Raw genomic sequence first — 56,633 nt, forward strand, 5'->3', positions numbered from 1 at the left:
TAAAAGTTGTAGCTAGTTTATACCTTCTAGAGTGGAAGCTTCAAAACAAACTACTTCATAACAATAAAAGATTTACAAAATGAAAAAAGGAATTCACCCAGAAAATTACAGATTAGTTGCTTTTAAAGACATGTCAAATGAAGATGTTTTTATCACTAAATCAACAGTAGAAACAAAAGAAACTATCACGCACGAAGGTGTTGAGTATCCAGTATTCAAAATGGAGATTTCTAGAACTTCTCACCCTTTTTACACAGGTAAATCTAAACTTATTGATACTGCAGGACGTATTGATAAATTTAAAACTAAATACGCTAAACACGGTAAATAATAGTTACAGTGTTCAAATTTTAGGAGAACCATTCACGAAAGTGAGTGGTTTTTTTATTGATTTAATCTAAAATAAACTTTGTAACTTTGAACGCATATCTTTTAAAAAGCTACCAAAATGAACTACATATTGTTTGACGGAACAGTTCGTAATGCCTTATTGCCTTTTACTTTCACAAGACCTGTGGCAGATATCAGAGTTGGAATATTAACTATTCGTGAAAAATGGGAAAAATATTTAGGTTATACTACAACTACATTAACCGAAGAATACCTTTCTGAAAAATTCCCAATGGTAGAAATGGAAGATAATGTTATGATCAATGCCTCTTTTTTACCCAATGATATTTTAGTTGGAATGGTTAAAAGTTTAGAAAAAAACCAAGCTATTTTTCAAGGAGAAGAAGTGATTGCTTTTTATACTAATGATACACAAGACGAAGTTGATTTTGATAGCTATGAAATTTTGGATTTCAGCGAAGCATGTATAAAAATTCAGCATACTTGGGATATTTTTGCTAAAAATGATATAGCACTCAGAGAAGATTTTGAGTTGATTACTGAAGATAGAAAATCACAACCAATACCTAAAAGTGTTAATGTAATTGCTCCTGAAAATATTTTTATTGAAGAAGGAGCAAAACTAGAATTTGTGACTTTAAATGCCTCAACGGGACCAATCTACATTGGAAAAAATGCTGAAATTATGGAAGGTTCTGTTATTCGGGGACCATTTGCTTTGTGTGAATTTGGTAGAGTAAAACTCGCTTCAAAAGTTTATGGCGCAACGACAGTTGGGCCACATTCTGTTATTGGTGGTGAAGTTAGTAATTCAGTTCTTTTTGGCTATTCTAATAAAGGTCACGATGGGTTTTTGGGAAATGCAGTTTTGGGTGAATGGTGTAATATTGGCGCAGATAGTAATAATTCTAATTTAAAGAACAACTACGAAGAAGTGCGATTGTGGAGTTATGAAACGGAAGGATTTGCAAGAACTGGTTTGCAATTCTGCGGACTGATGATGGGTGATCATAGTAAATGTGGTATCAATACGATGTTCAACACAGGAACAGTAGTTGGTGTAAGTGCAAACATTTTTGGAGCAGGATTTCCTCGCAATTTTGTGCCAAGTTTTTCTTGGGGTGGCGCTTCGGGATTTACTACTTATTTAACAAGCAAAGCTTTCCAAACTGCCAAATTAGTTATGGCTCGCAGACAAGTGAAATTTACTGAGGAAGACGCTAAGATTTTGGAACATGTTTTTGAAGCAACTAAGAAATATAGAAAAGAGTAAATTAATTGGAAGATAATTTACATTTTCAAATTTCCAAATGGATTAATTTCCAAATTAATATATCTTTGCCCACTCAATTTTTTGACAACGATTTCATTAATTGAGAATATATATGGAACAAAAAAAGAAAGTAGCATTTTACACTTTAGGATGCAAATTGAATTTCTCCGAAACTTCTACCATAGCGAGAAATTTTCAAGACGAAGGTTTTGACAGAGTTGACTTTGAAGAAGTAGCCGATATTTATGTAATAAATACCTGTTCGGTTACCGAAAATGCCGACAAACAATTCAAACAAGTAGTAAAAAAAGCTATGAAACTCAACGAAAAAGCATTCGTTGCAGCTGTCGGTTGTTATGCGCAATTAAAACCAGAAGAATTGGTTTCAGTTGACGGAGTTGACTTGGTTTTAGGAGCCACCGAAAAATTCAAAATCACCGATTATATTAATGACTTGTCCAAAAATGATAGAGGCGAAGTACATTCCTGTGAAATAGAAGAAGCTGATTTTTATGTAGGTAGTTATTCTATAGGTGATAGAACTCGTGCGTTTCTGAAAGTGCAAGATGGTTGTGATTATAAATGTACTTATTGTACTATTCCCTTAGCTAGAGGAATTTCTAGAAGCGATGCCTTAGAAAATGTTTTGAAAAATGCCTATGATATTTCAAAACAAGGGATAAAAGAAATCGTTTTAACAGGCGTAAATATTGGCGATTATGGAAAAGGCGAATTTGGCAACAAAAAACACGAACATACTTTTCTAGATTTGGTAAAAGCATTAGATGAAGTTGAAGGTATTGAAAGATTAAGAATTTCTTCCATTGAGCCTAATCTTTTGAAAAACGAAACTATAGAATTTGTCGCTCAAAGCAGAACTTTTGTACCTCATTTTCATGTTCCGTTGCAAAGCGGAAGTAACGAAATCTTGAAGAAAATGAAGCGTCGCTATTTGAGAGAAGTTTATACTGATAGAGTTTTAAATATTCGTCAAGTAATGCCTCACGCTTGTATTGGAGTTGATGTTATAGTTGGTTTTCCTGGAGAAACTGACCAACATTTTTTGGAAACTTATAATTTTTTAAACGACATGGATATTTCCTACTTACATGTTTTTACCTACTCCGAAAGAGATAACACAGAAGCCGCCGAAATGATAGATGTTGTGCCAATGAATGTTCGCAACAAACGCAGTAAAATGCTTCGTGGATTATCAGTAAAAAAACGGCGTGCTTTTTATGAAAGTCAAATAGGAACTAACCGTACAGTATTATTTGAAAGTGAAAACAAGGAAGGTTATATTCACGGTTTTACCGAAAACTACGTAAAAGTAAAAACACCTTGGAATCCAGAATTGGTCAATACATTGCATGAAATCAATTTGACAAAAATTGATGAAGAAGGAAGCGTGAGAATAGAATTTTTAAATGTTTAAAGCTTAACAAAAAAGTCCGATACATAAAACTCTTATATTGTTATATTTTTATTCCTGGCGGAAGCAAATCTTTGTATTGAGTATTTTTTCTAAAGAAAAGTGCAATTTTCGGTAAAATAGGAACTACTTTAAGTTTTCGCTCATAGGCAATTTCCATAATGTTTTTCAATAAATCAGAGATAAAGTCTTCATCTTCAAAACCCTCAAAAGCAGTAATTCTTGTTAGGAATATTTTCTTTTCTTGAAATGAATATTCTACAGAAATTAATTTACCATTAATCAAAGTTTCAAATTGGCGTGCAAAAGTATTGTCTTTAATTTCCATTTTTTCTGAAATTAATGTATCGTTCATCATTTAGTGAAATTAAAAGGATTAATATTATGCAAATTTACTTAAAATTAACGAGTTTACGGTTGTTTTATGTCTAAAATTTATCTTTATTTTAGGTCAGGAATGGCAGCAAATTCAACTATTTTTGAAAGGATTCAATTGCCAAAAGCTATTTTTGAAATGTATTTCCTAGAATGGTTTCTACCAGAACATCAAAAAACTATTAATTATTATGCGCTGCTCTAGTGATTTAAAAAAATATATATTATAAAATTATTGTTTGCCTAAAATTATAATGGAAAACTATTAATTACAGCTCAATTTTGTAGTTTTACCCTATGAAAAATGTAAAGATTATGAAAACGAATAAACCCTTTATTACTACGCTTTTTTTTGTTGTTGTCTCTGGATTTCTAATTTTTGCAATAACTGGCAACAATAAAGATAGAGTAATGCACGAAGGAACAGCCATGTTTTTTCCGGAATCAATTGATTTTGCTGGAGAAAATGCACCATTAAATATCACTGATGTCAAAGAACGATTGGATAGAGAATTATTAATAAATGCTAACCTTGATGCTACAACAGCATTGATAATAAAAAGGGCTAATCGTGTTTTTCCAATTATAGAGCCAATTTTGAAACAATATAATGTGCCTGATGACTTCAAATATTTAGCGGTTATTGAAAGTGGTTTGACTAATGCGGTTTCTGGTTCTGGAGCAAAAGGAGTTTGGCAATTTATGCCGGATAGTGCCAAAGAAAAAGGCATGGAGGTCAACGATATTGTGGATGAGCGCTATCATTTAGAAAAATCAACTATAGCTGCTTGTAAATATTTATTGGTAGCCAAAGATAAGTTTGGTTCATGGACATTAGCTGCTGCTGCATATAATGGCGGAATGACTGGAATTTCAAAAAAAATTGAAGAGCAAAAAGTAACAGATTATTATGATTTAGCTTTAACCGAAGAGACTTCGCGTTATGTTTTTAGAATATTAGCTTTAAAAGAAATTATGAAAAATCCAGAGAAATATGGTTTTAGTATTTTTTCTAGTGATTTATATGTCCCAATACCAACAAAAAAAGTAGAAGTCGACAGTACAATTATTGATTTAGCAGAATTTGCTTTTTCTCAGGGCATTAATTACAAAATATTAAAAATTCATAATCCTTGGCTAAGAGATAAAAAATTACTCAATCCAACTAAGAAAAAATATGAAATTCAAATTCCATTGAGTGGATTCTAACATTTTTTACAGATTAATCAAATTAAAACACTTAAAATTAGGATTTAATTTTTTATCATACATTTTATTAATTTATTAATAAAAATTCAATTATTTACGATTTTTTTTGAATTAAAATTTGTGATTATTCAATAATAAAATATATTTGTAAATAATTAATCTTAAAAAAATGTCAATAATTCCAAACATCTTCGTTACTAATATCATTGAGGTAATATTACTTTAATAGGAAGATGATTGTATAGTAAATATAAATTTGGCCTTCCTACTTGGAAGGTTTTTTTTTAAATATGAGATGAATAAATTAGTAACTATAATTATTATCGTGATTATTATTCGTTTTATGTGACGAGTTAGGATTTTTGTACAATTATAGTAAACCTTTCTCAATCAAAATAGAGGAAGGTTTTTTTAATCAAAATTTTAGAATATGTATTTTAAGGAACAAACAATAATTTATTTAAACGGTGATTTTGTCAATGCAAATGATGCCAATTCTAATCTTTACCTACAAACTTTACACTATGGTTATGGTGTTTTCGAAGGAATGAGAGCTTATGATACAGGAAATGGAGTTAGTGTTTTTAAAATAAAAGAACATTATGAACGATTCAAAAATTCATGTGAATTAATCAATATTCCTTTTGAATACGATATTCAAGACTTAATCAATCAAACCTATAAAGTATTAGAACTAAATAATTTTAAAGATGCCTATGTTCGACCATTAATTTTTTGTGGACCAAATATGAGTTTGACAAAACCTAATAGCGTTTCCATTATGATTTGCTGTTGGGAATGGGGAGCCTATTTAGGGGATAATTTATTAAATGTAACTATATCTTCTTTCAGTAGGCCACATCCTAAATCAACAAAAATTGAAGCAAAAGTATGTGGACATTATGTAAACTCCATACTTGCAGTTACTGAGGCTAAAGACAAAGGATTTGATGAAGCCATTCTCCTCGATACCGAAGGTTTTTTAGCAGAAGGGCCAGGTTCCAATTTATTTTTCGAGAAAGAGGGTAAACTGTTCACTCCTAAAATAGGAAATATTTTACCAGGAATTACAAGAGCAACCGTAATTGAATTATGTAAAAATTTAGAAATTGAAGTATTAGAAGGAGAATTTTTGCCACAAGATTTAGCTAATGCTGATGGCGCTTTTCTTTGCGGAACAGCTGCTGAAATTATTGGCTTACAATCGTTAGAAAAGAATAATTTTTCAAAAAACTGGCACGACACTCTTGGAAAAAAAGTACAAACTGCTTATAAAAATTTAGTTTTAGAAAAATAACTATAAAGAAACAAAATACTAATGGAATTAAATAAATACAGCAAAACCGTTACACAAGATCCAACACAGCCTGCCGCTCAAGCCATGTTGTATGGAATTGGTTTAAATGATGCTCAATTGGCTCAGCCATTTATCGGAATTGCATCCATGGGTTATGATGGAAATACATGTAACATGCATCTCAACCACTTGGCATCTTATATAAAAGTTGAAGTAAATGCTACTGATATGGTAGGCTTACTTTTTAATACTATTGGAATTAGTGATGGAATTACCAATGGAACTGACGGAATGCGATACTCATTAGTTAGTCGGGAAGTAATTGCTGATAGTATTGAGAGTGTAGTTGCGGCACATTATTATGATGCAGTAATAGCCGTTCCAGGTTGTGATAAAAATATGCCAGGAGCAATTATTGCAATGGGTAGATTAAATAGACCATCTATTATGGTGTATGGAGGAACTATTGCACCCGGAAAATACCAAGGAAAAGATTTGAATATTGTTTCAGCATTTGAAGCTTTGGGGGAAAAAATTGCCGGAAAAATATCAGATGAGGAATTCAAAGGAATTATCAAAAATTCATGTCCAGGAGCTGGTGCTTGTGGCGGCATGTATACCGCAAACACTATGGCAATAGCTATTGAAGCTCTAGGAATGAGTTTGCCTTATTCAAGTTCAAATCCAGCTGTGAGTAATGAAAAGATTGAAGAATGCAAAAAATCAGCACATTTCATAAAAATATTATTAAAAAAGAATATTTGTCCAAAAGACATCATGACTTTTAAAGCTTTTGAGAACGCAATTACAACGTTAATTGCACTTGGAGGAAGTACAAATGCTGTGTTACATATCATTGCAATGGCAAAAAGTGTTGGAGTAAAAATTACTCAAGACGATATCCAAAGAATAAGTAATACAACACCTTTAATAGCTGATTTTAAACCAGGCGGAAATTATCTTATGCAAAATCTTCACGAAAAAGGTGGTGTTCCTATGGTATTAAAATATCTTCTAACTAAAGGAAAATTACATGGCGATTGTATTACGGTTACCGGAAAAACATTAGCTGAAAACTTAGAAAATGTAGTTGATATTAACTTTGATAATCAAAACATTATTCGTCCATTAGAAAATCCAATTAAAGCGACTGGTCATCTTCAAATTCTTTATGGAAATCTTGCAACAAAAGGTTCGGTTGCAAAAATTACTGGAAAGGAAGGAGAAAAATTTGTCGGTCCAGCCAAAGTTTTTGATGGCGAAAAAGAACTAATTCAAGGTATTGAAGACAAAAAAATTCAACCTGGCGATGTAATTGTTATCCGATATGTCGGACCAAAAGGCGGACCAGGAATGCCCGAAATGCTTAAACCAACTTCTGCAATTATAGGTGCTGGTTTAGGAAAAAGTGTAGCCTTGATTACTGATGGAAGATTTAGTGGAGGAACTCATGGTTTTGTTGTTGGACACATCACTCCAGAAGCCTTTGATGGAGGAACGATTGCATTAGTTAATAACGGCGATATTATTGAACTTGATGCTGTTTCTAATACAATCAATTTAAAAGTATCCGATTTAGAATTAGAAGAAAGAAGGAAAAAATTAGTAATTCCTGCATTAAAAGTGACTAATGGAGTACTATATAAATATGTAAAATTAGTTAAAGATGCGTCCGAAGGTTGTGTAACCGATGAAGACTAAAATAGAAATATTATGAAAACATTAGAACTTGATACTACTAATAAGACACAAAAACAACCTATATCAACCACAGGAAGTTTAGCCGTAATTGACGCATTATTATCTGAAGAAGTTGATATCATTTTTGGTTATCCAGGTGGCGCAATAATGCCAATTTATGATGCACTATTTGATTTTAAAGACAAGTTAAATCATATACTGGTTCGTCATGAGCAAGGGGCAATCCATGCTGCTCAAGGTTATGCCAGAGTGAGCGGAAAAACAGGTATTGTTTTTGCCACAAGCGGACCAGGTGCAACCAATTTAGTTACAGGTTTGGCTGATGCTCTCATAGATTCAACCCCATTAGTTTGTATTACGGGACAAGTTTTTGCTCATTTATTAGGAACGGACGCATTTCAAGAAACTGATATTATCAATATTACTACACCAATTACCAAATGGAATTACCAAATAACAGATGCAAAAGAAATTCCTGAAATTTTAGCCAAAGCTTTCTATATTGCAAAAACAGGTCGACCTGGACCAGTTTTAATTGATATTACCAAAAATGCGCAACTTCAACTTTTTGATTATATTGGATACAGATCTTGTATACATGTTAGAAGTTATCGGCCAAAACCAATTGTAAGATTGGATTATATTGAAAAAGCAGCGGCTATTATTAATCAAGCAAAAAAGCCTTTCATTATTTATGGACAAGGAGTTTTATTGGGCAATGCCGAAAATGAATTTCTTGCTTTTATCGAAAAATCTGGAATACCAACAGCTTGGACAATCATGGGAATGAGTGCTATTCCTACTGATCATCCACTTGCAGTTGGAATGTTAGGAATGCATGGAAATTATGGGCCCAATTATTTAACCAATGAATGCGATGTGTTAATTGCCGTTGGAATGCGTTTTGACGACAGAGTTACTGGTCGATTAGATAAATATGCAAAACAAGCGAAAGTTATTCATTTTGATATAGATCCTGCCGAAATTGACAAAAACGTTCAAACAACAGTTCCTGTTTGGGGAGATTGTAAAGAAACCTTGCCATTACTAACACAATTACTTGATAAGAAAACGCATCCTGAATGGTTTAAAGAATTTGAAATCAAAAAAGAAAAAGAATCCACGACCTTGATTCAAAAAGAGTTGAATCCAGCTGATGGCGGATTGACCATGGGAGAAGTTATTAATGTTCTTAATGAATTGACAAATGGCGATGCAGTAATTGTAACCGACGTGGGTCAACATCAAATGGTGGCTTGTCGTTATGCCAAGCAAAATAAAACCCGGAGCAATATTACTAGTGGCGGATTAGGCACTATGGGATTCGCACTTCCTGCTGCAATTGGCGCTAAATTTGGTGCTCCAGAACGTCAAGTTATAGCCATCATGGGTGATGGTGGAGCACAAATGAACCTACAGGAATTGGGCACTATAATGCAGTTTAAACCTAATGTAAAAATATTAATATTAAACAATAGTTTCCTGGGAATGGTGCGTCAATGGCAAGAATTATTTCATGAAAAACGGTATTCGTTTACTGATATTCAAAGTCCTGATTTTGTTAAAGTAGCTAATGCCTATACTATTGCGGGTAAACATCTTTCAAAAAGAGAAGAATTAAGGGAGAGTTTAAAGGAAATGTTAGATTATCCAAGTTCATTTCTTCTAGAAGTGGCTGTAATTCATGAGGATAATGTCTTTCCAATGGTTCCACAAGGAAAAGGAGTTGCAGAAATTGTATTAAGTAAAGAAGAAATTTAATAGATACTCATTATGAAAAATGAATTTACACTGACAATTTATACTGAAAATCAGGTAGGATTGCTCAATAAAATTGCAATTATATTTTCTAGAAGAAAGATAAACCTAGAAAGCTTAAATACTTCTCCCAGTGAAATAGAAGGCATTTATCGATTTACCATTGTAGTAATTGAAACAGAAACTGTTGTTAAAAACATAGTGCGTCAATTAGAAAAAATGGTTGATGTATTTAAAGTGTTTTACAATACAAATGACGAAATTATTTGGCAACAAATGGCTTTATACAAAGTGCCTACTTCTGTAATTATAAAAGATGTAAAAGTAGAAAGATTGCTCAGAGAATTTGGTGCAAATGCTGTAGTAATTAGAGAAGATTATACTGTTTTTGAAACTACAGGTCAGTATGAAGAAATAGATAATTTGCTAAAAGAATTAGACAAATACGGACTAATTGAATTTGTTCGAAGTTCAAGGATTGCCATTATCAAATCGAGTGAAGGAGTACACAAGAAAGTATTAGATATGGAAAAAAATGATCCAACTAAAAAACCTATAAACAACGAATTCCTTAATCATAAAAGTATGATTTTCGAAATGTAAATTTTCAATTTAAATATAAATTAATACTAAAAATAAAAAAATAAACAATGTCAAATTATTTCAATTCACTTCCTCATCGACTAAAAGTTCAAGAATTAGGAAAATGTGATTTTATGCAAAGTTCTGAATTTGCAAATGGAGTTGCTCAACTTAAAGGAAAGAAAATAGTAATCATTGGATGCGGCGCACAGGGTTTAGCACAAGGACAAAATCTCCGTGATAGTGGATTACATGTTGCTTACGCATTGCGTCAAGAAGCTATTGATAACAAAAGAGCATCCTTTGTAAACGCAACCGGAAATGGTTTTGAAGTAGGAACTTTTGAAGAAATGATTCCAACAGCCGATTTAGTATCCAATCTAGCACCAGACAAACAACATACATCAGTCATTAATAAAATTGTGCCTTTGATGAAAAAAGGTTCTTGTTTGTCGTATTCACATGGATTTAATATAGTGGAAGAAGGAATGCAAATTCGTGAAGATATTACGGTGGTTATGATTGCACCCAAATCACCTGCATCCGAAGTTCGAGCTGAATTTCTTAGAGGTTTTGGTGTGCCAACACTAATCGCAGTACACTCTGACAATGATCCAAATAGTAATGGTTTAGAAATTGCCAAAGCCTATTGTGTAGGAACTGGTGGTCATAAAGCAGGTGTTTTGCTGTCATCGTTTGTTGCCGAAGTGAAATCGGATTTGATGGGTGAACAAACCATTCTTTGTGGCTTGTTGCAAACAGGTTCGATTTTGAGTTTTAACAAAATGATAGAAAAAGGTATCGACGCTGGTTATGCTTCAAAACTAGTGCAATATGGTTGGGAAGTGATTACCGAAGCGCTAAAAATTGGCGGAATTACGAACATGATGGATCGACTTTCAAACTCTGCTAAAATTGAAGCATTCAAATTGGCAGAGGAACTAAAAGTTATTATGAATCCATTGTTTAAGAAGCATATGGACGATATTTTATCTGGTTATTTTTCAAAAACCATGATGGAAGATTGGGCTAATGGTGATAAAAATCTATTCACTTGGCGAGAAGCTACAGGTGAAACTAATTTTGAAAAAACAGCTGCTGGAAATATTGAAATAACCGAGCAAGAATATTTTGACAATGCAACTTTAATGGTGGCATTTGTAAAATCGGGTGTAGAATTAGCTTATGAAACGATGACTTCCGCAGGAATTAAGAACGAGTCAGCATACTACGAATCGTTACATGAAACACCATTAATTGCAAATACCATTGCTCGAAAAAAATTGTTTGAAATGAATCGTGTTATTTCAGATACAGCAGAATATGGTTGTTATTTATTTGATCATGCCTGTAAGCCTTTATTGGCTGATTTCATGAAAAAAGTTGATACTAATTTGATAGGTAAAAACTTTAATTTGACAGCAAATACCAATGTCGATAATTTTGAATTGGTGCATATTAATGCCGCTATTCGAAATCATTCCATAGAAAAATGTGGAGCAGAGTTACGTGAAGCTATGACCGCAATGAAAAAAGTCGTTGAATAAAAAGTATCTCCAATCCTAGCAAGCATTAAAATGAATTTATTTGATGAAATAGTAAAAGCAAAAACTCTGTTAGATGGAATTGTTCAAACAACTCCGTTAGCTGAAAGCATGAATTTATCTGATGAATTTGATGCTTCAATTTTACTTAAACGTGAAGACTTGCAAGTGGTACGATCCTATAAAATTAGGGGTGCTTATAACAAAATAAGTTCGCTTTCGGATGCCGAAAAAATGCAGGGAATTGTATGTGCAAGTGCAGGAAATCATGCTCAAGGTGTTGCCTATTCTTGTAACATACTCCAAATTCATGGTGTGATTTATATGCCAAAAACAACACCTAAACAAAAAATCAAGCAAGTACAATTGTTTGGAAAATCCTTTGTGGAAATTGTATTAATTGGTGATACTTTTGATGATGCTTATGCTTTTGCAATAGAAAATGCAACTGAAAATTTTAAGCAATTCATCCATCCTTTTGATGATTACAAGGTTATTGCTGGTCAAGGAACTGTAGGTTTAGAAATTTTAAGCGCAAGCCAAAAACCTATAGATTATGTTTTTGTTCCTGTTGGTGGTGGCGGATTAGCAGCAGGACTGTCAACTGTTTTTAGAGAATTAAGTCCAAAAACAAAAATCATTGGTATTGAGCCTGAAGGTGCACCAGCCATGAAAAAAGCTATAGAAAATGGAGAAAATAGTCCTTTAGAAACCATTGATAAATTTGTTGATGGTGCAGCTGTGAAACAAGTTGGGGATTTAACTTTTGAAATTTGTAAAGATACTCTTGATGATATTTTACTTGTTCCCGAAGGAAAAGTGTGTACTACTATTTTGAGATTGTACAACGAAGAGGCTATGGTTGTTGAGCCAGCAGGAGCATTAGCAATTGCTGCGTTAGATTTTTATAGAGATAAAATCAAAGGAAAAAATGTAGTTTGCATTGTAAGCGGAAGTAATAATGACATAGAAAGAACTGCCGAAATTAAAGAACGTTCTCTTCTATACGAAGGATTAATGCACTATTTTATGATACAATTTCCTCAGCGTCCAGGAGCACTTAAAGAATTTGTAAATAATATTTTAGGTGTAGATGACGATATAACCTATTTTCAATTTGCCAAGAAAAATAGTAGAGAAGTTGGTTCAGTTGTAGTTGGTTTAGAACTAAAAAATAAAAATGATATCGTTGCAATAAAAGAAAAAATGAATATAAATGGCTTTCAATTTCAATATCTTAATGAAAAAGAAGATTTGTTTGCTCAGATAATTGGGTAAATAAAAAAGCCTCTTAAAATGAACATGCCCCAAAAAGTTAGACACTATTTGGGGCATTTTTTATTAATTTAAAAATTGCAATTAAATCTTCTTCATCTGGTCTTTCATCATCTTGATTTGATCTTTCAACATGCCTTGTTTGTCCAATTTTTTTGCTTCGTTCAAAAGATTAGTCGCTTCTAATTTTCTTCTTCTTGACATAGCAACTCCGGCCAAATTTAATTTGGCAACGGCCAAATCCATATCCATATTCAATCCCAGTTCAATTGCTTTCTTGAAATACTTTTCAGATTGTGTCAAATTGGTTTGCGAAAGCATTAACCCATGAAGGTAATTGTAATACCCTTGTTGTTTTCTTACCAATGCCGTTTCGGGATTTTTGATTTTATCCAGCCACACTTTTGCACCAGCAAAATCTTGTTTTCTAAGTTTTAAGAAAGCCATAAGGATGTATTCGTTTTTGTAGTAAAGAAAAATAGGAATTGCTGACAACAACAATAAAAAAATACCATTGCCGATATTCCCTTCGGTAAATTGCCAAACACTTGTGGCAACGATAAGTACAGCCAATACTAATTTTATAAATCTGTGAAACATAATTATTATTTTTTTATGATGGCAAAGGTAATAAAAGGAATTGAAAATATTTTTATAAAACCACTTGCCAGAAAAAAAAAGGTTTGTATATTTGCACTCGGTTTAAAAAGAGCCGTATTACCAAAGAAATTAATACACGATTTTAAAGATACAAAGCAATGAGCAAAAGAACGTTTCAACCATCAAAAAGAAAAAGAAGAAATAAGCACGGATTTATGGACAGAATGGCTTCTGCAAATGGAAGAAAAGTGCTTGCGCGTCGTAGAGCCAAAGGAAGACATAAATTGACTGTTTCTAGTGAACCAAGACACAAAAAATAATGATTAGCAATTAATCAATATTAAGCCGTTACTTTTATTAGTAGCGGCTTTTTTTATAGCTTGTTTATAAATATTAATAAGTTTTAAAGTTCATTTTTTCTATTTCATAACAAACATATTATTTTTGACAAACAACACAAACTACAAAAAAAACAACACAACAATATGCCAAAAGATAATTCTATTAAATCAGTTTTAATTATTGGCTCTGGGCCAATTGTCATTGGACAAGCATGTGAATTCGATTATGCAGGTTCACAATCTGCTCGCTCCATTAGAGAAGAAGGAATTGAAGTAATTTTGATTAATTCCAATCCGGCAACCATCATGACTGACCCATCCATGGCAGATCATATTTATTTGTTGCCACTGACTACCAAATCCATCATACAAGTTTTAAAAGAGCATCCACAAATCGACTCGGTTTTACCAACAATGGGTGGACAAACAGCTTTAAACCTTTGTTTGGAAGCTGACGAAAAAGGAATTTGGAAAGATTTTGGCGTAAAACTTATAGGTGTAGATGTAAACGCCATCAACATTACTGAAGACAGAGAACAGTTCAAACAACTTTTAAAGAAAATAAACGTACCATCAGCACCAGCCGAAATTTGCACTTCATTCCTTCGTGGCAAAGAAATTGCGCAAGAATTTGGTTTTCCGCTGGTGATTCGACCTTCGTTTACACTTGGTGGTACTGGAGCTGCAATAGTATACCACAAAGAAGATTTTGCAGAGAAACTAACTTACGGTTTAGAAATGTCTCCTATTCATGAAGTGCTGATTGATAAAGCATTAATGGGTTGGAAAGAATACGAGTTAGAATTATTACGCGATAAAAACGATAACGTAGTCATCATATGTTCCATCGAAAATATGGACCCAATGGGAATTCATACAGGAGATTCAATTACCGTTGCGCCAGCCATGACCTTATCGGATACTACTTTTCAAAAAATGCGCGATTATGCCATTCTGATGATGCGTTCCATCGGGAATTTTGCTGGAGGTTGTAACGTTCAATTTGCCGTTTCCCCAGACGAAAAAGAAGATATTGTTGCCATTGAAATCAATCCACGGGTTTCTCGTTCCTCAGCTTTAGCATCAAAAGCAACGGGTTATCCTATTGCAAAAGTAGCGTCAAAATTAGCACTTGGATATCATCTTGATGAATTGCCAAATCAAATTACCAAATCGACTTCGGCCTTATTCGAACCTACTTTGGATTATGTTATTGTGAAAATTCCACGTTGGAACTTTGATAAATTTGAAGGAGCAGATAGAACTTTAGGATTGCAAATGAAATCGGTAGGTGAAGTGATGGGAATTGGTCGTTCGTTTCAAGAAGCGCTTCACAAAGCCACACAATCATTAGAAATAAAACGTAACGGACTTGGAGCTGACGGAAAAGGATATAAAAATTACGAACAGATAATTGAAAAGCTAACTTATGCTAGCTGGGACAGAGTTTTTGTATTATATGACGCCATTGCCATGGGAATTCCGTTGAGTAGCATTCATGAAATCACAAAAATTGACATGTGGTTTTTGAAGCAATATGAGGAATTATATGTATTAGAAAAAGAGATTTCAAATTATAAAATAGATACATTACCAAAAGAATTGGTACTAGAAGCGAAACAAAAAGGATATGGTGACCGACAAATAGCCCATATGTTGGGTTGTTTAGAAAGTCAAGTTTATAAATTGCGTGATGAAATGAATATCAAGCGTGTGTATAAATTGGTGGATACTTGTGCTGCTGAGTTTAAAGCCTTAACACCTTATTATTATTCCACTTTTGAAGCCGAAATTCAAACAGCAACGGGTGAGCGATATGTTCATAATGAGAGTATTGTTACAGAAAAGAAAAAAGTAGTTGTTTTAGGTTCTGGACCTAATAGAATTGGACAAGGAATTGAATTTGATTATTCTTGCGTTCACGGAGTTTTAGCTGCCAAAGAATGTGGTTATGAAACCATCATGATTAATTGTAATCCTGAAACCGTTTCAACCGATTTTGATACAGCTGATAAATTGTATTTTGAACCTGTTTTTTGGGAACACATTTACGACATCATTCGTCATGAAAAACCAGAAGGTGTAATTGTTCAACTTGGTGGTCAAACGGCATTGAAATTAGCAGAAAAGTTGTCTAAATACGGAATTAAAATTCTTGGAACTTCATTTGATGCTTTGGATTTAGCGGAAGATAGGGGTCGTTTTTCTGAATTGTTAACCGAACTTAAAATCCCTTTTCCACAATTTGGAATAGCCGAAAGTGCTGACGAAGCATCGAAATTGGCCGATACTTTAGATTTTCCGTTATTAGTTCGTCCTTCGTATGTTTTGGGTGGACAAGGCATGAAAATTGTCATTAACAAACAGGAATTAGAAGAACATGTAATTGATTTGCTGAAATCAATACCGGGAAATAAATTGCTTTTAGACCACTATTTAGATGGTGCCATCGAAGCCGAAGCTGATGCTATTTGTGATGGTGAAAACGTGTATATCATTGGAATTATGGAACATATTGAACCTTGTGGTATTCACTCAGGAGATTCAAATGCGACATTGCCACCGTTTAATTTGGGTGAGTTTGTAATGCAACAAATTAAAGATCACACTAAGAAAATTGCTTTAGCATTGCGAACGGTTGGTTTAATCAACATTCAATTTGCCATTAAAGACGATATCGTTTATATTATTGAAGCCAATCCTAGAGCTTCGAGAACAGTTCCTTTTATTGCCAAAGCGTATGGTGAACCGTATGTAAATTATGCCACTAAAGTAATGCTTGGTGTGAATAAAGTAACCGATTTTACATTCAACCCACAATTGAAGGGTTACGCAATTAAGCAACCCGTTTTCTCTTTCAGTAAATTCCAAAATGTAAACAAAGCACTGGGGCCTGAAATGAAATCAACTGGTGAAAGTATTTTGTTTATTGATGATTTGAAGGATGACGCATTTTATGAGTTGTATTCTAGACGTAAAATGTACTTGAGTAAGTAGTATTAAGATAATCGTCCTGACAATAGACTGGTCATAAATAGTGTCTAACTTTTTGAGTCAGTCCATACATAGCGGTATTCTTTATGATTTATTTTTAAACCTTTCATCAATTTGATGATTTGTAAATCAATTGATTAAGGTTAGTTTTTTTGTACATTTGAGAAATTTTTATGAGATGATAAACAACCGTTTTGCTAGTTATTTTTTACTTGCTTTTTTACTAGTTTTTATTAATTTAAATTCGCAGACCTTCACGGATAGTAATTTGCCGATTGTCATCATCACCACTGATATTAATCCGGCAACAAGTCTTCCTTATGAAATAGTAGATGATCCTGATGTATTTGGTACCATGAAAATCATTAAACGTCCTAATGGTTCTAGAAATTATCTTACAGATCAAAATACAGCTGCATTATTAAATTATAATGGACGTCTATCTATACAAATTAGAGGTTCTTCTTCTCAAGATCTTCCAAAAAAAGGATATAAAGTAACTACTTTGTTGGCAGATAATGTTACAAATAACAATGTTGCTCTGCTTGGAATGCCGGCAGAAAATGACTGGATTTTGAATGGTTTAGCTTTTGACCCTTCATTAATAAGAGATTATTTGGCTTATAACCTCTCACGTCAAATGGGGAATTATGCTCCAAGAACTCAATATTGTGAGGTTTTGATAAACGGAGAATATAAGGGACTTTATCTACTTCAGGAAAAAATAAAAGCAGATTCGAATCGCGTTAATATTCTTAAAATTACAACAACAGATATAAGCGGAGATAATCTGACTGGGGGATATATCACCAAAGCCGATAAGACTACAGGTGGCGATCCAGTTGCATGGACGACAATAGCATATAACGGTCAGGATGTAAATTATATTCACGATTTGCCAAAACCAGAAGACGTTACAACAGAACAGGATAATTACATTTACACTCAATTTACTAATCTACAGACAGCTTTGACAGGTAATAATATGACTTTACTCAACGGATATCCAGCCAGAATTGACATTCCGTCTTTCGTAGATTTTATGATTTCGAACGATTTTGCTGCCAATGCTGATGGGTATCAATTGAGTACCTATTTTCACAAAGACAGAAAAGGGAAATTACGTGCTGGTCCAATTTGGGATTTTAACCTGACTTGGGGGAATGATTTATTTCAATACGGTTTAGATAGGAGTAAATACTATACTTGGCAGTTTTTAAATGGTGATAATGAAGGTTCAAAATTTTGGAGAGATATGTTCAATAATGCTATATTCAAATGCTATTTGTCTAAACGTTTTAACCAATTGATTCAAGCTAATCAACCATTGAATACTGCTGTTTTGAATACTTTTATAGATAATACGATTACACTTATCAGTGAAGCTAAGGTTAGAGAAAACCAAAAATGGAATACTATTCCTAACTATGCATTGGAAATTGCTAATCTTAAAGCTTTTATTTCTAACAGAACGAATTGGATGACGAATAATTTAGGCGGATTTGCTAGCTGTGCTAACGTTGCAGTTCCACCGCTTGTTATTACAAAAATTAATTATAATCCTTCAACTTCAGGATCTTTTCTGGTTAGCAATGACCTAGAATTTATTGAAATACAAAATACAGGAACTACTTTGGTTACGCTCTCCGGAATTTATTTCAGCGAATTGGGAATGAGCTATCAGTTTCCATATAATGCTACAATTGCTGGAAATTCGAGCTTGTATTTGGCTTCCAATGCATCTGTTTTTCAGTCTAAATATGGATTTGCTCCTTTTGGTCAATTCACAAGAAATTTATCGAATAAATCTCAGAAAATAGTAATTGCCGATGCTTTTGGAAACATAATTGATTCAGTAGAATATTTTGATACTTCACCTTGGCCAACTGCAGCCGATGGAGGAGGAAGTTACCTGCAGTTAACGAGCACTAGTTTGGATAATAATTTAGGATCGAGTTGGGTGGCTACTTCAGTGCCTTTGTCTGTTAGTAATTTTGATTCAGAATCGGCTATCAACATCTATCCTAATCCGGCAAATTATTCATTAACAGTTCGGTCCAAATTTAGCATAGATAAAATAGAGATCTATGACGTTTTTGGAAAATTTGTAAAAGCTATTCAAGGGAACGAGAACGAAATTCAAACTGACGTTTCCAATTTCTCTATTGGAATGTACTTTATGAAAATTTATACACAATATGGAACAAAGACTGAAAAATGGTTTAAGAATTAGTTTTGTCAGATTATTTTTTTTCTGTTTTTTCTTCCATCAAATCACTTAAATGAAGTCGCAATGCAGTAACTGAAATACTAATTTCCCAAAAAGAGATACCAAGAGAGACAAGTAATGTCAATAAGCTAGCAGCAAAAAGATATATTCCAATCATTTGTAGTTCAAAAAAAAGACAAAACATCGCAAATACTGAAAGAAACAAACACAATACTCCAAAAAGTTGCATGAAACGAATTAATGATAAACGCAGATTGAGGTTTTTTATTTGGAGTAAAATACTTTTACTATGATCTTGATCGTATGTTTTTTTTAAACCTCGTACAATTTGAGCAATAGTTAGAAACCTGTTAGTGTAAGCCAATAATATTAATGATGTTGCTGAGAACAGTAATGCTGGAGTTTCGATGTCTAGTGTCATTTGGTTTCCGTGTTATGGGTTGTGGGTTTCTAGTTACGAAGGTCGGGAATTTATTTAAATAAAAAAACCTGCAAACTTCCATCAGCAGGTTTCTTATTACTTATCGCTAATCACTTTTTACTTAATTAGTTCAAAACTACGTTTCACAAAAGCAGTCAATTCTTCACCTTTTAATAATCCTTGAGATATTTTGGCTAAGTCTAGAGCTTGTCTTACTAAGCTTTCTTGTGCTGATTTGTCATCGGTATTTAAGATTGTAGTTGCTAATTCTGAATTGGTATTGACTACTAAATTATACATTTCTGGGAAATTACCCATGCCGAACATTCCGCCACCACCAGATTGGCTCATTTCTTTCATTCTTCGCATGAATTCTGGTTGTGTTATAATGAATGGCGCTGAGGTGCTGTCCATAGGTTCTAACTGGACGGAATAGTTCGCTTTTGGAACAATTTCTTCTACTACAGTTTTTAATTTGGTAGACTCATCTTCAGATAATTTAGAAATTTGAGCGTCTTCTTTCTGAATTAATTTATCGATATGATCGGAATCAACACGAACAAAAGTCAAGTTCTCATTATCTGATTCTAATTTTTGAATTAAATGCGAAATGATAGGAGAGTCTAACAAAATAACTTCGTATCCTTTTTCTTTTGCAATTTCGATATAACCGTGTTGTGCATCTTTGTTTGAGGTATAAAGCACTACTAATTTTCCGTTTTTATCGGTTTGATTAGCCGTTATGGCTTCTTTTAATTCTGTTAAAGTGTAATATTTTTCTTCAACACTTGGATATAATACAAAGTCACCCGCTTTCTCATAGAATTTTGGTTCCGATAACATTCCATATTCTAACACAATTTTGATATCGTTCCATTTTTTCTCAAAATCTTCGCGGTTTTCAGTAAACAATGATTTTAATTTATCGGCTACTTTACGTGTGATATAGTTGGATATTTTCTTCACATTTCCATCGGCCTGAAGATAAGAACGAGAAACGTTCAATGGAATATCTGGAGAGTCAATAACACCTTTTAGCATACCAAGAAATTCTGGTACAATTCCTTCCACATTATCAGTTACATATACTTGATTTTGGTATAACTGAATTTTGTCTTTTTGCATTTGCAAATCGGCAGACATTTTTGGGAAATATAAAATTCCTGTTAAGTTGAAAGGATAATCTACATTTAGATGAATGTTGAATAATGGTTCTTCAAATTGCATTGGATACAATTCTCGGTAGAAATTTTTATAATCTTCATCAGTCAAATCTACTGGTTGTTTTGTCCAAGCAGGATTTGGGTTATTGATAATATTATCAACTTCTACTTCAGTGAAAATATTGTCTTTATCTTCTTCAGCAACACTTTCTCCTTTTTTCTGTTCGATTTTTTCTGTTCTTGTACCAAATTTAATTGGCACTGGCATGAATTTATTGTATTTAGTCAACAATTCACGAATTTTGAATTCTTCTAAAAACTCTAATGAATCTTCGGCAATGTGAAGAATAATTTCTGTTCCTCTGTCGTTTTTGTCATGAGCAACCAGAGTAAACTCTGGACTTCCATCACAGGTCCAATGCGCAGCTGGTTCATCTTTATGTGATTTTGTGATTATTTCTACTTTTGAAGCTACCATAAAAGCAGAATAAAAACCAAGACCAAAATGGCCAATTATACCTGAATCTTTGGCAGAGTCTTTATATTTTTCTAGAAATTCTTCAGCACCTGAAAAAGCTATTTGATTGATGTATTTTTCAACTTCTTCAGCGGTCATTCCCAATCCTTGATCGATGAGGTGCAACTTTTTTCCTTCTTTGTCAATTTTAACTTCAATAATTGGATTACCATATTCCACTTTAGCTTCTCCAATACTAGTCAAATGTTTTAATTTCAGCGTTGCATCTGTTGCATTTGAGACTAATTCGCGCAAGAAAATTTCGTGATCGCTATATAAAAACTTCTTGATAAGTGGAAAGATATTTTCTACTGATACATTAATTTTTCCTGTTGTCATATTTTTAAATTTTGGGTTAAACAAATTATTACTAACATCTAGCAAATAGAATACCAACTATAAGAAATATGACAAATTGACGTAGTTATAATAACATAATATTTTTTTAAAATAATATAAAAATACTATAAAAATAGGCAGTATATTTGTAACTATTAATCTCAAATTTCATTAAAAAAATGAGAAAAATTATTTTAGTTAGTTTATTTTCTATCTTACTTTTAGCTTGTAAATCAAATTCAGCTACAGCTACAAAGATTGACTCGAAATCTCAAGTTATGATTAAAGGTAATTGGAAAATTTCTTCTATAAATTATCCTGGCTCAGATGTTATTAAAGTCACTTCTTTTGATTTAGCAGATTCTAAATGTTTTATTGAAAGTACTTGGAAATTTATTTCAATGAGTAATAAGGGTAGTATGGTAATAAACAGTTCAAGTTGTACTCCATATTCAACCCCTATTAGTTGGTTCATCAATAAAGAAGGTGAGTTTGTTTTGAAAATATTGGATGAAGCTAAAGCAAAAAAAGTAAAGTCTGGGTATGTCTTAAGAGTTGCTAACCTTACAGAAAATTCTTTTCAACTTATTGATAAGATTGACATAGCTGGAAATTTAACTGATATAGTTTATCAATTTCAAAAATTAAATTAAGATGAAAATGAAAAAAATAAGTACAATTTTATTAGGGAGTTTATTGATTTTATCAAGTGTTTTAACTAGTTGTGAAGCGATAAAGAACACTAGTAATTCCCAACGTGGTGTAGCCATTGGAGCAGTTGGTGGAGCAGTTTTAGGTGGGATTTTAGGAAATAACATTGGTAAAGGTGGAAATGGTGCTCTAGGTGCTGTTCTTGGTGGTGTTATAGGCGGAGTTGCTGGCGGCGTAATTGGAAATAAAATGGATAAACAAGCTCGAGAAATTGAAACTGCATTGCCAGGAGCACAAGTAGAACGAGTAGGAGAAGGTATAAAACTAGTTTTAGGTGAAAATGCAGTTCGTTTTGATACTAATAAGGCAACATTGACATCAGTCGCAAAAGCTAATCTTGATAAATTAGTTCCTGTTTTAAATCAATATCCAGATACTAATATTCAAATTTATGGCTATACTGATAGTACAGGTTCTGCAGAATATAATTTAAACTTGTCAAATCAAAGAGCTGCATCTGTAAAAGCTTATTTAGCAGGTAAGGGTTTAGCTTCAGGACGATTTGTGACGACTGGTTTAGGTATTGCTGACCCAATTGCTACAAATGATACCCCTGAAGGAAGAAGTCAAAACCGTAGAGTAGAATTTGCTATAACAGCCAATGAAAAAATGGTTCAAGACGCTCAGAAAGAATCTGGAAAATAATAGTATATATTTTAAATAATTGTATAGCTGCCAAAATTTGGCAGCTTTTTTTATGCTCATTAAAATTTAACAAAACTTTTTGTTTAATAATTATAAAAAATAGTTAAACAGTATATATCTTTACATAGTTTTAAAAATCAGTGTCATGGCAACTACCAAAAAAGCAACAATAAAAAAAGAAATGATTGATGATAATAAAATCATTTATCATTTTATGAATGAAGTTCTTGAAACTAATCAAGAGCCAAAGAATGTTTATGTTTTCTGCAAAAATCACAATATTAGTGAAGCTGACTTTTATTCTTTCTTTGGTTCATTTGACGCCCTAAAGCAAGAAATATGGGTAAAGTTTTTTGAAAATGCAATTAATACCATTGAGAAAGATGTTGCCTATGAAGGTTATTTGGATAAAGATAAATTACTGAGTTTATATTTTACTCTTTTTGAGATAATGACTTTGAATAGAACTTATGTCAAATTTTCTCTTCATGAAAACAAAGAAGGATTAAAAAATTTAAAATACTTAAAAAAGTTTCGAATTCAATTCAAAGAATTTATAATTGGCATTATCAGACAAAGTGCCACATCAGGTAGCGAAAAATTTCTAAAAGTTAGTGAGCCAGTATTCTCTGAAGGAGCATGGATACAGTTCTTGTTTTTATTAAAATTTTGGATAGATGATACCTCTAGGAGTTTTGAAAAGACAGATGTTTTAATAGAGAAATCAGTGAATACAGTAGTTGGGTTGCTAGAAACTAAACATTTAGAGAATTTATTTGACTTGGGTAAGTTCCTCTGGAAAGAAAAAAATTAGTAATGAAAACTATAGATAAAATCCCAACAGGTAAAATTGAACGCGCAAGTCAGTTGGTTAAAACAGGGATAAAAGTAGGTGGGAACTACGTTGCCTACTATGGTGAAAAAATAGTTAACCCTAAATTGAATAGAGATAAATTAAACGAAAATAATGCTGAAGATATTTATGACGGTTTAAAAAACTTAAAAGGAAGTGCTTTGAAAGTAGCTCAAATGCTAAGTATGGATAAAAGTATTATGCCACAAGCTTATGTAGATAAATTTTCGCTTTCACAATTTTCAGTCCCACCATTATCTGCTCCATTAGTTAGAAAAACATTTAAAAAGTATTTGGGTAAATATCCAGAAGAAATATATGATTCCTTTACCCCAGATGCTGTGAATGCTGCGAGTATAGGTCAGGTTCACAAAGCAACTAAAGAAGGTAAAAATTTTGCTGTAAAAATCCAATATCCCGGAGTCTCGGAAAGTATAAGTTCAGATTTAGCATTAGTGAAGCCATTTGCAACTAGAATGTTTAATCTGAAAGGAAAAGATTCTGAAAAATATTTTCAAGAAGTAGAAAATAAATTATTAGAAGAAACAGACTATATATTAGAATTAAAGCAAAGTATTGAAGTTTCTGACTGGTGTAGTAAAATTGAAAATTTGCGTTTTCCCAACTATTATCCCGATTTGTCATCAGAAAAAATTTTGACCATGGAATGGATAAATGGTGAACATTTATCAGAATTTACAGCTCACAATGAAGATAGATTAAAAGGAGATAAATTAGGCCAAGCATTATGGGATTTTTATATGTACCAAATGCATCACTTAAAACAAGTCCATGCCGATCCGCATCCTGGTAACTTTTTAGTAGATAAGGAGGATAATTTGGTAGCTATTGATTTTGGTTGTATTAAACACGTTCCTGATGAATTTTATTTTCCCTATTTTGAAATAGCAAGACCTGAAATTATTGATAATCCAATAGTATTTAATGAAAAATTATATGAATTAGAAATATTACGTTCAGATGATAGTAAAGAAGAATTAGCTTATTTTACCAAAATATTTCACGATTTATTGAGCTTGTTTACCAAACCTTTTCATGGTGAATATTTTGATTTTTCTGATGAAGTTTTTTTTGGAAAAATAGCTCAAATGGGAGAAGATTTTGCCAAAGATTCTAAGTTGAGAAAAATGAATGGCAACAGAGGTTCAAAACATTTTTTATACATAAATAGAACCTTTTTTGGCCTTTATAATTTGTTACACGATTTAAAAGCAAGAATTGACACCAGGACTTTCGAAAAATATATTTCTTAATTAAGTTTAAATTATTTTATTGATTAAGTTGATAAGAGCGGCACTAAACTTTTTAGTTTTGTCGCTCTTATCTTTATAAATAAACTTAGTAAATTTGTCTTTTAATTAAAAATATGCTAAAAATTCAAAACATATCTTTTTCATATTCAAAAGAACTAACAATTAATGAAGGTTCTTTTTCATTAGAAAAAGGAAAAAATCTTGCTATTATTGGAGAAAGTGGTTGTGGAAAAAGTACACTACTCAAACTTATTTACGGATTACATGATTTGAAAGATGGACATATTTTTTGGAATGATATTGAAATTCTAGGTCCAAAATTCAACCTAATTCCAGGTATGGATTTTATGAAATATTTAGCTCAAGATTTTGATCTAATGCCTTTCATCACAGTGGCAGAAAATGTTGGAAAGTACTTGTCAAACATTTATCCTGAACAAAAACAAGCAAGAATTTTGGAGTTACTTGATATTGTTGACATGATTGAATTTGCCAATGTAAAAGTTAAATATCTAAGTGGTGGTCAAATGCAAAGAGTTGCCATTGCTAGAGTTTTAGCACTTGAACCTGAAGTGTTATTACTTGATGAACCTTTTAGTCACATTGATAATTTTAGAAAAAATACTTTAAGACGTAAGTTATTTAGCTATTTGAAAGAGCAGCAAATCACAACTCTTATAGCAACTCATGATAGCACTGATATACTTTCTTTTGCAGATGAAGTTCTGGTTATTAAAAATGGAGAAGTAATCGATGAAGGTTCTCCATTAAAGATTTATCAAAATCCAAAAAACAAATATGTTGCCTCTCTTTTTGGTGATGTCAATGAATTAGTTGTTAATGGTGTCCTTAATTTTGTTTATTCTCATCAATTGGAAATTGTACCAGATTCTGATTTGAAAGTTGAAATATTAAATTCATATTTCAGAGGAAGTCATTATTTGATTGAATGTAATTATAAAGGAGAATTACTATTTTTCGAGAATAATGAAGCTATTAGGAAAGGCAATATTTTATATCTAAAGATTAAATAAAAAATCAATATTTTTCGATATATTTTTTAAAAGATTACTAATTTTGACTCACACTTTGTATTAAAATAATAAAAAATATATGTATCACTCAAAAATAAACGGACTAGGATTTTATGTGCCAGACAATATTGTTACCAATAACGATTTATCTAAAATGATGGATACTTCCGATGAATGGATTCAAGAGAGAACTGGAATAAAAGAAAGAAGGCATATCAAAAAAGGGGAAGACACCACAACTTCTATGGGAGTTAAGGCAGCCAAAATTGCAATTGAACGCTCAGTTTTAACTAATGATGAAATTGATTTTATAGTTTTTGCTACCATTTCTCCTGATTATTATTTTCCTGGTCCAGGTGTTGCTTTACAAAAAGAATTAGGATTGAAAACTATTGGTGCATTAGACATCAGAAATCAATGTTCGGGATTTATTTATGCTTTATCCATTGCTGATCAATATATTAAAACCGGAATGTATAAAAACATTTTAGTGGTTGCTTCCGAATTACAGTCTCTAGGTTTAGATATGACCAATCGCGGAAGAGGAGTTTCTGTTATTTTTGGTGATGGTGCTGGAGCTGCCATTTTGAGTAGAGAAGAAGATGTGAATAAAGGTATTTTATCAACACATCTGCATTCTGAAGGACAGCATGCTGAAGAACTAGCACTTTTAGCACCAGGAATGGGAGGAAGATGGATAACTGATATTATTGCAGATAATAATCCAGACGACGAGAGTTATTTTCCACACATGAATGGTCAATTTGTTTTTAAAAATGCTGTAGTTCGTTTTAGCGAGGTAATCAATGAAGGTTTGCAAGCTAATAATTTACAAGTTTCAGATATTGATTTGCTAATTCCTCATCAAGCAAATTTGAGAATTTCACAGTTTATTCAACAAAAGTTTAATTTATCTGATGACCAAGTTTTTAACAACATACAAAAATATGGCAATACCACTGCGGCATCCATTCCAATTGCACTGACTGAAGCTTGGGAGGAAGGAAAAATAAAAGTGGGTGATACTATTGTTTTAGCTGCTTTTGGTAGTGGATTTACTTGGGCAAGTGCAATTATTAAATGGTAAAGCTAAAATAAGTAGTCCTAAATAATCAATCAGAATAGTTAGGACTACTTAAATTTATTAACGTTTCATAGCAAAGTGTGCTTTGAATTCTTGGTCAACTTGATTTTCATCTTTATATGTCACGCTAAACCAATAATCATCTGATGGCATCATGTTACCGTTATAGTTTCCATCCCAACCACTTTCGCTTGGTCTAATTTGTTTCAAAAATTTTCCATATCGGTCATATATTAAAATACTCGCATTTGGTTGACCTGATAAATCCTTAATATTCCATGTGTCATTATACCCATCACTATTTGGTGTAAAGAATTTAGGATAGTTAACAACTATTGCTCTTACTGAAGTGCTACCGCATCCATTTTTATCCCTTACTGTAATTAAATGAATACCAGAAGTTACATTTTCAAACACAGGACTATCTTGAAAATAGCCATTGTCTAATTGATATTCAAAGTTATTACCTTGACCTGTTGCCACTACAGTAATAGTTTGTGTGTCTGTAAATTCATCACTAATGGTATAAGAAATAATTGCAGGTTCAGATGGATTTACGGTTACATTAACAGGTTTCGAAATACAACCATTAACATTACTCGTTGTAACTAATGTATAAACTCCTGGTAAATCAGCTTGATAACTATTTCCATTTCCAACTACCACATTAGCTTCATTTGTCCATACAAAATAGCTTGATGAAGTGCTTAACCCACTATATATTGTATATGGATTTAGAAGTGTTCCAGTTTCTTTATCGATACAAATTATACCATCAACAGGATTTGGTTCTGGTAATTTATTTACTGTTATAGTTATTGGTTTTATGTCATAACAACTTGTTGCTGATGTATTATTGATTCTAACATATACTGTGTTCAATACAGATGAAGTAACTGAGTTAGTTTGGTTTGAAGCATTAACAAGACTTTCATAATAAGCTATTGTAAATTCGCTCCCAGTTTGTGTTCCGAGAATGGTTGATGTTAAGTTTGATAAATTAAATAAAAATAGTCCATCATTTGTTTCATCTTCGTCACATATAGTTCTTAATGTTATTGGGACAACATTTGCTACTGGAGTATCAATGATTGTAACAGTAAATGAACTTTCATCAGAACATCCTGGTAAATAAGGTGAGACACCATAAATATAAATAGTTTGCGATGTTGAAATTGATGAACCTGCGGTAAGCATTGTTCCTGTTCCATTTGGACCAGTATAATATTGACCAATAGTTAATGAAGGTAAAGTGTAATTTTCACAAATGGTTATATTAGGTAAATTATCTACATTAAATATTGTTAAGGCAAAACTTATTTGGCTGGAACAATCAGGTGAGGTAAGTGAATGAGCATATATATATATTATTTGTGATGAAGTTAATACCTCTCCAGGATGCAATATATTTCCAGAACCATTTGGTCCAGTATAATAATCACCTATAATTAATGGTAGCAATTTGAATGAATTACAAGTAGCAATATTAAAAACAGCTTGAATTATAGGTGTATTATTTATTGTTATAGTAAATGAAGTTTCGTCTAGACACGAAAATGTATCTCTAATTAAAGATTCTTTAAATACATAAATCGTTTGACTTGATGTAATAATTGTACCAGGTAATAATTCAATTCCACTTCCATTTGGGCCCCCAGTTTTAGTATAAAATTTATTATTTAGTGTTAAACTTGGTAAAGTATAATTATCACAAGCAGTTATATTTGGTAAAACGTCTGATGAAGTTGAGAAAATATTTATCTGAAAACTGTTTTCTATGCTACAAGAAGGTGTTGTGTTTGAAATAGCATAGATATAAATTTTTTGTGAAGATGTGATTACTGAAGACGCAGGCAATAATGTTCCAGTTCCATTAGGTCCTGTATAATAGTTTCCCACATTTAATGGTGTTAAAACATATTGATCACATATATCAATATCGGAGCGAGAGTCAATATTAGGTAATGCATTAATGGTTACAGTAAAACTTGATTGGTTAAAACAAGTACTATCTAATCTCTTAAAGATATAAATAGTTTGAGTTGAAACTATATCATCTCCAGGATGAAGCATTGTTCCTATTCCATCAATGCCAGTATAATATTCTCCATTTGTAAGTGTTGGTAATGTATAATTTACACAAGCAGAAATGTTATTCATTATATCGACTTGAGGTTGGGTAATTGTCAAAGTAAAAAATAAATTATCAGAACAATTAGCACCTCCACTTGTTGTTGGAGAATATATATAGAGGGTACAGCTTTGGTTAATAACAGTCCCAGTTGGAATTTGTTGACCTGTCCCCATAGCACCTGTATAATAATTTCCTATTGGTAATGCAGGAAGTGTATAACCATTACATTGTGTAATATTTAGTGGTTGATTTATACCAATAAATACTTCAAAGATATCTTGATCTATACATGAAGGAGTATTAGCTCTTGCAACAAATACATATATAGTTTGTGAAGTAGTTATAATAGTTCCAGCTGTTAATTGATTTCCTGTTCCGTTTGGACCACTATAATAATCACCTATCTCTAAAGGAGGTAAAGTATAGGAACTACATTCAAAAACATCTGCTCTATTTCCAACTTCGACTGAAGGTAATACAGTAACAATAAAATTAGTATCTACAGAACAAAAAGGTGGGTCTGGACTAATGAAATAGTAATAAATAGTTTGTGTTGACGAAATTACAGTTCCAGCTGGTATTACTATTCCGTTCCCACCTGGTGCTGAATAATAATTTCCATAAGTAATAGAAGGCAATCTATATTCACCACAATTTGTAACGTTTTTTGGCGCTAAACTATCTTTATCTATTATAGTCACTTTGAATGAACTATTTGCTCCACAAGTTCCAGGTCCACCAGGTTGATTAAATATATAAATAGTCTGTGTCTGTATTATTACATCTCCGGCAAAAAGTGGTAATCCATTTCCATTAGCACTTGTAAAATAATTACCATTTTGTAGGGGTTGTAAAATGTAATTATCACAAACCAATACATCTTCTAATTCATCAACTTCTGGTAGTGGGTCAATAATAATGTTAAAATTTGTGATGCTAAAACATGAAGAATCTCCTGAATTTTGAACTCTAACATAAATAGTTGTGTCGGTAAATAATCCATTAGTTGTATTGATAATTGGATTTATTCCATCATTTGCATCATTCAATGAAGTATAATAGCTTACAATATTTGTAGTTGATGATTGACCATTTAATACAGCTAAAGTTTGTTGATTAAAATTACAATATGCATTATTTTGAGTTTGTGACCTAGCACATTTAATCAAGTCTTGAGGTTGATATGCTATAGGAGCAGGTGATTTTAATAATTGAAAAGATTTTACAATATAACAAGGACTATTTGGTATTTGAATTCTAACAAAAACTATTTGTCCGCTAGGTGCGTTATATAAAAGTGGTAGTTGATTAATGTTAGTATTTGCATCACTTTGACTAGAGTAATAGTTAACAATTGTTAGAGGATCTAATCCTTGTTTAACTCTGTTTGTGTTTAAACTTAAATCGAAATTAAAAGTTGAACCACCATTATCACAAGCATAAATCTCTTTTGGGTTTGGTGAAATTATTTGAGGATAATAATCAATTTCAATTAAATCAGTTATAGGTTGACATAAATTTGAAATATTATTGTAAGAGACACTATAATTTCCTGGTTGATTGATGCTAAGTGAAGGCCCCGTTTGTCCAGCTAGGGTAACGCCGTTTCTTTTCCATATAAATGTATAATTAGATGCACTTAAACCAGTGTTTAAAGTATATGTGCTTCCAAAACAAATAGCGTTATTGTTTGCAACAGTTAAATCTTGTCCTAAAACATCTTGTCCTATATTAAAACTATCCGATGCTATAAAAATAGCAGAGTCATATTTATAGTCAGCTCTATCAGCAATGACCAATTTAATATGGTATGTAATTCCTGGTGTTAAAGAAGAACCTGCAGTTAATAATTTTGTTTGACCATTAAAATTTGTAGCTGAATTTGAAGCATTTGATCCTCCATTAAACATTCCGAAAAATTGTGGGTTAGATGCGCCACAGGATGAGTTATATTGATTATCTCTTATTGTAACAACTGATATTGGTAAATTTGTATTGGGAACAACGGCTAAATTAGTTGTAACGCCTGTGCTAGTATTAGTTAATAAAAAAGCAAACGCATCAGAAAAGTTACACTGAAAATTGCCATATTCCTCAGAGGCAAATAAAAAATCAAAACTAAAATTTGAGGAAACGGGTGTAAAATCAAATTCTAACAGAGTTGCATTTTTTGAAACCATATTAATTCCAGCTGTTGCTAATATATTTTCTAAACTAATATCCCCTAACCAATTTGGAGTACCATCACTAAGTAAGGATAAGTTTGGATTTGGTCCTACAGCATTTAATACATTTCCGGTGCTTAATATAACCCCACTTTGCATCGGAAAATTTGGATTTGTATTTTGAAAAAATCCAATTCCATTTGAAGAGCCATAGTTTGTACCAGTACTCCACGTAATATTATTAGCAGCTATACACGGTGTATTGATTAATACATTATTAACTAATTCTGGAACTGTAAAACTTGTTGCACTTACGGTTATAGGTTGGGAGAAACCTAACACGGAAAGTAAAAACGCTATTGGTAGTAATATTTTTTTCATGACTTGGGGGATTAGGCATAACAAATATTAATAATTTTATCGCTTAAATGCAAATATATCCGATGAAATACATTAAAAAGTAAATATTATAAGTAAAAAACTTATATTTAAAAATAATATTAAATTTTCGAGTATATTTTATCTTCCAACAAAAATAATTTTCTAATGATTATCTTTGTAAACTCAAATATAAAAAAATTATGTCTTTACAACAAATACTTTCTCTAAAAATTCATAAAGCTCTTAACGTTTTATTTGAATTATCAATTGATAAAGTGGAGTTTCAGATGACACGCAAGGAATTTGAAGGTGATATCACCATGGTAATTTTCCCTTTATTGAAAGTAATAAAGGGAAATCCAATTGAAATAGGAACTAAAATTGGAAACTATTTAGTGGATAATGTAGAAGAAGTAATTGGTTTTAATGTAGTTTCGGGTTTTCTTAATATCGTAATTTCAGATGTTTACTATATTAATTTCTTCAATGATATAAAAAATAATGAAAAATTTGGTTTTGGGAAACCTTCAGAAAAAAGTACTGCTGTAATGGTTGAATATTCTTCCCCAAATACCAATAAACCGCTACATCTTGGACATGTAAGAAATAATCTTTTAGGATATTCCGTAGCTGAAATTATCAAAGCTTCAGGAAAAAAAGTGTATAAAACCCAAATTATTAATGACAGAGGAATTCACATTTGTAAATCGATGTTGGCATGGCAGAAATATGGTCAAGGTCAAACGCCTCAAAATTCTGGACTAAAAGGTGACAAATTAGTTGGAAATTTCTACGTAAAATTTGATCAAGAATATAAATCTCAAATTAGCGACATAATTGCTCAAGGAAAATCGGAGGAAGAAGCAAAAAAACAGGCTCCAATTATAATTGAAGCGCAACAAATGCTTCTAGATTGGGAAGCAGGAAAACCAGAAGTAGTTGCCTTGTGGAAAACTATGAACCAATGGGTTTACGAAGGTTTTGCTGTCACATATAAAAACCTTGGGGTTGATTTTGATAGTTATTATTACGAAAGCAATACCTATTTACTAGGAAAAGAAGTGGTGCAATTCGGATTAGAAAAAGGCATTTTCGAAAAAGATCCCGATGGTTCGGTTTGGATTGACTTAACAGATGACGGTTTGGATCGAAAAATCGTGTTGCGTTCTGATGGCACAGCTGTTTACATGACACAAGATATTGGCACAGCAATTCAGCGTGTCAAAGATTATCCCGATGTTGGCGGAATGGTATATACCGTAGGAAACGAGCAAGATTATCACTTCAAAGTATTGTTTTTAATTCTGAAAAAACTAGGATTTAATTGGGCCGAAAATTTATATCATTTATCCTATGGAATGGTGGAACTGCCATCAGGAAAAATGAAATCTCGTGAAGGAACTGTTGTTGATGCCGATGATTTGATGGAAGAAATGATTGATACAGCTGGAAAAATTGCAAACGAACTAGGAAAACTTGATGGTTATTCAGAAGAAGAGAAGTCCAAACTTTTCAAAATGATTGGTCTTGGCGCTTTGAAATATTATATTTTAAAAGTTGATCCAAAGAAACAAATTCTATTTAATCCTGAAGAATCCGTTGATTTTGCCGGAAATACTGGACCATTTATTCAGTACACTTATGCCAGAATTCAATCTATTTTGCGCAAATCAGATTTTAATTTAACTATTGAAATTACAAACCTAGAATTACATCAAAAAGAAAAAGAATTACTAAAACAAATCGAACTTTTTCCAGAAGTTATTCAAAATGCAGCACACAATCATAGTCCGGCCTTAATTGCAAATTACACCTACGATTTGGTAAAAGAATACAATCCATTTTATCAGGCGGTTTCCATTCTTGGGGAAGAAAATATTTTGAAGAAAACTTTCAGAGTGCAACTTTCAAAAAAGGTAGGTGAAACTATAAAAATCGCATTGGAATTACTAGGAATAGAAGTGCCAGAAAGAATGTAAATTTAAATCTAAAATAGCTTTTTAGTTAATTCTGAATTTCGAATTCTGAATTCTGAATTCTAAAACTTATATTTGCACTACAAAAAAAGTAAAGTTAGCATATGTTCAATAATTTAAGTGATAAATTAGATAAAGCATTTCATATCCTAAAAGGACATGGGAAAATTACAGAAGTAAATGTTGCAGAAACGCTAAAAGAAGTCCGTCGTGCATTACTTGATGCCGATGTTAATTTTAAAATTGCCAAAGATTTTACCACAAGAGTTAAAGACAAAGCCATAGGTCAAAATGTATTAACCACATTGCAACCAGGACAATTGTTGGTAAAACTGGTGAAAGACGAGTTAACCGAATTAATGGGCGGGGAAGCCACTGGAATTAATCTTTCCGGAAATCCATCTGTTATTTTAATGTCGGGTTTACAAGGTTCAGGTAAAACTACTTTCTCAGGAAAGTTAGCTAATTATCTGAAAACCAAAAAAGGGAAGAAACCACTTTTGGTTGCTTGTGATATTTATCGTCCTGCGGCAATAAACCAGTTGCATATCGTTGGAGACCAAATTGGAGTGGAGGTTTACTCTGAACCCGAAAATAAAAATGCTGTTCAAATCGCATTAAATGCGATACAACACGCCAAATCAAAAGGATTCAATGTTGTCATTGTCGATACCGCTGGCCGTTTAGCCATTGACGAGCAAATGATGAACGAAATTGCCAATGTTCATGCGGCAATTAAACCACAAGAAACATTGTTCGTAGTTGATTCTATGACGGGTCAAGATGCAGTAAACACGGCAAAAGCGTTTAATGATAGATTGAATTTTGACGGTGTTATTTTAACCAAATTAGATGGTGACACTCGTGGTGGAGCAGCAATTTCTATTAAATCTGTAGTCGATAAACCAATCAAGTTTATTGGAACTGGTGAAAAAATGGAAGCTATTGATGTTTTCTATCCTTCGCGTATGGCGGAAAGAATTCTCGGAATGGGAGATGTGGTTTCCTTGGTAGAAAGAGCGCAAGAACAATACGATGAGGAAGAAGCCAGAAAAATTCAAAAGAAAATTGCTAAAAACGAATTCGGTTTTGATGATTTCTTGTCCCAAATTCAGCAAGTGAAAAAAATGGGTAATATGAAAGACCTTGTGGGAATGATACCTGGAGCAGGAAAAGCATTAAAAGATGTTGAGATTGAAGATGATGCTTTCAAACACATTGAAGCCATTATCCATTCAATGACACCAAAAGAAAGAACCAAACCTGCCATATTAGACATGAAAAGAAAAACCAGAATTGCCAAAGGCTCTGGGCGCAAAATAGAAGAAGTAAATCAGTTGTTAAAGCAATTTGAACAAATGAGTAAAATGATGAAGATGATGCAAGGTGGTGGCGGAAAGAATTTAATGAAAATGATGGGCGGAATGAAATAAATAATCAGTCGAAAGTCGAAAGTTGAAAAGTAATAATGACTTTTGACTTTTGACTTTTGACTTTATGACAAAATACTATGCAAATTTTAGACGGAAAAAAAGTATCGGAAGATATTAAAAATGAAATAGCAGCCGAAGTTCAAAAGATGAAAGACAATGGCGAAAAAGTACCTCACTTAGCTGCTATTATTGTGGGTAATGATGGAGCAAGTTTAACTTATGTGGGAAGCAAAGTAAAATCCTGCGAAAGAGTAGGTTTTGAATCCACTTTAATTAAAATGCCTAGTACAACTTCGGAAACAGAATTGCTCAAAAAAATAAAAGAACTTAATGAAGATGACAACATCGATGGATTTATAGTGCAGTTGCCATTGCCAAAACAAATTGATACACAACACATCATCATGTCAATTGATCCAAGTAAAGATGTAGACGGTTTTCATCCTGAAAATTTTGGGAAAATGGCCTTAGATATGACCACTTTTATTCCGGCAACACCTTTTGGGATTTTAGAATTGCTAGAACGATATGGCGTGGAAACACAAGGAAAACATACGGTTGTTATTGGAAGAAGTCATATTGTTGGCCGCCCAATGAGTATTTTGATGGGAAGAAAAGGATTTCCAGGAAATTCAACAGTGACTTTAACTCACAGTTATACTAAAAATATTGCTCAAATAACCACGCAAGCCGATATTATAATTACCGCACTTGGCGTTCCCAATTATTTGAAAGCCGAAATGGTAAAAGATGGTGCAGTTGTTATTGATGTTGGAATTACACGTGTTACTGATGAAACTCAACCAAAAGGATATAAAATTACAGGTGATGTAGATTATGAATTTGTTTCAAAAAAAGCGTCTTTTATAACTCCAGTTCCTGGCGGAGTTGGACCAATGACTATCGCCATGCTATTAAAAAATACGTTGTTAGCAAGGGAACAAAAACGATTACAAAAAGTTTAAAAAATTATGAGTTAAACTCAGGTTTTTAATTTGATCCTGAGCTACCACGCGAATCCCTTCGAATGGTAGCAGGACCAACCAACATTACACTAACCAATTATCTAAATCTGTTGAACTACTTTCGGGTAGAAGCATTTTCTATTTACTTGTATTGTATAGGTTTTATTGTTTTAGATTTTCCAATATTATTAATAATACTGTCTAGGGAATATGTACCATATGCAGGAATTGCAAATTGTTCTTTAGTTATAGCAATTTTTGAAAAATATTTTTTTTTGTTTTCGTATTCAATTACTTTGATGCGATGATTATTTTTATGGTATTCCCATGTCCCGGTAACTTGTTCTTTTGCTGTTGCTGAAAGAAAAAATAGTATAGGAACTGGTGTGTAAAATATTAGAATTAATAGATTCCAATTTTTTATTTTAGTTTTGTCTTTCCAGATTATAATCCCCATTAGGGTTGTCAAAATGCTCCAAATTAATACAAGTGTAAATAAGTAAACTAAGGACATACTATCCTCATTTTTTGATAGAGTCCACAAAAAAACTGTATATAAAGTATAAATTACAGAAATGCAAATAAGTTTTAAATTTTGATTTTTGTTCTTCATTTTTCTAATAATAAACTTTGATAAAAGTATATCATTCTTTACTATTTATTTTTCGTCTAGATTAAAAAATGATTTAATCAAGATTAAAAAATTACGGCCAAGATTCGTAAAATTTTTTAGGCAAGTATGCTTAGTGGGTGTCGCTATTTCAGGATAAGACAGTCTATGAAAAACTAATTACAATCGGTGTTTTAATTATAAATCTTACTATTAAATGGTACATAGTTCTCACTAATCCCATTTTACTTTTTCTTTATACCTTTCAAAACTCACATTTTTTATTGATATTTGCACTTCCAAAAAACAAATACCTCAAAACAATGGGAATGAATAAAAATACCGTCTTAGGATGGGCTACTTTTATAATGATAATTATGGGATTAATTCTAATAGGTTTAGGAGTTTACCGCTATGCCGATGTTGCTGGTTGGGGATTTGGCACCGTAGGAGTAGGTTTTCTTGCCAATGCATGGGTATTCTCCTCATTAAAAGGAAGAGTATAACAAGGTTTATAACAAACAGTTTATAATTCAAAATTTAAAATAAAAATATGAGCGACGATAAAAAAGTAATTTTCTCCATGCAACGTTTGAGCAAATCCTATCAAGGAAGTGACAAGCAAGTATTAAAAAATATTTATCTGAGTTTCTTTTATGGTGCTAAGATTGGTATCTTAGGATTAAACGGTTCGGGTAAATCATCTTTATTAAAAATTATTGCCGGTGTAGATAAAAACTACCAAGGCGATGTAGTATTTCAACCAGGATATACAGTTGGCTACTTAGAACAAGAACCACAACTAGACGAAACTAAAACTGTTTTAGAAATCGTAAAAGAAGGTGTAGCCGAAACTATGGCATTATTAGACGAATTCAATAAAATCAATGATATGTTTGGTTTGCCAGAAGTCTATGAAGATGCCGATAAGATGGACAAGTTAATGGACCGTCAAGCACAATTACAAGACAGAATAGACGCTTGTGGTGCTTGGGAAATAGATAACAAATTAGAAGTAGCCATGGATGCGCTGCGCACTCCAGAAGGTGATATGCCAATTAGTGTTTTATCAGGTGGCGAAAAGCGTCGAGTAGCTTTGTGTCGCTTGTTACTACAACAACCGGATGTTTTGTTATTAGATGAGCCTACCAATCACTTGGATGCAGAAAGCGTACTTTGGTTAGAGCAGCATTTAGCACAATATGCCGGAACTGTAATTGCAGTAACTCACGACCGTTATTTCTTAGATAACGTAGCCGGATGGATTTTGGAACTCGATAGAGGAGAAGGTATACCTTGGAAAGGAAACTACTCTTCTTGGTTAGATCAAAAATCTAAACGTATGGAACAAGAAGAAAAAGTAGCTTCTAAACGTAGAAAAACGCTTGAACGCGAGTTGGATTGGGTGCGTCAAGGTGCCAAAGGTCGCCAGACCAAACAAAAAGCGCGTTTACAGAACTACGATAAACTTTTAAACGAAGATCAAAAAGAACTAGACGAAAAATTAGAAATCTATATTCCAAATGGTCCACGATTAGGAACTAATGTAATTGAGGCCAAAAATGTTGCCAAAGCTTTTGGTGATAAACTATTATACGACAACTTAAACTTTACATTGCCACAAGCCGGAATAGTGGGTATCATTGGTCCAAATGGCGCGGGAAAATCTACTATTTTCAGAATGATAATGGATGAAGAAAAAGCAGATGCAGGACAATTCAATATTGGAGAAACAGTAAAGATTGCTTATGTTGATCAGTCACACTCTAATATAGACCCAAATAAATCTATTTGGGAAAACTTCTGTGATGGGCAAGAGTTAATTATGATGGGTGGAAGACAAGTAAACTCAAGAGCTTATTTATCGCGATTTAATTTTGGAGGAAGTGATCAAAATAAAAAAGTAGCTGCGCTATCAGGTGGAGAACGTAACCGCTTACACTTAGCGATGACTTTGAAAGAAGAAGGAAACGTGCTATTACTGGATGAGCCAACCAATGATTTGGACATCAACACGCTACGTGCTTTGGAAGAAGGTCTAGAAAACTTTGCAGGTTGTGCGGTAGTAATTAGTCATGACAGATGGTTTTTAGATAGAATTTGTACCCATATCTTAGCTTTTGAAGGCAATTCTGAAGTCTATTTCTTTGAAGGGAGTTTCTCTGAATATGAAGAAAACAAAAAGAAACGTCTAGGTGCTGATGTCACACCAAAACGTATTAAATACAGAAAGTTGATTAGAAATTAATTAAATACTTATAAAATCCCGAGTAATCGGGATTTTTTTTGAATAAAATTTTATATTTGATGTCTTAACTAGCCAAATGATTAATACTAAATACATTAGTTTACTATTTGTTTTACTTTTCACTTTTTCAACGGCATTTTCTCAAGTGCATAAAATAGAAAAAGCGGCCACTAAAATAGAACTTAATAAGTATGATATTGAATTAAAAAAAATTGAAAGAGAAAGTCAATTACATAAAGAAAATGTTAAAGAATCAAAACTCTTAGTTGTTTTTTTTGTTGTAATTCTTATAGTTTTGTTGTTCCTTTTATTGTCTTTATATAAAAATATAAAACTCAGAGAAAAAGCTAATCAGGAATTACAATTGGCTAATAAAGCTTTGATAGAAGCCAAGGAAGAAGCAGAAGAAGCCACTAGACTCAAATCACAATTTGTTTCAACTATAACTCATGAATTGAGAACTCCATTATATGGAGTTATTGGTATTACTAATATTATACTTGATGAACACAAAGAATTAGGGAATAGTGCTCATTTAAAATCATTGAAATTTTCGGCAAAATATTTACTTTCATTAGTAAACGATATTCTTCAGATTAATAAAATTGAGGAAAATCGTATTGTTTTAGAGAATCTAATCTTTAATCTGTTGGATGAAATTACAACAATAAAAAATTCTGTTGAATACATAGCTGATAAGAATAATAATAAATTTACAGTTCAAATAGATACTGCTATTCCTGAGTTTTTAATAGGTGATAAACTAAGACTTTCTCAAATCATTATGAATTTGGTAAGTAATGCATTGAAATTTACCAAAAATGGCGAAGTAATACTTAGTGCTGATCTGAAAAGAGTGGAAGACAAAACTTATTTTGTTGAATTCAAAGTAAAAGATACTGGAATTGGAATTGCCAAAGAAGACCAAGAAAAAATCTTTGATAAATTTGTTCAAATTGAACGCAAAGACGAAGACTATCAAGGAACAGGATTAGGTTTGTCTATTGTATCAAGATTAGTTTCCCTTTTTGATAGCGAAATCCATTTAGAAAGTGAGGAGAATATTGGAACTACATTCTATTTCACTGTAGGCTTTGAATATGACGAAGAGAAATCACAACAGATTATCAATAATATAGAAGTTGATTTATCCGAAAATTTTTTGTATAATATTTTAGTTGTAGAAGATAATAAAATCAACCAAATGGTGACAAAGAAAATAATTCAAAATAGCAATATGACATGCACTATTGTAGATGATGGTTTTGCAGCTATGATGGTATTAGAAAGAGAGCAATTTGATTTAATATTAATGGATATTAATATGCCACTCATCAACGGTTTTGAAACTACAAGAAAGATTAGAAAAAAAAATATAAAAATACCTGTTATTGCCTTGACCGCATTTGATAAACAAGAAGTGATAGAAGAAGCTCTTGCAGCTGGAATGAATGATATTATGGTCAAACCATTCGAACCCTCAAAATTATTTCAAGTGATAACCAATAATATCAAAGACAAAAAAAACGTTAATTAATACCAACGCTTTTTATTTTTTTTAGAGGCCTCTGATTTTCTAGAATTACTTGTTTCGGGTTTCTTTTTGTTTCTTAAATCTGGTTTAGTATCTGGATTGGGTTCTCCATCTTTCCATGGAAAAGGATGCTCCTTCATGGTTTTGACATTCACTTTTATTAGCTTCTGTATGTCTTTCCAATAGGTTTCTTCATCTCTCCCGCAAAAAGAAATAGAGATTCCGCCATTACCAGCACGACCCGTTCTACCTATTCGGTGTACATAGGTCTCAGGTATATTTGGCAAATCAAAATTGATTACATAAGGTAAACTTTCGATATCAATGCCACGGGCGGCAATATCAGTAGCTACGAGTACTGTGATTTCTTTGTTTTTGAACTGATCTAAAACACGTTGTCTTGCCGTTTGGGATTTGTCGCCATGAATAGCTTCTGCATTTACACCATGCTTTTTCAAAGCTTTTACCACGTTATCTGCTCCATGTTTGGTTCTAACAAAAACTAACACATTGCTGAGGTTTTCATTGCGTATTAAATGATATAATAAACCACGTTTGTTTTCCTTATCTACAAAATAGATTTGTTGTTCAATAATCTCTGCCGTAGAAGAAACGGGTGTTACCGAAACATATTCGGGTTTGTTTAAAAAAGTGTCAGCTAATTCCCTAATTGAAATGGGCATTGTAGCAGAAAACAATAAGGTTTGTCTATTTGTAGGAACCAATTTCACAATTTTTCTAACATCATTTATGAAGCCCATATCGAGCATCAAATCTGATTCGTCTAATACTAAATAGTGTAAACTATCAAAATCTATAAAACCTTGCTTGTGTAAATCCAATAATCTTCCTGGAGTAGCTATTAATACATCTACACCTTTCTTTAATTGATCTACTTGTGGCACTTGAGAAACTCCTCCAAATACTGTTAATTGTCTGATGTTGGTATATTTTCCATAGGTATCAAAACTCTCACCAATTTGAACCGCTAGTTCGCGTGTTGGGGTTACTACCAAGCAACGAATTTCTTTAGTTTTTTTGGATGAACCTATCATCCTATGTAAATTGTGTATTATTGGTATAGCAAAAGCAGCTGTTTTTCCTGTGCCTGTTTGTGCACATCCTACCAAATCTTTTCCTGCTAAAATAAACGGAATTGCTTTTTCTTGAATTGGAGTTGGGCTTGTATATCCTTCTTCAAAAACAGCTCTTTGAATACTTTTGGATAATGATAAATTTTCGAATAACATATATTATGCTTACGATTTAGTGTAAGCCATCGCAAATATAAGCAATTAGGAATTGGGAATTAGAATTTAGGAATTAATGCAAAACATATACTAAATTTCCAAATCCTAAATTCGTCAATCGTAAATCTTAAATTAAATTAATTCTTTTCTCGATTTTATAAAATCCGTAACTAAGTAACCAATTAATTTACCAATAAGGTGATTGTTTTTTTCTTCGCCAAGTTCTGGTGCGCCTTCGCAAATATGTATATAAGAAGCATTTCTGTTTTTGCCAAAAAATGACACAAACTGACGCAATTCTTCAATAGAAAAGCCACTCATGGTCATGGCACTACTAGCAATATTTGGTAAAGCATCTAAATCAATCTCGATACCATAGGCATCATTTTTTATAAAATCAAAAGCAGTATTTAGTTCTTGTTGAAAGTTTTTTTGTTGACGTACTTTTATTTCATCATAGGTGTTAAAGCTAACTCTGTCCTCGATTTTCTTTAAATTATCTAAAACATTTTTAGAGGTATAATTTTCGTGCAAACCAAAAATAAAATATTTTTTTAAAAAACCTTCTTCATAAGCATATGAAAATCCATTACCACTATGTCTTCCTTCAAGAATTCTAAAATCAGAATGCGCATCAAAGTTCACTGCATTAATAGGTTTTCCTAGTGCTAATGCTGTTCCTTTAATATTTCCGTAGGCATTATTATGTCCACCGCCAATAATGATGGGAATTTTTCCACATTTTATAATACAACTTATAAAGTGAACTACTTCTTTATCAATCTTTTGAACTAGCTCGCTCAATAGCTTTCTATCCTCAGTTTTTTGGAAGTCTAAATCTTTGGCTTGTTCCATTTCTTGAGTAATATCAAGTTTACCCAAAACTATAATTTGACTTCCTTTACAGAAACGATTGTGTTGAATATTGGCAATGCTTCTAATGGCACTTTCCCATGCAGAAGCTGCACCTGGACGACCAAAATTAGCTCTAATGCCCACATCTTCAGGAATGCCAAAAAGCACATATTTTGCTTCACAATTATTTAAAAAATCAATACAATTTTCACCTTTTGGCAGTGTTATCATTTTTTCGCCAAATTTTACTTCACCGCTTCTGTGGTTGGTAACTTTGGCTAAATCATGAATTGAAAAAGGAATTAATTTTTCCATTTTAGAAATATTTTTTAAAAAATATAATATAATTGTTTATTACAAGATACTATCTCAAATATTATTACATTTGTTTAATAATAAATTACCACATGGAAAATAAAAATGGAAATTCTAGTTTAAAAGCGATTATTGCAGTTTTAGCTTTATTATTAGTAGGAAGTTTGATTTATATATTCAAATTGACTTCGGATGCCAAGACACTACAGACTACAATTGTCACCACAAATTCTGAAAAAGATGGGGTATTAAAAGACCTATCAGATTTAAAAGCTACCTATGACGCTGCCATTGCAAAAAACACTTCTATGTCAGATGAATTAATAGCTGAGCGCGATAAGGTTGTTAAGTTAATTACAGAATTAAAATCAGCTAAAGGAGACATAGCTTCACTTTCAAAATACAAAACTCAATTCAAAGCATTGGAAGAAAAAATGAAAGCTCTAATGCAAGAAGTTGCCGTTTTAAAGAAAGACAATCAAGTATTGACCACAAATTTAGATAGCACGAAAGTGGTTTTAGAGGATTCTAAAAAATACAATCAGGTTTTGGTTGGACAAAATGAAGATTTAGCAAAAACAGTTGAAAAAGGATCAGCATTAACTATAACTAATTTGAAAACTGCATCTTATAAAGTGAGAAGTTCAGGAAAACAAATAGAAACGGATAAAGCTAGTAGAACAGATATGCTAAAAATAAGTTTTACCATTGCAGAAAACAAAATTGCCAAGTCTGGTGATAAAACCTATTATGTTCAAGTAATTGATGCTAAAAATAATGTTTTAGGATACAAAACTACAATTTCATTTGGTGATACCTCATTGACTTATAGTTTTACCACCACCGTAAAATATGAGAATAAAACAGTTGATGTTTCAGAACAATTGCCAGGAAAAGATTTTGCGAAAGGAACCTATTTTGTTAATGTTTTTGACAAAGGAGAATTGGTTTCCAAAAGCAGTTTTTCTTTGAGATAATCATAATGATCAAGTATAAAGAAGTCTCGATTCCGGGACTTTTTTTATGCAATTACTTTTCCATCTAGAATAACTTGTTCTATTAAATTACTACCAAAAGCATAGGGCAATTCATAAAATGAATTCATTGGTTTAGTGATTATTAAATTAGCTTTTTTTCCAATCGTAATACTGCCATGTGTCTCAGAAATACCCATAGCATAAGCACCATTTATGGTTGCAGCGTTTATTGCTTCTTCGGGTGTCATTTTCATTTTAATGCAAGCTGTTGCAACCACAAAATTCATATTACCTGATGGAGAAGTCCCAGGATTAAAATCAGAAGCTAATGCAAGTGGTAAACCAGCACTTATTATTTTTCTGGCTGGTGTATAAGGAATACTAATGAAATAGGAACAAGTAGGCAAAGCTACTGGCATGGTTTCGGTATTTTTTAGCACTTCAATATCTTCATCAGTTACTATCTCTAGATGGTCAACAGAAAGTGCCTTATGTTTTATACAAGCTTCAATTCCATTGATGGCTGTAAATTGATTGACATGAATTTTGGAACGTAAACCATATTGATTTCCAGCTTTCATAATTCGTTCAGTTTCTTCGACTGAAAAATAGCCTGTTTCACAAAAAGCATCAATATAATCAGCTAGTTTTTCTTTGGCAATTTTAGGTAACATTTCATGGATAATCATATCAAGATAACCACTATGATTTTCTTTAAATTCGCTTGGAAAAGCGTGTGCGCCTAAGAAAGTTGCTTTGATGATTATGGGATAATTTTCGGCTAGTTTTTTGATTACACGAAGTATTTTTAATTCGCCTTCTACGGTTAATCCATAACCCGATTTAATTTCGACTGCTCCAGTTCCTTGTTGGATGATTTCTTTTAATCTTACTTTTGATTGATTATAGATTTCTTCTTCTGAAGTTTCGTTGAGTTTTTTAGCAGAATTTAATATTCCACCACCACGATGGGCAATTTCTTCATAAGTCAATCCATTAATTCTATCCACAAATTCTTGTTCGCGGTTGCCTGCATAAACAAGGTGTGTATGGCTATCACACCAACTAGGTAAAACTATTTTTCCTGAAGCATCAATGGTTTTATCAACATTTATTTTAGGACAATCTTCCATAGAACCAAAGGCTGTAATAGTTCCATTTGTAATCAATAAATAGGCATTTTTGATAGTAGGTAAAATAGCCATTTCGCTGCCGGACACTTTATCAATTGTATTTTCTCTGACTTGTAATAGCTCTTTTATATTGATGATTAAAGTTTGCATTTCAATGATTTTTGGTAAAAATAGTTTGAAAAAAATAAATATTCTTAAATTTAGACAAATTTAGAATTCGTGAGAAAGATAAAATACAAAAAAGGTAGAAAAGTTCAACCAGCAATTTTAGAATATACAGGTTTTCATAAAAATACAGCAACAGAAATGCAACTGTTTGTTTATGATACTCATGATTTGACTGAATTTCATGAGTTTAAAAAGGTACAATTTGACAAATGCTTTGACTTTTCAAAAGTTAATTGGCTTAATCTTCATGGTTTGAATGATATTGAAGTTATTAAATCTGTTGGAGATTTCTTGAAGGTTGATAATTTTATGTTGGGCGATATACTCAATACTGCCAAAAGAACTAAACTAGATGAATATCATGATATTTTATTTTTCAATATAAAATCTTTATTACCTGTTGAGAATAGTGATAATATAAGCGTTGAGCAAATTAGTTTTCTTTTAAAGAATGGTATTCTAGTCTCGTTTCAAGAAAAAAGGAGTGATTTCTTTACGCATATTCGAGAAAGAATAAGAACACATTCAGGTATTGTTAGAGATAAGAAAGCGGATTATTTGTTGTATTTACTATTGGATGCTATTATGGAAAATTTTTACATTACCATTGAAACAGAAGAAGATAGAGTAGAGGAGTTGATTAATATTTCTAAGACAAGCACCAATCCACAAATTTTGGAGCATATAGAGAAGCATCGTGATAATTTTAATTTTTTAAAACGTTCAATTATACCTTTGAGAGATTCATTATATTCTATAAAAAGTATTAAAGATGATGATGTTTTTAATGCTATTGAATCGGAAAATTATAGTTTTTTTTCAAGGTTACATCAAAAATGTTTGGAATTATTAGAACAAATTGAATACGACATGACTACGCTTGATAGTGCTTCCAATTTTTATTTTGCTACTCAAAATCATAAAATGAATGAAGTAATGAAAACTCTAACAGTGGTATCTGTTTTCTTTATGCCTTTAACTTTTATTGTTGGTGTATATGGAATGAACTTTGATAATATGCCCGAATTGCACTGGAAATATGGCTATTTCATTATTTTAGCTTGCATGTTTATGTTATTGTTAAGTATGATTTATTACTTCAAAAAGAAAAAGTGGTATTAGTTTTTTATCATTGTATATCAAAAAAGTATTCTTTTAAGAATACTTTTTTGATATAATTAGCTTTTAGATTTATAGAGCTGTTATAATAAATTGTGATCTTCTATTAAGTTGGTGTTCTGCTTCAGTACAAGGTACATCATCTACACATTTATTTACTAATTCACTTTCACCTAAACCTTCTGAAGTTAATCTATTAGCAGCAATACCATTTTTGATTAACCAATCACTTGTTGATTTTGCCCTTCTCTCGGATAGTTTTTTGTTGTAATCAAAGGAAGCTCTACTATCTGTGTGGGAACGAATATTGATTTTCATGGATGGGTTTTGTTCTAATACATCCAATAATTTAGCTAAATCAATTGCGGCATCAGGACGGATATCCCATTTGTCTAGGTCAAAGTAGATGATATTGATTTTGAAACAATTGGCTAAATCATCACCAATTTTAACTTTACATTCTATAAGTTTTAATTCAATATTCATCTCGGTTGTACCACTTTCTTTTTGGATGATTACAGGCGTCTCTTTAGTTTCATATTTTTCGCGAGTTGCTCTTACGTAGTATTTTTTGTTACATACTACTTCGGTAAATTCATACTTGGCTTGTGCATCTGATACTGTTTCTTTTACTATATTGAATTTATCATCATAAAGCGTTAGTTTAGTATTTGGCAATAGTTCTTTAGTTTCTTCATCTGTAACCACTCCAAATAGTGTTTGTTCGCACCAAATAGGTTTAGTTTCAAGGAATTTGTAGATGTCATCACTTCCTTGGCCGCCCTCTCTGTTTGAACTAAGGAATCCTTTTTTAGATTTAGAGTCAATAATTAAGGAAAAATCATCTTTAGAACTATTAGCTTCTTCCCCAACATTTAACACTTCTTTAAAAGCGAGGCCCTCTTTAGGAATTTTAGTAACAAATATATCAAGTCCTCCCAATCCAAGATGCCCATCAGAGGCAAAGTACAATTCATTTTCATCAGAGATGAAAGGGTAAGTTTCTCTACCTCTGGTGTTAATAGTATCACCAAGATTTTCAACATTTCCAAAGCTTCCATCTTCGTTTATTTTTACTCTAAAAAGATCAGATTGACCATGAGTTCCTGGCATATCTGAAGTAAAGTATAACGTTTTTTCATCAGGCGACAGGGCTGGATGTGCTGTTTGATAACTGTCACTAGTGAAAGAAAGTGGAGTGATGTTTACCCATTTACCATCTTTATCAAGAGTAGCTTTGTATATTTTTAGCAAGGTAACTTTATTGTCATCAAATCCTTTACCGTCAAGATAGTTGTTTCTGGTGAAGTACACTGTTTTACCGTCTTTACTAAAAACAGGAGTGTCTTCATGAAATTTTGAATTGATTTGTTTTCCAAATTTATCTACGGCACTCAAAGAACCGTCCTCTGCTAAATTTGCACTGTAAAAGTTAGTGAAATGTTGTCCTGTCCAAGTATGTATTCTTTTTGTGAAATTCCCTGAATCACGAGCTGAACTAAAGACTACTTTGGTTCCCATATAAGCGGGGCCATAATCAGAATATTTAGAGTTTATTCCAGCGTTTTCTATTTTGTAGCGGCCAGAATTTCTTTTTATTACGGCTAAATAATCCTCGTTTTCATAGATTAATCTTGCTCTTGCATCAGTACTATTTTTTTTATTAAACTTAGTCATTATGGCATCAGCTTTTTGATAGTCTTTAGTAGCTTTTAAAGTTTGAACAAAGCGAAAATAGAATTCGGTCTCTTGTTTAGGATTTGAAGCATAAAGCTCGCTATACCATTTATTGGCTTTTTCTAATTCGGAATTAAAATAATAGGCATTGCCAATTTTATGCAGCGTTTCAGGAGATTTATATCCTTTTTTATAAATACGCTCATAGGTTTTAATGACATCGATGTAAGCGTATTTTTCGTACTGCTTATTACCTTTAATTTCCTTTTTATTCATTTGCGCATAACTATTCAAAAAAGAGATAGTTATCATTGCTATGTATATAATTTTATTTTTACTCACAATTTTAAAATTGTTTTTTCGGAATTTGCTAATCGTTGATTTCATAATTATACTGTGTTAGAAGAATCTAGGAGATACCATTTTATTAACTCTATAGAACAACTCAAATCTAAGGAATACCTCATGTGAACCAGAGTTATAATTTCTTAAACGAGTGGTTTCCATATCATAACTATAGCCTATGAATAGTCCATCAGTTACTTGAAACCCCGCCAAGGCACTTACGGCAGCATCCCAACGATAAGCACCCCCTAGCATTAACTTATCAAAGAATAAGAAATTGGCTGAAGCATCTACTTGAAGCGGTGAACCCGTAACCATTTTAGTTAAGAAAGCAGGTTTGAATTTGATATCAGGAGAGAGGTTAAAAACGTATCCTCCAATGACATAAAAATTCATTCTTTCTTGGAAAACAGCCACATCATTATCGTTGTATTTAGAAGCTTGTAAAAAATTTGGAACCGAAAGTCCTAAATATAGTTTTTCAGAATGCAAGTAAACCCCAGCGCCAAAATTTGGTGAAAACTTACTATTGAAATTTTGTAAGTTAGGATCATTAGCGTCAGCAGGATTTAATCTATTTACATCTAAGTTAAATACATTTCCAGATGCTTTTAGTCCAAAAGATACTTTATAATCTTCTGAAGCCTTTAAAGAATAAGATACATCAACAGAAATAGTGTTATCATTAGTAGGGCCAATTTTGTCATTTACAAATGATAAACCAAGTCCTATATTACTGTTGTTAATTGGAGTATTTAATGAAAAAGTATTTGTTACTGGTGCTCCGTCTAATCCTACCCATTGGGTACGATGTAATAAGAAGAAACTCATTACTCCTCTTGATCCGGCATAAGCTGGATTTACATTGATTGTGTTAAACATGTATTGAGTATACTGCGCGTCTTGCTGAGCAAAACTAGTATAACACGATAAAATAAACGCGAAAATTAAAATTTTTGTTCTCATATTTTCTTAAATTATCCAGAGTAATTTCATATACTCTGGAGTTAATAGGTTTATCTGGTTAAGTATAAATATCCGTCTTTAATAATTTTTTCTCCTGTTGTGGTTGTCCAATCAATTACAAAAAAATAAGTGCCAGTTGGTAATTTTTCAGATTGGCTAACAGTAGTTCTACCTTCGGATAATCCTTCAAATCTATGTGTACTATTGTCATAGTTTTTAGTTTCATACACTAATACACCCCAACGATTATATATTTCAACTTTGTTGGTAGGATAACAACTAGTATCTTCTATATGTTCAATGTTAAAGAACTGATTAAACTCATCACTATTTGGTGTAAGGTATTATGAATAATTATATTTTCACAAGGACTAACTTGACCTATAATTATTTGAACATAATATCTTACAAGACAATTACCAATATTTATTGTATAGCTAAATAAGTAATTTCCAGTGGCAATATCTAAAGGATTGAAAGTATGATTTTCCGGATTATATCCACCTATATTATTCACATTTATCCAAGTTCCATCGTTAACACCAAGAGGCAATAAAGCATCTAATGAAATATTTTCATTAATGTTATTACTTGTAGACACATCTGCTAATATTATTACATCTGCAATTTCAGTGACAAATATATTTTGAGTATAGGTCTGAGATAGATTTTCACAAACATCAAAGAAAGTCCAAGTTCTCACTATCGAGAATGAGTTATCACAATTACCTTGCGTTATAGCATCTAAGCTTTCAACCGTAATAGCTCCACTACAATTATCAATAGCCGTAATCGAAGTCATAGCGGGAACATCACCAGCACAAGCTACATTAATAGTATCAGAACATGTTGTGTTATAAATTCTTAAAGTTAATTTTCTTGTAATGATTGTTGCTTTTGAACAGGAGTTACATAAATCTCCACCCGATAATTTTGCAAATACTTCTTCTAAATCTTTTGAAGTATATGAAGTGTTGGCAAGTGGAAAAGTTTGAGCAGATGACATAGATATATTTAGTTAGCAAAATATCAAAAATACAAATAGTTTTTTTGGGATAGTAGATTTTGATTTCATACTTTTTAGTTTTCTAGAATAATTGATTAAGAGAAGTATTATTATGGATTTTGTGTGATATTGTGAACCTATGTTTTTTATCGATATTTGGTTTTATTTAAATAAATTTAAGTACTATATTTTTTAAAAAAAAACAATATATTCTATAAACAGCATTTATACCCAATAAAAGGTATTTATTTTTATTTAAAAGGTACTTATTTTAATATAAAAGGTTTATTATTCTTAATAAAATAGTTGAAATGTCTAGGTTACTATTTTTTACAGTTTGAAAGTAAATTGTTCTTTTCATTTTTATAATTTTCATAAGGTCAAAAAATACAATTATCAGTAATTTATAACTCTAACTATAATTTAACAAAAAATATTATTTTACTTCTATGTTTTTTAAATAGTATTATCTTAAATTTATACATTATATATACCATAACTTTTTATCATGAAACAACTAATTCTTGTTAGACATGCAAAATCTAGTTGGGAAGCTCCACTTAGAGATTTTGATAGACCATTAAATAGTAAAGGTATTAATGATGCTCATTTGGTTTCTAGTAGCATAATTAGTTATCTACCAAAATATTTTATCGTTTGGAGCAGTTCAGCAAAGCGTGCTTCAGAAACTGCTATGATTTTTGCTCAAAATATTTCTATTTCTTATGACAGTATAATTTTCAAAGATGAATTATATACTTTTGATGAAAAAAAGCTAGAGCAGATAATCAAAACATGTTCAAATGACTATAATCATTTAATTGTTTTTGGACATAATGAGGCTATTACAAATTTTGTCAATAAATTTGGAGATATTTTTATAGATAATGTATCCACTTCAGGTTTTGTAGATATTATATTTGAAAATGAAAATTGGATGGATATCAAAAAAGGTAAAACTAATAAAATTATTTTCCCAAGAGATTTAAAATAAATTATGAGTATGGAAACTAAGTTTCGATATATAGATAGAGAAAAAAGTTGGTTAGCATTTAATGCAAGAGTATTGCAAGAAGCAGCTGATGAATCGGTACCACTTTTAGAAAGGTTAAGATTTATTGGTATTTTTTCTAATAATTTAGATGAATTTTTTCGGGTTCGTTTTGCTGCCGTTCGCCGTTTAAGTTTATCAGGAGTTTCAGGCGAAAAGATTTTAGGTGGAATTTCAGCTCAACAACTTGTCAAAGAAATTACTGAAATCACTATTAAGCAACAGTCCGAAAGTTTAAGGATTTTAAATATTATTGAGAAAGAATTAGAAAAACAAAATATTATTATTCTTGATGAAAATCAAATAGAAGGCGAACATGAAAATTTTGTAAAAGATTTTTTTATACAAAAAGTAAGTCCAGAATTAGTGACAATCATACTAAACGACTTAGCAGAATTCCCCCTTTTAAAAGATAATTCAGGTTATCTGGCTATTAAATTAGTAATGAAATCAGAACTTAAATCGAAGATTTTAGGTATAGTTAAATCAAAGCATGAAATTAGGTATGCCATCATAGAAATTCCGAAAAGCACTAATAGGGTAGTAGAACTCCCCTCTAAAAATGGAAAACATTATTTGATGATGTTGGATGATATCATTCGCTATAATCTTAGTAGTATTTTCAATATTTTTGATTACGAAAGCATTTCAGCACATATGATTAAAATAACTAGAGATGCCCAATTAGACATTGATAGTGATATGAGTAAAAGTATGCTCGAAAAAATTGCAATTTCTGTAAAAGACAGGAGGATTGGTGAGCCAGTTCGTTTTGTGTATGATAAAACAATTGATAAAGACACGCTAAAATTTTTCTTAAATAAAATGGGAATTGATGCCTCAGATGGTGTTATTCCTGGTGGGAAATATCACAATCGTCGCGATTATATGAACTTTCCAAATCTTGGACGATTTGATTTGTTGTATCCACCAAGAGTGCCACTTCCTGTACAAGGATTGTCACTAGATGGAAGTATGTTAAACAAAGTAGCACAGAAAGATTACCTAATATATGCCCCTTTTCAGTCGTTTTCTTATTTGATAAAATTTCTACGTGAAGCTGCTTTAGATCCAAAAGTAACTTCAATAAAAATAACATTATATCGTTTGGCAAAGAACTCTCAAATAGTTAGTTCCTTAATCAATGCTGCTAAAAATGGGAAAAAAGTCACAGTTCAAATAGAGTTACAAGCTAGGTTTGATGAAGCCAGTAATATTTCCTATGCAGAGCAAATGCAGCAAGAAGGAATTGAACTTATATTTGGAATTAAAGGACTAAAAGTACATAGTAAAATTTGTTTGGTAGAACGAATTGAAGAGGGTAAATTAAAAAGATATGGATTTATTTCTACTGGAAATTTTAACGAAACAACAGCAAAAATTTATACGGATTTTACATTATTTACTAGTCATCAGCAAATTCTAAAAGATGTTTCAAAAGTCTTTGATTTTTTTGATGTAAACTATAGAATTCATAGGTTTAAACATCTCATAGTTTCGCCACATTACACAAGGTCACGATTTTATAAGCTAATTGATAGAGAAATTATGAACGCTATTTTAGGTCGTTCAGCTTATATTAATTTAAAAATGAATAGTCTTTCTGATTTTGCAATAATAGATAAATTATATGAAGCTAGTAATGCAGGTGTAAAAATCAAATTGCAAGTTCGAGGTATTTGTTCACTTATCACTGGTGTTAAAGGCATGAGCGAAAATATTGAAGCTATTAGCATAGTTGATTATTTTTTAGAACATACTCGAGCATATATTTTCAGTAACAATGATAATCCAGAAGTATTTATTTCTTCAGCTGATTTTATGACACGAAACCTTGATGGTCGAGTAGAAATTACTTGTCCTATATATGATGAAGATATTAAGAAACAAATTATTGACACATTCAACTTAGGTTGGAAAGGAAATGTAAAAGCACGTTTCCATTCCGAAAAACTAGAAAATGAGTATAGAAGACGCAAAGAAGGGGAACCAGATTTCAGAGCACAATTTGAAACCTATAATTATTTTTTGAACGAAAACAACGAGTTATTGAATTCTAATTGCGCTATCCCAAATCCTAAAGAAAGTTAATGATTACTATCAAAAAATATGCAGCTATCGATATTGGCTCTAATGCCATGCGATTACTGATAACTAATATTGTAGAGCAAAATGATGCTCCAACACAGTTCAATAAGAGTGCTTTAATTCGTGTGCCAATTCGTTTGGGGCAAGATGCATTTACCGTAGGTGAAATCTCAGAGGAGAACATTGATAGAATGGTCGATGCCATGAAAGCCTTTAAACTCTTGATAAAAGTATATAAAGTAGAAAAATACAAAGCATGCGCTACATCGGCCATGCGTGAAGCCTACAATGGTAAAGAAGTAGCCAATATAATTCGAGAAAAATGTGATATTGATATTGACATTATCGACGGAAAAATTGAAGCCACCATCATTGCATCTTCCGATTTACATGATTTCTTAAAAACGGAACAAACCTATCTGTATGTCGATGTTGGAGGTGGTAGTACAGAGTTTTCTCTCTTTAGTGATAGAAAAATGGTAGCCTCAAAATCTTTCAAAATAGGAACGGTACGCATGTTGAACAACATGGTTCACGAAATTGTTTGGGAAGAAATAGAGAAGTGGATTAAAGCCATCACAGCCCAATTTGATAATGTAATCCTTATTGGTTCTGGTGGAAATATCAATAAGTTATTCAAGATGTCTGGTAAAATGCAGGATAAACCATTATCTTATTTATATCTAAATGCACAGTACCAATATTTGAATTCGCTTACTTATGAACAACGTATTGCAGAACTAGCATTAAACACTGACCGTGCCGATGTTATTATTCCTGCTACTCGTATTTATCTAAATGCTATGAAGTGGAGCGGTGCCCGACAACTCTTTGTGCCAAAAATCGGTCTTGCTGACGGTATAGTCAAAGCATTGTATCAAGGAACTATTTAGTATGAAAAAATTCAGAATCATAATGTTTATTATCGCACTTCTCATCATTGTTTTCCACTTATGCCGTTTGGATTATCAAGATTTGAGATTTTCTACTAATAGCCAATCTTACCTGGGGATTATGGCAATGACTTTGGTAGCAATGAGTTTTTTACTCGGAATAATAAAAGATAGAATGAAATAACAAACAAAACTTATACATCCAAATCAAACATTTTTTTCAAGACTTCTAGGTTTGGATTAATTTCAACAAGTCTATTATATTTATCTTGATTGGTAAACGCTCTTTTTGAAACTAGTGTTTCATTTACTTTCACCACAATTTGAATATCGTGATTGTGCAACTTCCCTCTAAGGTAGCCTAAAAGTTCAGGTTTTTCTTTTTCAAAATCTATTTTGGAACTTTCATTAGGTAATTCATGTAAAATAGTGCTACCATCAAGAGTTGGATCGTTGATGGTAAGCAATGAGGCAATAATCCGATAGCCTTTATCTTCCATGCGTTGTGCATACTTGAGCCATTGTTCTAGCATTTCAGTTGCTGTAAAAGATTCGCTTAGTAAATGTGTTTCTACTTTTATGTTATCTTTTAGACTAGCTTCGATTTCTTTTCGAGCACGAATGCTAGCAAGCGATAATGCGGAAACTTTGGGAGTTGTCTGTTCGCTGTTTTCGGTTGTCTGTTTTCGGTCGTCTGTTTTTGGTTGTTGGTTGTCTGTTATAGGTTCTTCAACCTTTAATGACACTTCAGATTTTACACTTTCTGATGTGACACTAGTTATATCTTCTTTACTTTCAACTTCCATCTTCTGACTTCCATCTTCCACTATAGAAAAACTATTGTTTCGATAATACGTTGGCGGAATTATAAAGTCAGACTTTTTTTTTTCTCCATCAAAGTTGATAGAGGCTATTTGCATCAGGGTGAGTTCAACCAACAAGCGTTGGTTTTGAGAAACTTTGTATTTTAAATCGCAATCGTTGGCCAATTCAATTCCTTTTAACAGAAAATCTTGCGATACTTTTTGTGCTTGTTGTCCGTAGAGCTGTTGTGCCGCTTCACCCATTTCTAATAAAGAGAGTGTTATTGGGTTTTTGGCCACAAGCAAATCTCTGAAATGCGATGCTAATCCAGCAATGAAATGATGTCCGTCAAATCCTTTGGACAAAATATCGTTATACGCCAATAATATATCTGGAATATTATTTTCCAAAATCAAGTTGGTCATAGTAATATAGGTCTCATAATCCAATACATTTAAGTTCTCGGTTACGGCTTGACGTGTTAAGTTATTTCCGCAATAAGAAACCACTCGGTCAAAAATAGACAAAGCATCACGCATGGCGCCATCTGCTTTTTGAGCAATGATATGCAAAGCATCTTCTTCAAAAATTACTCCTTGGTTTGTCGCTACTTCTGCCAAATGTTCTCTGGCATCTTTGACGGTGATGCGTTTGAAATCAAAGATTTGACAACGCGATAATATAGTAGGAATGATTTTGTGCTTTTCGGTCGTGGCCAAAATGAATATCGCATGCTTTGGCGGTTCTTCCAAAGTTTTTAAAAAAGCATTAAAAGCTGCTGAAGACAACATGTGAACCTCGTCAATAATATAAACTTTATATTGTCCAGTTTGTGGTGGTATACGCACTTGGTCAATCAAGTTTCGTATATCATCTACGGAGTTGTTAGAAGCAGCATCCAATTCAAAAACATTGAAAGCAAAATCTTCATTGGGATCATCATACCCAATTTGGTTAATCTTGCGGGCCAAAATCCGTGCGCAAGTGGTTTTTCCCACACCTCTTGGTCCTGTAAATAATAGGGCAGATGCTAAGTGATTGTTTTCTATGGCATTAAGTAAAGTGTTGGTAATAGCTTGTTGTCCTACTACGTCTTTAAACGTTTGCGGACGATATTTACGAGCTGATACTACAAATTGTTCCATAGAAAATTATTGGATTACAAATATAGAATAATAGTTGATTAGGTTATTTGGATATTCGCTTATTTGAAGAAAACTTTTCCACAATTTATTAAATTTTTCATTCAAAAATCTTCAATCATTAATCTTCAATCTTAAATCATTACTTTTGTCACGCAGACCGCCTTATCGCTTCATGCTGAACTTGTTTCATCATCTTGTGTTTTTAATTTAATTTCATAAGATTCCGGATCAAGTTCGTAATGAAGAGGAAAGTCCGGACACCAAAGAGTAGCATAGCGGATAACATCCGTCAGTCGAAAGACTAGGACAAGTGCAACAGAAAGTATGTACAGATAATGCTGTAGTGAAACCAGGTAAACTCTATGCGGTGAAATTCCAAGTATATCGGCATT

At 32.2% G+C, this 56,633-nt stretch carries 46 protein-coding genes; 31 read left to right on the forward strand and 15 right to left on the reverse strand.

Going from position 1 to position 56,633, the window contains the following annotated elements; translation table 11 throughout:
• Nucleotides 1-79 precede the first annotated feature (79 nt).
• The 3 genes from ACOYLT_RS00250 to mtaB all read left to right on the forward strand — a co-directional run bounded on the left by ACOYLT_RS00250 (nt 80) and on the right by mtaB (nt 3,059).
• Nucleotides 80-331, forward strand: coding sequence for a type B 50S ribosomal protein L31 (locus ACOYLT_RS00250; protein ID WP_422851825.1), 252 nt, complete (start codon nt 80-82; stop codon nt 329-331).
• 117 nt (nt 332-448) lie between these two features.
• Nucleotides 449-1,624, forward strand: coding sequence for a GlmU family protein (locus ACOYLT_RS00255; protein WP_422851826.1), 1,176 nt, complete (start codon nt 449-451; stop codon nt 1,622-1,624).
• 112 nt (nt 1,625-1,736) lie between these two features.
• Entirely contained in the window at nt 1,737-3,059 is a 1,323-nt protein-coding gene (mtaB, locus tag ACOYLT_RS00260; protein WP_422851827.1) for a tRNA (N(6)-L-threonylcarbamoyladenosine(37)-C(2))-methylthiotransferase MtaB, read from the forward strand.
• A gap of 40 nt (nt 3,060-3,099) precedes the next feature.
• Here mtaB and ACOYLT_RS00265 read toward each other — a convergent pair whose 3' ends face one another.
• Nucleotides 3,100-3,414, reverse strand: a complete 315-nt coding sequence (locus ACOYLT_RS00265) for a GNAT family N-acetyltransferase (RefSeq protein ID WP_422851828.1) — start codon at nt 3,412-3,414, stop codon at nt 3,100-3,102.
• A gap of 66 nt (nt 3,415-3,480) precedes the next feature.
• On the opposite strand from ACOYLT_RS00265, the gene ACOYLT_RS00270 reads away from it, so the two are divergent.
• The 8 genes from ACOYLT_RS00270 to ilvA all read left to right on the forward strand — a co-directional run bounded on the left by ACOYLT_RS00270 (nt 3,481) and on the right by ilvA (nt 12,800).
• A complete protein-coding gene (locus tag ACOYLT_RS00270; RefSeq protein ID WP_422851829.1) occupies nt 3,481-3,636 on the forward strand; it encodes a hypothetical protein in 156 nt (51 codons plus the stop codon).
• A 110-nt stretch (nt 3,637-3,746) separates the two neighbouring features.
• On the forward strand, nt 3,747-4,640 hold the full coding sequence (locus tag ACOYLT_RS00275) for a lytic transglycosylase domain-containing protein (RefSeq protein ID WP_422851830.1): 894 nt from the start codon (nt 3,747-3,749) through the stop codon (nt 4,638-4,640).
• Nucleotides 4,641-5,070: 430 nt separating this feature from the next.
• Nucleotides 5,071-5,937 (forward strand): branched-chain amino acid transaminase, encoded by an 867-nt coding sequence (locus tag ACOYLT_RS00280; RefSeq protein WP_422851831.1) that lies wholly within the window; start codon nt 5,071-5,073, stop codon nt 5,935-5,937.
• Between the two features lie 21 nt (nt 5,938-5,958).
• The gene (gene ilvD / locus ACOYLT_RS00285) at nt 5,959-7,638 is read left to right on the forward strand and encodes a dihydroxy-acid dehydratase (RefSeq protein WP_422851832.1); all 1,680 of its coding nucleotides are present in this window, start codon (nt 5,959-5,961) and stop codon (nt 7,636-7,638) included.
• Between the two features lie 12 nt (nt 7,639-7,650).
• Complete coding sequence (gene ilvB, locus ACOYLT_RS00290) at nt 7,651-9,399, forward strand: biosynthetic-type acetolactate synthase large subunit (RefSeq protein ID WP_422851833.1); 1,749 nt, start codon at nt 7,651-7,653, stop codon at nt 9,397-9,399.
• A 12-nt stretch (nt 9,400-9,411) separates the two neighbouring features.
• On the forward strand, nt 9,412-9,999 hold the full coding sequence (gene ilvN / locus ACOYLT_RS00295) for an acetolactate synthase small subunit (RefSeq protein ID WP_422851834.1): 588 nt from the start codon (nt 9,412-9,414) through the stop codon (nt 9,997-9,999).
• Between the two features lie 47 nt (nt 10,000-10,046).
• Entirely contained in the window at nt 10,047-11,525 is a 1,479-nt protein-coding gene (gene ilvC, locus ACOYLT_RS00300) for a ketol-acid reductoisomerase (protein ID WP_422851835.1), read from the forward strand.
• 30 nt (nt 11,526-11,555) lie between these two features.
• Entirely contained in the window at nt 11,556-12,800 is a 1,245-nt protein-coding gene (gene ilvA, locus ACOYLT_RS00305; protein WP_422851836.1) for a threonine ammonia-lyase IlvA, read from the forward strand.
• A gap of 81 nt (nt 12,801-12,881) precedes the next feature.
• Here ilvA and ACOYLT_RS00310 read toward each other — a convergent pair whose 3' ends face one another.
• Entirely contained in the window at nt 12,882-13,397 is a 516-nt protein-coding gene (locus ACOYLT_RS00310; RefSeq protein ID WP_422851837.1) for a DUF2892 domain-containing protein, read from the reverse strand.
• Between the two features lie 158 nt (nt 13,398-13,555).
• Here ACOYLT_RS00310 and rpmH point away from each other — a divergent pair, with 158 nt between their 5' ends.
• The 3 genes from rpmH to ACOYLT_RS00325 all read left to right on the forward strand — a co-directional run bounded on the left by rpmH (nt 13,556) and on the right by ACOYLT_RS00325 (nt 18,965).
• On the forward strand, nt 13,556-13,717 hold the full coding sequence (gene rpmH, locus ACOYLT_RS00315; RefSeq protein ID WP_008464848.1) for a 50S ribosomal protein L34: 162 nt from the start codon (nt 13,556-13,558) through the stop codon (nt 13,715-13,717).
• Nucleotides 13,718-13,882: 165 nt separating this feature from the next.
• Nucleotides 13,883-16,735: a carbamoyl-phosphate synthase large subunit gene (gene carB, locus ACOYLT_RS00320; protein WP_422851838.1), complete on the forward strand. Its 2,853-nt coding sequence runs from the start codon at nt 13,883-13,885 to the stop codon at nt 16,733-16,735.
• A gap of 175 nt (nt 16,736-16,910) precedes the next feature.
• A complete protein-coding gene (locus ACOYLT_RS00325) occupies nt 16,911-18,965 on the forward strand; it encodes a CotH kinase family protein (protein WP_422851839.1) in 2,055 nt (684 codons plus the stop codon).
• A gap of 10 nt (nt 18,966-18,975) precedes the next feature.
• On the opposite strand, the gene ACOYLT_RS00330 is transcribed toward ACOYLT_RS00325, so the two are convergent.
• Together ACOYLT_RS00330 and htpG are read right to left on the reverse strand one after the other, a co-directional pair.
• Nucleotides 18,976-19,383 carry a DUF2721 domain-containing protein gene (locus ACOYLT_RS00330; protein ID WP_422851840.1) on the reverse strand — a complete coding sequence of 136 codons (408 nt, stop codon included), beginning with the start codon at nt 19,381-19,383 and terminating at the stop codon, nt 18,976-18,978.
• Nucleotides 19,384-19,500: 117 nt separating this feature from the next.
• Nucleotides 19,501-21,402: a molecular chaperone HtpG gene (gene htpG / locus ACOYLT_RS00335; RefSeq protein WP_422851841.1), complete on the reverse strand. Its 1,902-nt coding sequence runs from the start codon at nt 21,400-21,402 to the stop codon at nt 19,501-19,503.
• 179 nt (nt 21,403-21,581) lie between these two features.
• Between htpG and ACOYLT_RS00340 the strand changes: the two genes are divergently transcribed.
• From ACOYLT_RS00340 to ACOYLT_RS00365, 6 genes are all read left to right on the forward strand, one after another.
• Nucleotides 21,582-22,055 carry a hypothetical protein gene (locus tag ACOYLT_RS00340; protein WP_422851842.1) on the forward strand — a complete coding sequence of 158 codons (474 nt, stop codon included), beginning with the start codon at nt 21,582-21,584 and terminating at the stop codon, nt 22,053-22,055.
• Nucleotides 22,056-22,062: 7 nt separating this feature from the next.
• Nucleotides 22,063-22,758 (forward strand): OmpA family protein, encoded by a 696-nt coding sequence (locus tag ACOYLT_RS00345; RefSeq protein ID WP_422851843.1) that lies wholly within the window; start codon nt 22,063-22,065, stop codon nt 22,756-22,758.
• A 145-nt stretch (nt 22,759-22,903) separates the two neighbouring features.
• Entirely contained in the window at nt 22,904-23,572 is a 669-nt protein-coding gene (locus tag ACOYLT_RS00350) for a TetR family transcriptional regulator C-terminal domain-containing protein (protein WP_422851844.1), read from the forward strand.
• A gap of 2 nt (nt 23,573-23,574) precedes the next feature.
• Entirely contained in the window at nt 23,575-24,885 is a 1,311-nt protein-coding gene (locus tag ACOYLT_RS00355; protein ID WP_422851846.1) for an ABC1 kinase family protein, read from the forward strand.
• Between the two features lie 113 nt (nt 24,886-24,998).
• Nucleotides 24,999-25,919, forward strand: a complete 921-nt coding sequence (locus tag ACOYLT_RS00360) for an ABC transporter ATP-binding protein (protein ID WP_422851847.1) — start codon at nt 24,999-25,001, stop codon at nt 25,917-25,919.
• Between the two features lie 79 nt (nt 25,920-25,998).
• Nucleotides 25,999-27,006, forward strand: coding sequence for a 3-oxoacyl-ACP synthase III family protein (locus tag ACOYLT_RS00365; RefSeq protein ID WP_422851848.1), 1,008 nt, complete (start codon nt 25,999-26,001; stop codon nt 27,004-27,006).
• A 57-nt stretch (nt 27,007-27,063) separates the two neighbouring features.
• Here ACOYLT_RS00365 and ACOYLT_RS00370 read toward each other — a convergent pair whose 3' ends face one another.
• Nucleotides 27,064-31,683: a choice-of-anchor L domain-containing protein gene (locus tag ACOYLT_RS00370; protein WP_422851849.1), complete on the reverse strand. Its 4,620-nt coding sequence runs from the start codon at nt 31,681-31,683 to the stop codon at nt 27,064-27,066.
• Nucleotides 31,684-31,883: 200 nt separating this feature from the next.
• On the opposite strand from ACOYLT_RS00370, the gene argS reads away from it, so the two are divergent.
• The 3 genes from argS to ACOYLT_RS00385 all read left to right on the forward strand — a co-directional run bounded on the left by argS (nt 31,884) and on the right by ACOYLT_RS00385 (nt 36,057).
• The gene (gene argS / locus ACOYLT_RS00375) at nt 31,884-33,662 is read left to right on the forward strand and encodes an arginine--tRNA ligase (RefSeq protein ID WP_422851850.1); all 1,779 of its coding nucleotides are present in this window, start codon (nt 31,884-31,886) and stop codon (nt 33,660-33,662) included.
• 101 nt (nt 33,663-33,763) lie between these two features.
• Nucleotides 33,764-35,092, forward strand: a complete 1,329-nt coding sequence (gene ffh, locus ACOYLT_RS00380) for a signal recognition particle protein (RefSeq protein WP_422851851.1) — start codon at nt 33,764-33,766, stop codon at nt 35,090-35,092.
• Between the two features lie 77 nt (nt 35,093-35,169).
• Nucleotides 35,170-36,057 (forward strand): bifunctional 5,10-methylenetetrahydrofolate dehydrogenase/5,10-methenyltetrahydrofolate cyclohydrolase, encoded by an 888-nt coding sequence (locus ACOYLT_RS00385; protein ID WP_422851852.1) that lies wholly within the window; start codon nt 35,170-35,172, stop codon nt 36,055-36,057.
• A 142-nt stretch (nt 36,058-36,199) separates the two neighbouring features.
• On the opposite strand, the gene ACOYLT_RS00390 is transcribed toward ACOYLT_RS00385, so the two are convergent.
• Nucleotides 36,200-36,571, reverse strand: coding sequence for a hypothetical protein (locus tag ACOYLT_RS00390; protein ID WP_422851853.1), 372 nt, complete (start codon nt 36,569-36,571; stop codon nt 36,200-36,202).
• A 419-nt stretch (nt 36,572-36,990) separates the two neighbouring features.
• Between ACOYLT_RS00390 and ACOYLT_RS00395 the strand changes: the two genes are divergently transcribed.
• The 3 genes from ACOYLT_RS00395 to ACOYLT_RS00405 all read left to right on the forward strand — a co-directional run bounded on the left by ACOYLT_RS00395 (nt 36,991) and on the right by ACOYLT_RS00405 (nt 40,452).
• On the forward strand, nt 36,991-37,173 hold the full coding sequence (locus ACOYLT_RS00395) for a CAL67264 family membrane protein (protein ID WP_422851869.1): 183 nt from the start codon (nt 36,991-36,993) through the stop codon (nt 37,171-37,173).
• 47 nt (nt 37,174-37,220) lie between these two features.
• Entirely contained in the window at nt 37,221-38,915 is a 1,695-nt protein-coding gene (gene ettA / locus ACOYLT_RS00400; RefSeq protein ID WP_422851854.1) for an energy-dependent translational throttle protein EttA, read from the forward strand.
• A 76-nt stretch (nt 38,916-38,991) separates the two neighbouring features.
• Entirely contained in the window at nt 38,992-40,452 is a 1,461-nt protein-coding gene (locus tag ACOYLT_RS00405; protein ID WP_422851855.1) for a response regulator, read from the forward strand.
• On the opposite strand, the gene ACOYLT_RS00410 is transcribed toward ACOYLT_RS00405, so the two are convergent.
• Both ACOYLT_RS00410 and ACOYLT_RS00415 read right to left on the reverse strand, forming a co-directional pair.
• Nucleotides 40,449-41,699 carry a DEAD/DEAH box helicase gene (locus ACOYLT_RS00410; RefSeq protein ID WP_422851856.1) on the reverse strand — a complete coding sequence of 417 codons (1,251 nt, stop codon included), beginning with the start codon at nt 41,697-41,699 and terminating at the stop codon, nt 40,449-40,451. The genes ACOYLT_RS00405 and ACOYLT_RS00410 overlap by 4 nt on opposite strands.
• Before the next feature lie 132 nt (nt 41,700-41,831).
• A complete protein-coding gene (locus ACOYLT_RS00415) occupies nt 41,832-42,869 on the reverse strand; it encodes a formimidoylglutamase (RefSeq protein ID WP_422851857.1) in 1,038 nt (345 codons plus the stop codon).
• Between the two features lie 92 nt (nt 42,870-42,961).
• Between ACOYLT_RS00415 and ACOYLT_RS00420 the strand changes: the two genes are divergently transcribed.
• Entirely contained in the window at nt 42,962-43,846 is an 885-nt protein-coding gene (locus tag ACOYLT_RS00420) for a hypothetical protein (RefSeq protein WP_422851858.1), read from the forward strand.
• A 44-nt stretch (nt 43,847-43,890) separates the two neighbouring features.
• On the opposite strand, the gene hutI is transcribed toward ACOYLT_RS00420, so the two are convergent.
• The gene (gene hutI, locus ACOYLT_RS00425) at nt 43,891-45,129 is read right to left on the reverse strand and encodes an imidazolonepropionase (protein WP_422851859.1); all 1,239 of its coding nucleotides are present in this window, start codon (nt 45,127-45,129) and stop codon (nt 43,891-43,893) included.
• Between the two features lie 69 nt (nt 45,130-45,198).
• Here hutI and corA point away from each other — a divergent pair, with 69 nt between their 5' ends.
• Entirely contained in the window at nt 45,199-46,269 is a 1,071-nt protein-coding gene (gene corA, locus ACOYLT_RS00430; protein ID WP_422851860.1) for a magnesium/cobalt transporter CorA, read from the forward strand.
• Between the two features lie 69 nt (nt 46,270-46,338).
• Here corA and ACOYLT_RS00435 read toward each other — a convergent pair whose 3' ends face one another.
• The 4 genes from ACOYLT_RS00435 to ACOYLT_RS00450 all read right to left on the reverse strand — a co-directional run bounded on the left by ACOYLT_RS00435 (nt 46,339) and on the right by ACOYLT_RS00450 (nt 50,260).
• The gene (locus ACOYLT_RS00435; RefSeq protein ID WP_422851861.1) at nt 46,339-48,255 is read right to left on the reverse strand and encodes an OmpA family protein; all 1,917 of its coding nucleotides are present in this window, start codon (nt 48,253-48,255) and stop codon (nt 46,339-46,341) included.
• Nucleotides 48,256-48,342: 87 nt separating this feature from the next.
• Nucleotides 48,343-49,254 carry a PorP/SprF family type IX secretion system membrane protein gene (locus tag ACOYLT_RS00440; protein ID WP_422851862.1) on the reverse strand — a complete coding sequence of 304 codons (912 nt, stop codon included), beginning with the start codon at nt 49,252-49,254 and terminating at the stop codon, nt 48,343-48,345.
• 50 nt (nt 49,255-49,304) lie between these two features.
• Nucleotides 49,305-49,556, reverse strand: a complete 252-nt coding sequence (locus tag ACOYLT_RS00445; protein WP_422851870.1) for a gliding motility-associated C-terminal domain-containing protein — start codon at nt 49,554-49,556, stop codon at nt 49,305-49,307.
• Nucleotides 49,544-50,260, reverse strand: a complete 717-nt coding sequence (locus ACOYLT_RS00450) for a hypothetical protein (RefSeq protein WP_422851863.1) — start codon at nt 50,258-50,260, stop codon at nt 49,544-49,546. The genes ACOYLT_RS00445 and ACOYLT_RS00450 overlap by 13 nt, the downstream gene beginning before the upstream one ends.
• Before the next feature lie 508 nt (nt 50,261-50,768).
• Between ACOYLT_RS00450 and ACOYLT_RS00455 the strand changes: the two genes are divergently transcribed.
• The 3 genes from ACOYLT_RS00455 to ACOYLT_RS00465 are packed head-to-tail and all read left to right on the forward strand — an operon-like array spanning nt 50,769 to nt 54,292.
• A complete protein-coding gene (locus tag ACOYLT_RS00455; protein ID WP_422851864.1) occupies nt 50,769-51,254 on the forward strand; it encodes a SixA phosphatase family protein in 486 nt (161 codons plus the stop codon).
• 9 nt (nt 51,255-51,263) lie between these two features.
• Nucleotides 51,264-53,402, forward strand: a complete 2,139-nt coding sequence (gene ppk1, locus ACOYLT_RS00460; protein WP_422851865.1) for a polyphosphate kinase 1 — start codon at nt 51,264-51,266, stop codon at nt 53,400-53,402.
• The gene (locus ACOYLT_RS00465) at nt 53,402-54,292 is read left to right on the forward strand and encodes an exopolyphosphatase (protein WP_422851866.1); all 891 of its coding nucleotides are present in this window, start codon (nt 53,402-53,404) and stop codon (nt 54,290-54,292) included. Before ppk1 ends, ACOYLT_RS00465 begins: the two co-directional genes overlap by 1 nt.
• 194 nt (nt 54,293-54,486) lie before the next feature.
• On the opposite strand, the gene ACOYLT_RS00470 is transcribed toward ACOYLT_RS00465, so the two are convergent.
• Both ACOYLT_RS00470 and ACOYLT_RS00475 read right to left on the reverse strand, forming a co-directional pair.
• Nucleotides 54,487-56,241: a DNA polymerase III subunit gamma/tau gene (locus ACOYLT_RS00470; protein ID WP_422851867.1), complete on the reverse strand. Its 1,755-nt coding sequence runs from the start codon at nt 56,239-56,241 to the stop codon at nt 54,487-54,489.
• A gap of 170 nt (nt 56,242-56,411) precedes the next feature.
• Nucleotides 56,412-56,633: hypothetical protein (locus ACOYLT_RS00475; RefSeq protein WP_422851868.1), on the reverse strand; the 222-nt coding region annotated here is incomplete at its 5' end.

Origin of the sequence: Flavobacterium sp. (assembly GCF_049318185.1) — a bacterium.
Taxonomy (GTDB): domain Bacteria; phylum Bacteroidota; class Bacteroidia; order Flavobacteriales; family Flavobacteriaceae; genus Flavobacterium.

Bases quoted from the DNA above. Each gene is read 5' to 3' on its own strand.
- ACOYLT_RS00250 (WP_422851825.1), top strand. From the start codon at position 80: ATGAAAAAAGGAATTCACCCAGAAAATTACAGATTAGTTGCTTTTAAA.
- ACOYLT_RS00255 (WP_422851826.1), top strand. From the start codon at position 449: ATGAACTACATATTGTTTGACGGAACAGTTCGTAATGCCTTATTGCCT.
- mtaB (WP_422851827.1), top strand. From the start codon at position 1,737: ATGGAACAAAAAAAGAAAGTAGCATTTTACACTTTAGGATGCAAATTG.
- ACOYLT_RS00265 (WP_422851828.1), bottom strand. From the start codon at position 3,414: ATGATGAACGATACATTAATTTCAGAAAAAATGGAAATTAAAGACAAT.
- ACOYLT_RS00270 (WP_422851829.1), top strand. From the start codon at position 3,481: ATGTCTAAAATTTATCTTTATTTTAGGTCAGGAATGGCAGCAAATTCA.
- ACOYLT_RS00275 (WP_422851830.1), top strand. From the start codon at position 3,747: ATGAAAACGAATAAACCCTTTATTACTACGCTTTTTTTTGTTGTTGTC.
- ACOYLT_RS00280 (WP_422851831.1), top strand. From the start codon at position 5,071: ATGTATTTTAAGGAACAAACAATAATTTATTTAAACGGTGATTTTGTC.
- ilvD (WP_422851832.1), top strand. From the start codon at position 5,959: ATGGAATTAAATAAATACAGCAAAACCGTTACACAAGATCCAACACAG.
- ilvB (WP_422851833.1), top strand. From the start codon at position 7,651: ATGAAAACATTAGAACTTGATACTACTAATAAGACACAAAAACAACCT.
- ilvN (WP_422851834.1), top strand. From the start codon at position 9,412: ATGAAAAATGAATTTACACTGACAATTTATACTGAAAATCAGGTAGGA.
- ilvC (WP_422851835.1), top strand. From the start codon at position 10,047: ATGTCAAATTATTTCAATTCACTTCCTCATCGACTAAAAGTTCAAGAA.
- ilvA (WP_422851836.1), top strand. From the start codon at position 11,556: ATGAATTTATTTGATGAAATAGTAAAAGCAAAAACTCTGTTAGATGGA.
- ACOYLT_RS00310 (WP_422851837.1), bottom strand. From the start codon at position 13,397: ATGTTTCACAGATTTATAAAATTAGTATTGGCTGTACTTATCGTTGCC.
- rpmH (WP_008464848.1), top strand. From the start codon at position 13,556: ATGAGCAAAAGAACGTTTCAACCATCAAAAAGAAAAAGAAGAAATAAG.
- carB (WP_422851838.1), top strand. From the start codon at position 13,883: ATGCCAAAAGATAATTCTATTAAATCAGTTTTAATTATTGGCTCTGGG.
- ACOYLT_RS00325 (WP_422851839.1), top strand. From the start codon at position 16,911: ATGATAAACAACCGTTTTGCTAGTTATTTTTTACTTGCTTTTTTACTA.
- ACOYLT_RS00330 (WP_422851840.1), bottom strand. From the start codon at position 19,383: ATGACACTAGACATCGAAACTCCAGCATTACTGTTCTCAGCAACATCA.
- htpG (WP_422851841.1), bottom strand. From the start codon at position 21,402: ATGACAACAGGAAAAATTAATGTATCAGTAGAAAATATCTTTCCACTT.
- ACOYLT_RS00340 (WP_422851842.1), top strand. From the start codon at position 21,582: ATGAGAAAAATTATTTTAGTTAGTTTATTTTCTATCTTACTTTTAGCT.
- ACOYLT_RS00345 (WP_422851843.1), top strand. From the start codon at position 22,063: ATGAAAAAAATAAGTACAATTTTATTAGGGAGTTTATTGATTTTATCA.
- ACOYLT_RS00350 (WP_422851844.1), top strand. From the start codon at position 22,904: ATGGCAACTACCAAAAAAGCAACAATAAAAAAAGAAATGATTGATGAT.
- ACOYLT_RS00355 (WP_422851846.1), top strand. From the start codon at position 23,575: ATGAAAACTATAGATAAAATCCCAACAGGTAAAATTGAACGCGCAAGT.
- ACOYLT_RS00360 (WP_422851847.1), top strand. From the start codon at position 24,999: ATGCTAAAAATTCAAAACATATCTTTTTCATATTCAAAAGAACTAACA.
- ACOYLT_RS00365 (WP_422851848.1), top strand. From the start codon at position 25,999: ATGTATCACTCAAAAATAAACGGACTAGGATTTTATGTGCCAGACAAT.
- ACOYLT_RS00370 (WP_422851849.1), bottom strand. From the start codon at position 31,683: ATGAAAAAAATATTACTACCAATAGCGTTTTTACTTTCCGTGTTAGGT.
- argS (WP_422851850.1), top strand. From the start codon at position 31,884: ATGTCTTTACAACAAATACTTTCTCTAAAAATTCATAAAGCTCTTAAC.
- ffh (WP_422851851.1), top strand. From the start codon at position 33,764: ATGTTCAATAATTTAAGTGATAAATTAGATAAAGCATTTCATATCCTA.
- ACOYLT_RS00385 (WP_422851852.1), top strand. From the start codon at position 35,170: ATGCAAATTTTAGACGGAAAAAAAGTATCGGAAGATATTAAAAATGAA.
- ACOYLT_RS00390 (WP_422851853.1), bottom strand. From the start codon at position 36,571: ATGTCCTTAGTTTACTTATTTACACTTGTATTAATTTGGAGCATTTTG.
- ACOYLT_RS00395 (WP_422851869.1), top strand. From the start codon at position 36,991: ATGGGAATGAATAAAAATACCGTCTTAGGATGGGCTACTTTTATAATG.
- ettA (WP_422851854.1), top strand. From the start codon at position 37,221: ATGAGCGACGATAAAAAAGTAATTTTCTCCATGCAACGTTTGAGCAAA.
- ACOYLT_RS00405 (WP_422851855.1), top strand. From the start codon at position 38,992: ATGATTAATACTAAATACATTAGTTTACTATTTGTTTTACTTTTCACT.
- ACOYLT_RS00410 (WP_422851856.1), bottom strand. From the start codon at position 41,699: ATGTTATTCGAAAATTTATCATTATCCAAAAGTATTCAAAGAGCTGTT.
- ACOYLT_RS00415 (WP_422851857.1), bottom strand. From the start codon at position 42,869: ATGGAAAAATTAATTCCTTTTTCAATTCATGATTTAGCCAAAGTTACC.
- ACOYLT_RS00420 (WP_422851858.1), top strand. From the start codon at position 42,962: ATGGAAAATAAAAATGGAAATTCTAGTTTAAAAGCGATTATTGCAGTT.
- hutI (WP_422851859.1), bottom strand. From the start codon at position 45,129: ATGCAAACTTTAATCATCAATATAAAAGAGCTATTACAAGTCAGAGAA.
- ACOYLT_RS00435 (WP_422851861.1), bottom strand. From the start codon at position 48,255: ATGATAACTATCTCTTTTTTGAATAGTTATGCGCAAATGAATAAAAAG.
- ACOYLT_RS00440 (WP_422851862.1), bottom strand. From the start codon at position 49,254: ATGAGAACAAAAATTTTAATTTTCGCGTTTATTTTATCGTGTTATACT.
- ACOYLT_RS00450 (WP_422851863.1), bottom strand. From the start codon at position 50,260: ATGTCATCTGCTCAAACTTTTCCACTTGCCAACACTTCATATACTTCA.
- ACOYLT_RS00455 (WP_422851864.1), top strand. From the start codon at position 50,769: ATGAAACAACTAATTCTTGTTAGACATGCAAAATCTAGTTGGGAAGCT.
- ppk1 (WP_422851865.1), top strand. From the start codon at position 51,264: ATGGAAACTAAGTTTCGATATATAGATAGAGAAAAAAGTTGGTTAGCA.
- ACOYLT_RS00465 (WP_422851866.1), top strand. From the start codon at position 53,402: ATGATTACTATCAAAAAATATGCAGCTATCGATATTGGCTCTAATGCC.
- ACOYLT_RS00470 (WP_422851867.1), bottom strand. From the start codon at position 56,241: ATGGAACAATTTGTAGTATCAGCTCGTAAATATCGTCCGCAAACGTTT.